Genomic DNA, 56,380 nt, shown 5'->3' on the forward strand with positions numbered 1-56,380 from the left:
CGCGGGCCTTCAGCTGGGGGGTGACGGCTGTGACGGTCGCCAAAACGGGGCTCGCCTGCCTTTCGTCGGGGACAAGGACGTGGCCCCCGACGACGGCGCGGGAACGCCTGACGTACGGAGGGCCGAAAATCGACCATAGGCGCGGATTGCGCCGTTACGTGATGCGCACGGATGTATGCATAGGGCAGCTAAAGGGCGCGTCAACAGGTAACTCTGCCCGCTCGCGCCCGGCCGATCCGTGCCCCCGCTGTGATGCTTCTCGCGCCCCCGCACCGCAACCGCAACCCCCGCGCACTATCGTCATCCGGGCAAAAGGGGAGCGGGCGCCAGGTGAACCGGGGGTTGCCTGCGTCCCCTTCCGGGGGGTCTGCGAGCCTCGTAGGGTTGCGCAGAGGTGACCCGGCGTGCACGACGCACGGCCGGGACGAAAAACGGGGCGGGAGGCCGACGCGGCGTGGCGAACGTGGAACACGGTGGGGGACCGGGGGAGGGCTTCGGGACGCCGGACGCCGAAGGACGGCTGCGCGCGGCGCGGCTCGCGCTGTGGGCGGTGGCCGCGATCCTCGCGGTCCGGCAGCTGACCGCCGTCCTCACCACCCCGAGCGGCAAACGCCTCACCGACCTGGAGACCTGGGTCGGCCCGAACGGCGTGCTGCACGTCAAGGGCTCCCTGTACGACTCCACGCAGTTCACCGGCACCCCCTTCGCCGGGCTCGTGCTCAAGCCGCTCACCCGGGCCGCGGAGGCCGCCCTCGGCTGGAGCTGGACCTTCGCCACCCTGCTGCTGGTGGTCGCGCTCGGCATGATCGCCGCCCGCGCGCTGCCCCAGCCGGTGAGCCGGCGCACCTCCCTGCTGGCCGCGCCGGTCGCGATCAGTCTGCTGATGCTCTCGCTGCCGGTGCGCAACGCGCTCTGGCTCGGGCAGACCAGCATCATCCCGGTGCTGCTGGTCCTGCTCGGCTGCTTCGCCGTACGCGGGGAGCGGGCCAGTGGGCTGTGCCTGGGCCTGGCCGCGGCGCTCCAGCCCACCGTGCTCCTGTTCGCACCGCTGCTGTGGTTCACCGGCCGCCGCCGGGCCGCCCTCAGCGGCGCCGGGACCTTCGCCGCGCTGACCGCGCTCGCCTGGGCCGCGCTGCCGCACGACTCGGTCACCTACTGGCTCCAGCACACGGCCGGTGTGGGCCTCGGCGGCAAGGCCGACGCGCTGGGCAACCAGTCCCTGCACGGCGCCCTGCTCCGCCTCGGCCTCACCGGGCCGCTGGAGATCACGCTGTTCCTGCTGCTCGGCGCGGCCGTCTCCGTCCTCGCCCTGCGCCGCGCGGTCCGCTACGCGCAGGACGGGCAGCTGCTGCTCGCCGTGGCGATCACCGGCTGCGCCGCGGTCGCCGTCTCGCCCACCACCTGGCAGCACCAGCTGCTGTGGCTGCTGCTCGCGGTGGTCGGCCGGGTCGGCCGCCGGGCCTCGGACCGCAGTGTGTGGCCGGTCGCGGTGGTGCTGGTGATGACCCTGCCGGCGAAGATGATGCTGCCGAACACCCCGGCGCTGTACGCCCTGCGCGACGATCTGGTGCTGGTCGCGGCGCTGGCCGCCGCCGTCGCCGTACCGTTCCTGTCCCGCACCTCGCCGTACTACCAGGAGCCGGTACCCACCGAGTACGCCCCCGCGGTCCCCGCCCGCTTCCGGGGCATCCCGCTGCTGCCCTTCCTGCGCCGGGTCCTCACCCGCCCGAACCTCCTGCTCGAACTGCTGCTGATCCGGGTCGTGTACGCCGCGTACGCGCAGGTCCGGCTGGCCGCGGGCGCCAGCGGGGACGACCGGGGGCGGGCGACCGCGGAGCACCACGGGCGGATCGTGTTCGACACCGAGCGGTTCCTGCACATAGACATCGAGCACTGGCTCAACCACACGGTGGCGGGGATCGGCTGGCTGCGGGACTTCTTCGACTTCTACTACGAGTCCTTCCACTTCGTGCTGCCGCTCACGGTCCTCGCGGTCCTGTACTGGCGCCGCCCGGTCGACTACCGCTGGGCCCGCACCTCCCTCGGCTTCGCCACCTTCCTCGCCCTGATCGGCTTCTGGCTCTTCCCGCTGGCCCCGCCGCGGCTGATGCCGGGCCTCGGCTTCATCGACACCGTGCACGGCGCGCAGGACCTCGCCCACCCGGACTACGGCGCGATGACGGCCCTCACCAACCAGTACGCGGCGATGCCGTCCCTGCACTTCGGCTGGTCCCTGTGGTGCGGTGTCGTGATCGTGGTCCTCGCCCCCAAGTGGTGGATGAAGGCCCTCGGTCTGCTGCACCCCCTGTGCACCATCTCCGCCATCCTCGCCACCGCCAATCACTGGGTCCTCGACGCGGTCGGCGGCGCCGTGGTGGTCACCGCGGGCTTCGCCCTGTCGTACGTGGTCCAGGGGCCGCGCGCGGCACGGGCCCCGGCGCTCGACGCGGCGGGGCTGATGGAACCGGTGCCGGTGAAGTAGGGCGACGGGGGCGGCCGGGGCCGCCGGGGCGGGCCCGGCGGTCCGCTACAGGCGCTGGATGATCGTGCCGGTCGCCAGGCCGCCCCCCGCGCACATCGTGATCAGCGCGAACTCCTTGTCGGTGCGCTCCAGTTCATGCAGGGCCGTGGTGATCAGACGGGCGCCCGTCGAGCCGACCGGATGGCCGAGCGCGATCGCGCCGCCATTGACGTTGACCTTGGCCAGGTCCTGCTCGAAGACCTGCGCCCAGCTCAGCACCACCGACGCGAACGCCTCGTTGATCTCCACCAGGTCGATGTCCTTCAGCGACATCCCGGCCTTGCCCAGCACCGCCCGGGTCGCGTCGATCGGCCCGTCGAGATGGAAGTGCGGGTCGGCGCCCACCAGCGCCTGCGCGACGATCCGCGCCCGCGGCTTCAGCTTCAGCGCGCGGGCCATCCGCTTGGACGCCCACATGATCGCGGCCGAACCGTCCGAGATCTGCGAGGAGTTGCCCGCCGTGTGCACCGCGGTCGGCATCACCGGCTTGAGCCGGGCCAGCGCCTCCATGGAGGTGTCCCGGAGCCCCTCGTCCTTGTCGACCAGACGCCACATGCCCTGACCCGCGTACTGCTCCTCCTCCGTGGTGGGCACCTGCACCGCGAACGTCTCCCGCTTGAACCGCTCCTCCGCCCAGGCGAGCGCCGCCCGCTCCTGGGACCGCAGCCCGAACGCGTCCACGTCCGCGCGCGTCAGCCCCCGATGGCGCGCGATCCGCTCGGCCGCCTCGAACTGGTTGGGCAGATCCACGTTCCACTCGTCGGGGAAGGGCTTGCCCGGCCCGTGCTTGGAGCCGGAGCCCAGCGGCACCCGGGACATCGCCTCCACACCGCAGCTGATGCCGACGTCGATGACGCCCGCCGCGACCATGTTGGCCACCATGTGCGACGCCTGCTGCGAGGAGCCGCACTGGCAGTCCACGGTCGTGGCGGCGGTCTCGTACGGCAGCCCCACGGTCAGCCAGGCGGTGCGCGCGGGGTTCATGGACTGCTCGCCGGCATGGGTCACCGTGCCGCCGACGATCTGCTCGACCGCGTCGGCGGGAATGCCGGTACGGCCGAGGAGTTCACGGTAGGTCTCGCCCAGCAGATAGGCGGGGTGCAGGTTGGCGAGCGCGCCGCCGCGCTTGCCGATCGGGGTTCGGACGGCTTCGACGATCACGGGTTCCGCGGCCATGCGTGCGGGTCCTCTCCGAGAGGGGCGCTCCTCCAGAACTAGAACGCGTACTAGTTCTGTGGTGCAGTCTGGGGACGTGTCGTACGTCACCGCAAGGGGCGTGCAGCCGCCGAAGTCGTGATCTGCACGAATTCCGCACGGATTGGCCGGACCTCGCCCCTTGCCACTTCTAGAACCCGTTATTACGTTCGGGGACATCAGCTGATGGTTCGTCAGATGTATCTTCGGACGTCTCGCCGGATGTCTGCAGAATGGATGGCTGGAGCCGCCGATGCCCTGCCCCGCGCTGCCCGACGGGTTCGACTTCACCGACCCCGACCTGCTGCACCACCGTGTGCCCCTGCCGGAGTTCGCCGAGCTGCGCCGCACCGAGCCGGTCCGCTGGATGGCGCAACCGCACGGCATCGCCGGATTCGCCGACACCGGCTACTGGGCCGTGACCCGGCACGCGGACGTCAAGCATGTCTCCACCCACCCGGAGCTGTTCTCCTCCTTCCTCAACACCGCCGTCATCCGCTTCAACGAGCACATCTCGCGCGATGCCATCGATGTGCAGCGGCTGATCCTGCTCAACATGGATCCCCCGGAACATACGCGGGTACGGCAGATCGTGCAGCGCGGCTTCACGCCACGCTCGATCCGCGCCCTTCAGGACCGGCTGCGCGCCCGCGCCGAGGCGATCGTCGGCGCGGCCCGCACCCGCACGGAGCCCTTCGACTTCGTCACCGAGATCGCCTGCGAACTGCCGCTCCAGGCCATCGCCGAGCTGATCGGCGTCCCCCAGGAGGACCGGACGAAGATCTTCGACTGGTCGAACAAGATGATCGCCTACGACGACCCCGAGTACGCCATCACCGAGGAGATCGGCGCCCGGTCCGCGGCCGAGATCATCTCCTACGCGATGAACATGGCCGCCGAACGCAAGCGCTGCCCGGCCCGGGACATCGTCACCACGCTGGTCGCGGCGGAGGACGAGGGCAACCTGAGCTCCGACGAGTTCGGCTTCTTCGTGCTGATGCTGGCGGTCGCCGGCAACGAGACGACGCGCAACGCCATCACCCACGGCATGCACGCCTTCCTCACCCACCCCGAGCAGTGGGACCTCTTCAAACGGGAGCGCCCGGCGACCACGGCCGAGGAGATCGTGCGCTGGGCGACCCCGGTCAACTCCTTCCAGCGCACGGCCACCCAGGACACCGAACTCGGCGGGACGCTCATCAGGAAGGGCGACCGGGTCGGCCTCTTCTACGCCTCCGCCAACCACGACCCGGCCGTCTTCACCGACCCCGGGTCCTTCGACATCACCCGCGACCCCAACCCCCACCTCGGCTTCGGCGGCGGCGGACCCCACTACTGCCTGGGCAAGTCCCTCGCCGTCCTGGAGATCGACCTCATCTTCCACGCCATCGCCGACGCGATGCCGGGCCTCAGGCTGGTCGACGCCCCGCGCCGGCTGCGCTCGGCCTGGATCAACGGCATCAAGCACCTTCAGGTGACCACCGGCTGACGGACGTCACCCGCTGCCTCGGGCGGTCGTCACTCCTTGCCGGAGGCGGACACCGCGAGCACCGCCGAGGCGACGGCCGCGATCAGCAGCGGGATGCCCAGGCCGTGGTGCAGCACCAGCCACGCGCCGAGGAACGCGCCGCCGAGCATGGCGATCACCGAGGCGGTACGGCGCGGGGAGCGGTGCCCCGTGCCGTTGCCGAGGCGGGAGTCGGCGGCCAGCCCGGTCAGGGTCATCGTCAGCACCGTGGTCGTCAGATCGGGGACCCCGAGCTTGCGGACCGTCGCATTGCGCACCCCCATCGCGAAGGCGGTCAGGGCGATGAGGGCGTAGACCGTGCCGGTGCGATCCGGCCGGGCGAAGGCGGCCGCCGCCGACAGCCCCACCAGGACCGCCTCGGCCGCCAGTGTCAGCCGCGCCCAGCGGCGCCGGGACCCGCCGCCTCCGAAGCGGGTCGCCACCCGGCCGCCCGCCACCGCGCCGAGGAGGAAGCAGCACAGCGAGGTCGCGGTGCGCGGCACCGAGAACCCGGGCGCCCCGGCCGCCGCGAAGCCCAGCACCACCACATTGCCGGTCATGTTCGCCGTGAAGACCCGGCCCAGGCCCAGATAGCTGACGGCGTCGATCAGACCGCTCACCACGGTCAGCGTGATCAGCACGAGCACCAGCCGCAGCCCGCGCGCCTCCGGGTCCGGCGCGGGGTCCGCCGCGGGTCCGGGAGCGGGCGGCGTGGCCGGGGGTGTCGGTGGTGTCGTCACGGTTCCTCCGGTGCGCCGGGCGGACAGGGGCGGGGACCACTTCACCACGCGCCGCCCGGCAATGCCCGGACATGCGAAAAGCACCCTCGCCGAGCGGGGCGGGGGTGCTTTGCGGTGTACCGGCTACAGAGGGTCGGCCTAGTACCAGTGGTTGGCCTGCCAGAAGGACCAGGCCTTGGCGGGGCTGCCGTAGCGGGAGTTCATGTAGTCCAGGCCCCACTTGATCTGGGTGGCCGGGTTGGTCTTCCAGTCGGCGCCCGCGGACGCCATCTTCGAGCCCGGCAGCGCCTGGACCAGGCCGTAGGCGCCGGAGGAGGCGTTGGTGGCGCTCGGGTTCCAGCCGCTCTCGCGCTGGACGATCTGGCTGAACGCGTTGAACTGCGCGGCGTCCGGGATCATCTTGTGCGCGATCGCCTGCGCCGAGGAGGCCGAGGCCGGGGCGGCGGCCTGGGCGGGGGCGGCGGACAGCGCCATACCGGCGGTGGCGGCGGCCACGGCGGCGACGGTGAGGGCCTTCTTCGGGGCGGCGATGCGGCGGATGACGGACACGGAGCACCTCTTGCGTCGGGGACGGGGGATCACCGGCCCGAACCCCTGGGGGCTCGTGGTGCCTGGCGACGCCGACCAGATAAGCAGCCCGGAAATCCGTCCGCAATCACCCCTTTTACTAGTTGTGACCGGATGGGGCGGGAATGGGCGTTCTGTGGCGCAGCTCTCAAACCGCAGGTCGGCGGGGGTGTGCGGCGGAACGTATCGGACATAACCCTCTACGACCCCGCCTCGTAGGTGAGCTGCGTCATGTGGGGTTCCTCACCGGCCCGCTCACCGCGTGGGTACGACCCCTCACGCCCCGGGACCGTCGAAGGTGACCGGCGTCTCGAACGCGGCCCGCCGGGTGGCCCGGCGCAGCGCGCGCAGCACCGCGGGGCCGAGCGCGCAGGTCAGCACCACCGTGCACAGGGCCCGGCCCAGGTCCCAGCCGAGGGAGGTGGCCAGGCAGTAGGCGACGAAGCGGGCCAGGTTGGCGGCGACCGAGGCGCCCGGGTGGAAGGAGATGCCCGAGGCGCCGGCGCCCATGAAGGGCCAGCCGGCCAGGTTCATGACCGTGCCGTAGGCGAGGGAGGCGAGGAAGCCGTACCCGGCCAGGAGCAGCAGTTCGGCCCGGCCGCGCAGCCGCACCGGGCCCGGCAGCAGCCCCGCGCCCATCGCGAACCAGCCCATCGACAGCATCTGGAACGGCAGCCAGGGGCCGACGCCGCCGGTCAGCAGCGCGGACGCGAACATCGTGACCGAGCCCAGCGCGAAGCCGAAGCCGGGGCCCAGGACGCGGCCGCTGAGCACCAGCAGGAAGAACATCGGCTCGATCCCGGCGGTGCCTGCGCCGATCGGGCGCAGCGCGGCACCGGTGGCGGCGAGCACGCCCAGCATCGCCACCGCCTTCGGGCCGAGGTCCGACTCGGAGATCGTCGCCGCGACCACCGCCACGAGCAGGATCAGCAGACCGGCGAACAGCCAGGGGGCGTCCTGGGCGTGCGCGCTGAGCTGGGAGGCGGGCGGCGCGAGGAAGGGCCAGCCGAAGGCGATCACACCGACGGCGGTGGCGAGGGCGAGGGCGGCGACGGAGCGGGGGCCGAGGCGGACGGCGCGGACGCGTGAGGGCGCGGCGGTGGGTGTGGTGGTGGGTGCGGGCGGGGTCGTCATCCCAGGGCCTCCTGCACCTGGGACACGGTCAGCCACCGCTGGGGGGCGAGGATCTTGGTCACCTGCGGGGCGAAGGAGGGGGACGACACCACGATCTCCGCCGTCGGGCCGTCCGCGATCATCTCGCCCTCGGCCAGCAGCACCACCCGGTGGGCGATCTCCGCCGCCAGCTCCACGTCGTGCGTGGCCAGGACGATCGCGTGCCCCTCGGCGGCGAGTTCGCGCAGCGCGGTGACCAGGCGGGCCTTCGCGGCGTAGTCCAGGCCGCGGGTCGGCTCGTCCAGGAGCAGCAGGGGCGGGCGGGCGGTCAGTACGACGGCCAGCGCGAGGGCGAGGCACTGGCCCTCGGAGAGGTCGCGTGGGTGGGTGTCGTCGGCGATGCCCGGGAGGAGCCGGTCCAGCAGGGTACGGCAGGTGCCGGGGGCCGCCTCGGCGTCCTGGTCGGCGGCGGCGCACTCCGTTGCCACGGTGTCGGCGTAGAGGAGGTCCCGCGGTTCCTGCGGGACCAGGCCGACGTGGCGGATCAGGTCGCGGGGCGGGGTGCGGTGGGGGGTACGGCCGCCGACGGTCACCGTGCCGGTGGTGGGTTCGAGGAGGCCGACGAAGGTGTTGAGGAGGGTGGACTTACCGGCGCCGTTGCGGCCCATGAGGGCGATGGTCTCGCCGGGGGTGACGGTGAGGTCGATGTGGTGGAGGGCGGTGAGGGTCTCGCGGCGGACGGTGAGGTGGTGGGCGTCGGCGGTGTGGGGCGGTTGGTTCTCAGGGGTGGGGCGGCGCCGGAACAGGCGTCCGGGGGTGCTGCGGGCTCGGCTTTGCTCGCGCGGGGGGACCCCCACCGCCCCAGCGGCACGACTGTCCATAGCTGTAGCGGCGGGACTGCCCGCGGCTACGGCGGCAGGCATGCCCGTGGTGGCGGCGAGGCGGTTCCGCAGGTCACCGGCCTTGCGGCGGGCGTCGCGCACGGTCAGCGGCAGGGGGGACCAGTCGGCGAGGCGGCCCAGAGCGACGACCGGGGGGTGGACCGGGGAGATGGACATGATGTCCGAAGGGGTGCCGGTGACGGGGGGTGCGCCGGGGGTGGGGAGGAGGACGACGCGGTCGGCGTAGTGGATGACGCGTTCCAGGCGGTGCTCGGCCATCAGGACGGTCGTACCGAGGTCGTGCACCAGGCGCTGGAGCACCGCGAGGACCTCTTCCGCCGCGGCGGGGTCCAGCGCGGACGTCGGTTCGTCGAGGACGAGGACCTGGGGATGCGGGGTGAGTACGGAGCCGATGGCCACGCGCTGGCGCTGGCCGCCGGAGAGGGTGGCGATGGGGCGGTCCCGCAGCCCCGCGAGGCCCAGCAGATCGAGGGTCTCCTCGACCCGGCGGCGCATCACCTCGGGCGCGAGGCCCAACGACTCCATGCCGTAGGCGAGTTCGTCCTCGACGGTGTCCGTGACGAAGTGGGCGAGCGGATCCTGGCCCACCGTGCCGACGACATCGGCGAGTTCACGGGGCTTGTGGGTACGGGTGTCACGCCCCGCCACGGTCACCCGGCCGCCCAGGGTGCCGCCGGTGAAGTGCGGGACGAGCCCGCTGACCGCGCCGAGCACGGTGGACTTGCCGACCCCGGACGGGCCGACGAGCAGCACCAGTTCGCCCTCCGGCACCTCGAAGTCGACGTCGCGGACGGTGGGTTCGGGGGCACCGTCGTACGTGACGCTGACCTTCTCGAAGCGGATCACGAGTGCTCCCTCGGGACGACGAAGGCGGGCAGCAGGGCGAGCAGGATCGACGCGGCCGGCCACAGCGGCAGGGTGGGCGTGGTCAGCGGGACCACACCGGGGTGCAGGGCCTCGGGGGCGCGGGCGGAGGCGAGCGTCAGCAGCGCGGCCACGGCGACACCGGAGCCGGTGACCAGCCAGGCGCGGGGGCCCCAGGGGTCGGGCCGGTACCGGGTGCGCAGCGAACGGCGGCCGCCGAGGCGCAGTCCGGCGAGGGCGGCGGCGATCCCGGCGAGCAGCAGCGGGGCGCCGTAGCTGCCGCCCTCGGCGGTGAGCAGCCCGTACGTGCCCGCGCAGACGCCTAGCAGACCGCCGAGGGTGAGGGCGGCGGTCGTACGGCGGACCCGGGCGGGGACGTCCGCGGCGCGGCCGTAGCCGCGGGCCTCCATGGCGGCGGCGAGGGCGACGGAGCGCTCCAACGCGCCCTCCAGCACCGGGAGTCCGACCTGGAGCAGCCCCCGGACACCCCGGTCCGGGCGGCCGCGCAGCCGGCGGGCGGCACGCAGCCGCTGGACGTCGGCGATGAGATGCGGCGCGAAGGTGAGGGCGACGACGACGGCGACGCCGGTCTCGTACAGGGCGCCGGGCAGGGACTTCAGCAGGCGGGAGGGGCTCGCGAGGGCGTTCGCGGCGCCGACGCAGATCAGCAGGGTGGCCAGCTTCAGCCCGTCGTACGCCGCGAAGACGAGTGCCTCCGCGGTGACCTCGCCACCGAGCCGGATGCCCTGCGCCCAGTGCGGCAGCGGGATCTCCGGGAGGGTGAGGAGGACATGGGTGCCGGGGATCGGGGAGCCGAGGGCCACCGCGAAGACCAGGCGGATGAGCAGCACGGCGAACGCGAGCTTGGCGAACGCGGAGTAGGAACGGGCCCAGGGGGCGGGGGAGCGGTGCGTCGCCACGACGTACGCCGACACGGCGATGAGCAGGCCGAGGAGCAGCGGATTGGTGGTGCGGGTCGCCGCAGTGCCCAGCGATATCGCCCAGACCCACCAGGCCCCGGGATGCACGGTCGCACGGCTCCTTCCGTGCCCCGAAAAGGCGCGGGGAACTGCGCGACCGGCCACGGACGGCCCGCGCCCGGGTACGGCGGTCGGGGCAGGACGATCGCCGCCCCCGGCACCCTCCCGCCCACGAGGAACCGCACGCCCCACCGGCCGATCCGACGGAGTCATCCGCGTCGCCGACGCGACTGCCACACCGCCGCGCCCGCCAGCAGAACGACGACACCGGCGCCGATCGGCAGCCCCAACGACGGGCCACCGGAGGAGGACGTCCGGTTCTCCGTGCGGCCCGGAGTCGTCAACGGCGCGCTCCCCGACACCTGCTCCCCGCATCCCTTGCGCGGATACCCGGAGATCGCGCACAGCAGCGCGTTCGTGTCGTACCGCAGCGGCTTGGCCACCGCGGCCAGCGCCTCCGCGGCGGAGGCCGACGGCGCGACCCGGGCGCACGCCGTGCGGCGCCCCGGCGGGGTCTCGCCGGAGGGCGCGTCCGCCGGGACACCGAAGTCGATGACCAGCGCCACCCGCTTCGTGCCCGACTCGGCGGCCGTACCCGAACAGATCGTGGCGAAGTCCGCCGTACCGCGCGGCTTGCTCGCATCGCCCGAGTCCGCGCTCACGGAGAAGCGGAAGCCCTCCACGGCGCCGTCGTCGGGGCGGGCGAGCGAGGGGCCCTGGGTGGCGTACGTCCAGTGGTCGCCGGAGCGTTCCCAGAACGACCAGTAGCGGTACCCCGTGGCCGACGCCTGCCCGGCGCCCGTGCCGAGCAGCAGGGCGAGCGCGGCCAGCAGCACCGGCACGGCACGGCGGACGGCGGTCACGACTGCTGCTTCTTGCGGGTGCTGAGCAGGAAGCCGATGCCGATGCCCGCGACGAGGCAGATGCCGACGCTCCACCAGACCCCGGCGTGCGAGCTGCCGTCGGACGCCTTGGCCTGCTTCTCGGCGGCCTGCATCCGCGGCTCGGGGCCGAGGGCGTTGAGGGAGGTGACGAGGCTGGTGCCGCCGAAGTCGCCGGGCTGGGCGCCGACGGCGTGCGCGGCGAGGATCAGCTGGGCGTACGCCGCGGGGCCGGTCTGGGCGGCCCAGGGTCCCGCGCTCTTCTCCAGGAAGGCGTACGCCTTCTTCGCCGCCGCGGTGCGTCCGTCGGCGGCGAGGGCGACGACGGCGTCGGCGGTGTTGCCGTAGTCGGGCTGGTCCGTGGCGCCGGGCATCACGGACATCAGATGGCCGCTCTTGGCGACCGCGGCCGCCAGGTACGCGCCGCCGTTGTCGGCGATCTGCGCCGGGGTGGGCCGGTCGGCCTTGGCGCAGGCGTCCGCCGCGGGGGCCTTGCCGGTCTGTGCCACGAAGCCCTTGCCGAGCGCGGCGGTCACACCGGCGGCGGTGGCATCGGCGTTGGCGGCCAGCTTGCCCTTCTTGTCCGGCTGGTAGGCCAGCGCGCCGCCGCCGTCCTGGTCGCAGGGGATGGACCAGGTGGCCAGCGCGTCGTACGGGGACTTGCCGTCCTTGCGGACGCCCGCCGGGTCGGCGCCGGTCGCGGCGAGCGCGCCGACGACGACGGAGGTGGAGTTGGTGTCGCTGGGGCTGCCGGGGTTGTAGCCCCAGCCGCCGTCCTTGTTCTGCACGGACTTCAGCCAGTCCACGGCCTTGGTGACGGCGGCGTCATGGCCGCCGGTCGCGTGCAGGGCCTGGATCGCGGCGGCCGTGCTGTTGGTGTCCACCATGGTCTTGGCGTCGCAGGACGCGGCGGGGTCGGCGCGGAAGGCGGCGAAGGAGCCGTTCGCGCACTGCTGGCCGGTGAGCCAGTCGACGGCGGCGGTGGCCGGCTGGTAGCCGAGGCTGCGCTGGGCGACGAGGGTGAGCGACTGGCGCCACACACCGTCGTAGGTGGGGTCCGATGTGCCGTAGAGACCGGCCGGGACCGATGCCTTGGGGGAAGGGGACGGGCCGGCGGCCACGGCGGGTGCGGCGGCTGCCAGCACGCCTATGGCGGCGAGAGCCGCGGCATTGCGGCGGACGTTCATGGTCGGCGACTGCCTCTCCCTGCGGGGAGCCGGGCAGCGCACGGGAGGGGACCCGGGCGGCTCGGCTCCGTATACCTCGACGGTGCCGTGCGCGGCGAGTGGCCGACGCACGCGAGCCGGTCACGTCCGCCCCGGGGCGTTCCGGCTCGCCGGTTCCGGTTTCGGAACGGCTCACGGCTGCGGGTCAGCGCCGGAATTGCACCGGCTTCCCCCCGTACGGGTGTGATGACGACCCCGCCACTTTACCGGCAGCCCCACGGGACCCGGCGAGTGCCCGTGAGCACACCGTGACGGTGATTAGGGTCACGGCCATGACAACACCGGGAAAGCTCCTCGGCTCGGGCCGTACGGCCGACGTCTACGAGATCGACACCGCGTGGGTGCTGCGCCGCGACCGCGAGGGCTGGGGGGACGCGGCGGCCGAGGCGGCCGTGATGACGTACGTACGACGGCACGGCTACCCGGCGCCCCGGGTCCGCCCCACCGGCTCGCGCACCGAACTGGTCCTGGAGCGGCTGTCCGGCCCGACCCTGCTCGCCGCCCTCGTCGAGGGCCGGGTGGACCCGGTGGAGGCGGGCACGCTGCTCGCCGGGCTGCTGCGCCGACTGCACGCCCTGCCCGGGCGGGACCCGGCCGATCCCGGGGCGCGGGTGCTGCACCTGGATCTGCACCCCGACAACGTGATGCTCACCCCGGACGGGCCCCGTGTCATCGACTGGTCCAACGCGGAGAACGGGAGCCCGGCCCTGGACTGGAGCATGTCGGCGGTGATTCTCGCCCAGGTCGCCGTGGGGCCCGGCGGTCTCGCCGCCCCGGCCCGTGCGCTGCTCGGAGCGCTGCTCGCCGACCCCGCCCGGCTCACCGAGGAGGGGGTCGGGGAGGCGCTGCGGCGCAGGGCGGGCAATCCGACGATGAGCGCGCAGGAGACGGAATCGCTGGGAGAGGCGGGGGAGTTGGTGCGGCAGCTGGCGCGACTGGCCTGAGCGCACTTTCGTGTTGGCTGAAAGTAAGAGTGCCGCACCGGAGTGCGGAGTGGTTGTTTCGGCCAGCGGACGAGGCGGGCACTGTCCCGTTGGTGTGGTAAGTCGTGTTTGTGCCGACCGGGTGTTCCGGGTGAAGGTGGCCCGAGCGGCGCGGAGTTGGCATATTGCGGTCAGACGTGACCGCTCGCAGCCTCCGGGGGAATGGTGCGGACAACCAGGAAGATGCGCCGGTTCGCCAACGAGCTGATCGACCCCCTGCGCGTGTCGATCCCCGCCGACCCCGACGATCTGCTGGCCGCCCTGGTCGAGTCCGCGATCCGCTGGCGCGGTCGCCCCATCGTCGTCCATCAGGCGAACTTTCCGCCGGAGACCTCCGCGACCGGACTGTGGATCGAGCGCGTCGGCCGCGACGACATCGTCATCGAGGCCGACGCCCCGCCCTGGATGAAGCTCGTGATCCTGGGCCACGAGCTGTGGCACATGGCCGACGACGACCCCGCCCACCGTGCCGCGCACACCGAGACCGCCCCCGCGCCCGCCGGCGCCGACGGCACCGTGGCGACCGCCGCCCGCACCCGTTTCCTGGAGGCCGCGGAGCAGCGCGCCGACCTCTTCGGCATGCTGATCGGCGACCGGCTGCGGCCCTGGCTGAAAGCCTCCCCCGACTCCGTGTACGCGGCGCACACCTCCGGCCACGACGACCTCGCCGGGCGCATCGGCGCGGCCCTCAATTACCGCGGGGCCAGATGAGCGACGTGATCAACTACGCCAGCTGCGGGCTGCTCTGGCTCGGGCTGCTGACCAAGGCGCCCGATCTGGCGCGCCGTTGGCGGGACCCCTTCCTGCTCACCCTCAGCGCCGTGCTGGCCCTGTCCTCGCTGTGCTTCCTGCTCGGCGCCCCCGGCACCGTCGGCTTCGTCAACGACGCCAGCGGCGTGCCTAACCTCGCCGCCCCGCTGACGTACGGGACCGTCGCCGCGTACGGCGCCGCCTCCCTCGCGCTCGTCATGCGCTGGCGCGGCGGCCCCGGCACCGCACGCGCGATCCGCCGCTGGACCCTCGGCTACACCGCCGTACTCGCGGGCATCGCCGCCCTGTTCCTGCTCGGCGACGCGGCCGTGGAGCGCCGTACGGACTTCGACACGTACTACGCCACCACGCCGTACATCGCCGAGATGATCGTCCTGTACCTCGGCGCGCATCTGACCGCCGTCGTCGTCACCGCGTGCCGATCCCTGTCCTGGGCCCGGCAGTTGCGCGGCTCGCTGCGCACGGGCCTGCTGATGATGGGTGCCGGAAACCTCGTCGGCTGCGGCTACAGCGTGGCCAAACTCCTCGCCGTGACCGCCCGTTGGTGCGGCCGGGACTGGTCCGTGCTCGCCACGACCTTCCCGGCGGCCTGCGCCGGACTCGGGGCCGCGATCACCGTCATCGGCATCGTGATCCCGTTGTTCGCCCCTTTCCTGGCCGTCCGGGCGCGCTGCTGGCGGGCGTACGCCCGGCTCGGCCCGCTGGAGCGGACGCTGACCGGGCTGCTCACCCGCGAGAGCCTGCGCGCGCCGCGCCCGCTGTGGCCCTCCGCCACCCGCTGGCTGACCTGGCGGCAGAGCTCCATCTACAACGGACTGCACTATCTGGGGCGCCACTTGGACGAGAGCCTGTTCCGGCAGACGTACGCCGAGCGGGCCCGGTCCGGCGCCGACCCGCAGCAGGCGGAGGCCGCCGCGTGGGCCGCCGTCATCGCCGCCGCCGTCCGTGCGCCGTACGAGGAGCGGGCGGACCCGGTCGTACCGCTCGCCGACCACCCCGACCTCCCGGTGCTGCTGCGTGTCTCCGACGCCCTCGCCGAGGACAGCGGCGACCGCGCCCTGGCCGTGTGCTGAAGGGGCCCGCCGCACCATGAGCCTGATCGTGTACACGGTGGCGAGCCTGTTCACCGTGACCGCCCTGCTGATCTTCCGCCGGCCGCGCCTCGCCCTGCGGGACCCGCTGACCGCCTCCACCTGTGTGTCGATCTTCCTCGGCGGGCTCTGCTTCTTCTGCTCGGCCCCCGTCACCCTGGGCGCGGTCAACGACCTCACCCATGTCCCCAACTTCGGCGCCCCGATGACCTACAGCGTCATCTCCGCCTACAGCGCCTCCCTGCTGATCCTGCTGATCAACTGGCGCGGGGGGCCCGCCGACCGGGTGCGGAGCCAGGTGGTGCGGGTCGCCACCGTGTACAGCCTGCTGATCATCGCCGTCATCACCCTGTTCGCGCTCGCCCACGCGCCCGTCGAACGGCTGCGGGACCTCGACACCTACTACGCGAACACGCCGTACATGCGCGAGATGATCGTGCTGTATCTCCTCGGGCACGGCGCCTGCGCGCTGATCACCATCTATGTGTGCCTGCGCTGGTCCCGGGAGGTGACCGGGATCCTGCGGACCGGGCTGCGGCTCATCATGGCGGGCCTGGCCGTGGACGTGCTCGGCTTCGAGGGCGCCAAGTCGACGGCGGTCGTGGCCCGTTGGGCGGGGTACGACCTGGACCGGCTGTCCACCGGCCTGGCCCCGCGGGCCGCCGCGCTGGGCGCCCTGCTGTGCGCGGCGGGCTTCGTGCTGCCCCGGCTGCTGCCCGCGACCCTCGCCCAGTGGCGCAGCATCTGGGCCTACCGGGCGCTGGGCCCCCTGTGGGCGGAGCTGCGGCAGGTGCCGACCGCGTCCAAACCCGCCCCGCCGCGCTGGCAGTTGCCGCGCGGCCGGCTGTACTACCGCGAGCTGCGCATCCTCGACGCGCTGCTCGCCCTCCAGTCCCGCTGCGACGGCCGGGTGCGCGAGACGGCGTACCGGCAGGCCCGCGGCCAGGGCAGCCCGCCGGGCGAGGCGCACTTCATCGCGGCGGCCGCGATGGTCGTGGACGCGGCCCACCAGGCGGGGCGGCCGCGGCCCCCGGAGAGCCCCGAACCGGAGGGCGGCTCCCGGCTGCACACCGCGCTCTTCTCCGACACCGGTGAACTGGTGCGGCTGGCCAGGGCGTTGGCCGGATCACCGGTCGTCAGCGCGGCCCGCGAGGGCGCGGCACGGGCCGCCCGCGGCTGAGCGGGCCCGGCCGAGGCACCCGTCCGCCCGGTGCGGGGGGCCGGGGCGATATCTATGCGCACGTGTCACCGGGCGTCCCACCGGGACGCCTCACCAGAAGAATGGGGAACCGTGAACGCACGAAGAGCCGTTGTCATCGGGGCCGGCCCGGCCGGTCTGCTCGCCGCCGCCGCGCTCGCGCCCGCCGTGGCCGAGGTCGTCGTACTCGACCATGACGAGCTGCCCGAGGCGGCCGAGCACCGCAGGGGAGTGCCCCAGTCCCGGCACGCCCATCTGCTGATGCCCGGCGGCATGGCGGTGATGGAGGAGTTGCTCCCCGGGGCCGACCTGCGGGGGCGGCTGGTGGCGGCCGGCGCCAGGGAGACCGCGCTGAGCTCGGACCTGCTGGCACTCGCCCCGACGGGCTGGTTCCGGCGCTGGCGGCACCGCACCTTCATCACCATGACCGCGAGCAGGCCGCTCCTCGAATGGGGCGTGCGCCGGGCGGTGCTGGACACGCACCCCCGGGTCACGGTGCGCCGCGCCCGGGTGAGCGGGCTGCGCGGCAGCGCCCGCCGGGTGACCGGCGTACGGCTGGCAGACGCCGACGGCGGCCCGCCCGAGGACCTGGACGCCGACTGGGTGGTGGACGCGAGCGGCCGGGGCACCCGGCTGCTGCCCTGGCTCGACGTCCTCGGCGTGGGCGCCATCCGCGAACGCCATGTCGACAGCGGCCTGGCCAACGCCACCCGCGTCTACCGCGTCCCGCCCGGCGCCCCGGACTGGCCGATGACCCTGGTGCAGGCCGACCCCTGGAGCGGGCGGCCCGGCCGCAGCGGCATGATCGTGCCGATCGAGGACGGCAGATGGATGGTCAGCCTCGGCGGGATGCGCGGCAGCGAGCCGCCGAAGGACCCGGACGCCTTCGTCGCCTACGCGCTGAACCTGCCGAGCCCCCTGGTGGGCCGGCTGATCGAGGCCGCCGAGCCGCTCGGCCCGGTGCATGTCAGCCGCAGCACCAGCAACTCCCGCCGGTATCTGGAGGACGCGCGCCGGTGGCCGGAGCGCCTGGTGGCGATCGGGGACGCGGCGGCCACCTTCAACCCGATCTACGGGCAGGGCATGTCCGCCGCCGCGCTCGGCGCCCGCGCGCTGGCACAGGCGGTGCGCGCGTACGGCATCGAGGCGCCGGGCCTGGCCCGGCGGGTGCAGCGGGCGGTGGCCCGTGCGACCCGGGGCGCGTGGACGGCGGCCGTCAGTACCGATGTCCTCTACCCGGGGGTGGAGGGCGGCCGTCCGACGCTCGGGGACCGGCTGGCCGCCGCCTACTCCCGGCGCCTGAACCACGCGGCCACCGGCTCCTACGGCGCGGCCTGTGCCCTCTGGGACGTCACCACCCTGCGCACCGCGCCCGCCCGCCTCTTCCGCCCGGACGCCTTGCTGCACGCCCTCACCGGATCCCCGCTGCCCGCCCTGTCGGGCCCCCCGCTGACGGCCGCCGAACGGGACTTCCTGTCCGGCCTCACACCCTGGGCGTAGGGCCGCCGAAGGGCAGGTGGAGCACCCGGGAGGCGAGCAGCCAGCGCCCGCCGGTGTGGCGGAACCGGTCCTCGTAGTGCCCGATCTGCACCGGCGGCCCGGCGGGCACCAGGCCGCCGGTGCAGCCGTCGACACGGTGGGTGGAGAAGTACGACACCGCCGTCGCCACATGCGGGGAGACGACCGTGACCAGGACGTTGGACATCAGCCGCAGGGAGAGCCGGTCGGCGGGGCGCCCGCCGAAGTACTCCCGCAGCGCCGCCCGCCCCCGCACCGCGCGCCCGTCCCCGGGCGGCGGCCACTCCCAGCCTGTGTACCAGCCCAAGAGTCCTGGTCGCGAAGGGAATTCACACCGCCGCGTACGTCACCGGATCGCTCCCCGGCACCGGCTCCACCCGGCCCTGCTTGTGGAGGTGGCGCAGATGGGACTCGGCCTCCGAGACGGCGATGGTGCGGGAGGAGGGCGGGATGTCGGCCCAGGGCCGGTTCCAGCGCATCCGCTCGGCCAGCTGCCAGGGGGTGAGCGGGACGGCGAGCAGGGCGAGGAGGCCCCGCAGCCGCTCCTCGTGGTGGTCGAGCAACTCCCGTACCCGGGCGGGCGCGTCGGTGAAGGCGTGCCGGTGCGCGGGCAGCACCTCGGCGGGGGCGAGGCGGCCGACCCGCTCCAGGGAGTCGAGGTAGTCGCCGAGCGGATCGGTCACCGTCGCGTCGTCCGGATCCTCGTACAGGCCGATGTGCGGGGTGATCCCGGGCAGCATGTGATCGCCGCTGAACAGGCGGCCCCGGCCCGGGAGTTCGCCCGGATGCTCCTCCTCCAGATGCAGGCAGACATGGCCCGGGGTGTGCCCCGGGGTCCAGATCGCGCGCAGCCGGCGGCCCGGCAGATCGAGGAGTTCACCGGGGACGATCTCCCGGTCCGGCAGCGCGGGGGAGAACCGGGGCAGCTCACGGCCGCCCGCCGCGGCCGCCCGCAGCGGCGCCACCTGCTCCCGCGGCGCCCCCGCCGCCGTCAGCTTGGCGGCCATGTACGCGTACCACCGCTCGGGCCGCGCCTCGCGGGTCCTGCGCACGATCGCCGCGTCCGCCGCGTGCATCGCCACCCACGCCCCGGACGCCTCGCGCACCCGCCCGCACAGCCCGTGGTGGTCCGGGTGGTGATGGGTGACGACCACCCCGGTCACCTCCGGCACCGCGGTGCCGCAGGCGTCGAGGCCCGCCACCAGGGCGTCCCAGGACCCGGGGTCGTCCCAGCCGGTGTCGACGAGCACCGGCCCCCGGTCGGTGTCCACCACGTACACCAGCGTGTAGCCGAGCGGGTTGTCCGGGATGGGCACCCGGATCGACCGCACGCCCCCGCCGTGATCGAACGTCTGCGCCATGGCCCGCCCCTCTGCCCGCCGGTCTCCGACCCGACCATTGCCCACTATTACTGGAACTGATATCAGTTCTGATGCATCGTCAGAAAGTAGTGTGCGGCAGGCGGCGCGCTGGGAGGCAGCCATGACCGGGCTCGTGGAACACGGACAGCTGTACATCGGCGGGGAGTTGGCCGAGCCGCTGGGCGAGGACGTCATCGAGGTGATCTCCCCGCACACCGAGGAGGTCATCGGCCGGGTCCCGCACGCCTCGCGCGCGGACGTGGACCGGGCGGTGGCCGCGGCCCGCCGGGCCTTCGACGAGGGACCCTGGCCGCGCATGACCCCCGAGGAGCGGATCGGCGTCGTCACCCGGATCAAGGACGGCATCGCCGCCCGGCACGAGGAGATCGCCCGGGTGATCTCCGCCGAGAACGGCTCCCCGTACTCCTGGAGCGTCCTCGCCCAGGCGCTCGGCGCGATGATGGTGTGGGACTCCGCGATCCGCGTGGCCCGGGAGTACGTGTACGAGGAGCGGCGCGACGGCGCCCTCGGGCCGCTGCTGGTGCGCCGGGAGCCGGTCGGCGTGGTGGCGGCCGTGGTGCCGTGGAACGTGCCCCAGTTCGTCGCCGCCGCCAAGCTCGCGCCCGCGCTGCTGACCGGCTGCACCGTCGTACTCAAACCGTCCCCGGAATCCCCGCTGGACGCCTATCTGCTCGGCGAGATCGCCCGCGAGGCCGGGCTGCCCGAGGGGGTCCTGTCCATCCTGCCCGCCGACCGGGAGGTCAGCGAGTACCTGGTCGGGCATCCCGGCCTGGACAAGGTGTCCTTCACCGGGTCCCTCGCCGCCGGCAAGCGGGTGATGGCGGTCGCGGCCCGGCAACTCACCAGGGTCACACTGGAGTTGGGCGGCAAGTCGGCGGCGGTCGTACTGCCGGACGCGGACCTCGCGACGGCGGTCGCGGGGATCGTACCGGCGGCCTGGATGAACAACGGGCAGGCCTGCGTGGCCCAGACCCGCATCCTCGTGCCGCGCGCCCGCTACGACGAGTTCGCCGACGCCTTCGCCCGCGCCGCGGCCGACCTCGTGGTCGGCGACCCGCTGGACCCCGCCACCCAGGTCGGCCCGCTGGTCGCCCGCCGCCAGCAGGCGCGCAGCCTCGACTACATCCGCGTCGGCCAGGAGGAGGGTGCCAAAGTCCTCGCCGGCGGCGGCCGTCCGGCAGGCCTTGAGCGCGGCTGGTACGTCGAGCCGACCCTGTTCGGGGGCGTCGACAACGCCATGCGGATCGCCCGCGAGGAGATCTTCGGACCGGTCGTCTGCCTGCTGCCGTACGGCGACGAGCGGGAGGCCGTACGGATCGCCGACGACTCCGAGTACGGCCTCTCCGGCAGCGTATGGACCTCCGACGTCGAGCGCGGCATCGAGGTCGCCCGCCGGGTGCGCACCGGCACCTACAGCGTCAACACCTTCAGCCTGGACATGCTGGGCCCCTTCGGCGGCTACAAGAACTCCGGGATCGGGCGGGAGTTCGGGCCCGAGGGGTACGGCGCCTACCTGGAGCACAAGATGATCCACCTCCCGGCGGGGGCGTGAGCCGTGGCCGACCGCTGGCACATCGAGGTCGACCGCTCCCTGTGCATCGGCTCGGGGCAGTGCCTGCACCACGCGCCGGAGCACTTCCGCCTCGACTCCGCCCGCCAGTCCCGTCCGACGGAGCAGGACACCGACGCCGCCGAACCCGTCCTCACGGCGGCCGAGACCTGTCCCGCGGAGGCCATCTCGATCACCCTGCGGGGCAGCGGGGAGCCGGTGTTCCCGCCCGAGGAGTGAGCGGGGAGGGCCGTGCTACTCCTCCGGGGTGGTCAGGTCGATCAGCCGGCAGACCGTCTCGATGTCGATCTTCACCTGGGCGATGGAGGCACGGCCGGAGAGCCAGGTGATGAGGGCCGAGTGCCAGGTGTGCTCGATGACCCGGACGGCGGAGAGCTGTTCGGGGCCCGGGTCGTCCAGGCCCATCGCGTCCAGGATGATCGCCGTGGTCTGCCGGGACACCTGGTCCACCTCGGGGCTGACACTGCGGTCCGCGAAGGTCAGCGCGCGGACCATCGCGTCGGCCAGATGCGGCTCGCGCTGCAGGGCCCGGAAGGCCCGCATCAGGGTCTCGGCGACCCGCTCGGCCGCGGTGTCACCGGCGGGCGGCTTGCGGCGCAGGGTACCGTGCATCCGCTCCAGCTGGTCCTGCATGGTGGCCACCAGCAGATGCACCTTGGACGGGAAGTACCGGTACAGCGTGCCCAGGGCCACCTGGGAGGACTCGGCCACCTCGCGCATCTGCACCGCGTCGAACCCACCCCGGCCCGCCAGTCGCGCGCTCGCGTGCAGGATCCGGCGACGGCGGGCTTCCTGACGCTCCGTGAGGGGCGGCGAGGGGGTGCGCGACGTACTGGCTTCCGGGGGCATGGGTCCCGTTCCGTGACAATCGGTGAGGGTGTCGGTAGGGCACGTGATCAGACAGCATGGCAGGGCCGCGCGCCGTGGCGCGAATCACCTGATCCACTGCTCACAGCACCCCTACCTGCCGGTAGATTCAGAGGCTCTTGAACGATCAAGTCTGAAACTTGTTCTAGATTAGCGTCCCGTCGTAGTCTCGCGGGACAGTGCAGGCAGAAGGGGGCACAGAGTGACCGCCGAGGCCCGGGAAGCGGGTGCCCGTGAGGACTTCGCCGCCGACGGGGAGCGACCGCTCGACATCGCGCTCCTCACCTATAAAGGGAACCCGTTCTGCGGCGGGCAGGGCGTCTACGTACGGCACCTCTCGCGCGAGCTGGCCCGCCTCGGACACCGCGTCGAGGTCATCGGCTCCCAGCCCTACCCCGTGCTCGACGAGGGCTACCCCGCGCTCACCCTGACCGAGCTGCCGAGCCTCGACCTCTACCGCCAGCCCGACCCCTTCCGCACCCCCGGCCGCGGCGAGTACCGGGACTGGATCGACGCCCTCGAAGTGGGCACGATGTGGACCGGCGGCTTCCCCGAGCCGCTCACCTTCTCGCTGCGCGCCCGCCGGATGCTGCGGGCCCGGCGCGGCGACTTCGACGTCGTCCACGACAACCAGACCCTCGGCTACGGCCTCCTCGGCGACGTCGGCGCGCCGCTGGTCACCACCATCCACCACCCCATCACCGTGGACCGGCAGCTGGAACTGGACGCGGCCGAGGGCCGGCAGCGCCGGTACAGCGTGCGCCGCTGGTACGCCTTCACCCGGATGCAGAAGCGGGTCGCGCGCCGGCTGCCCTCGGTGCTCACCGTCTCCGGCAGCTCCCGGCAGGAGATCGTCGACCACCTCGGGGTGCGGCAGGACCGCATCCATGTGGTGCACATCGGCGCCGACACCGATCTGTTCGCGCCGAATCCGGCGGTGCCCGAGGTACCGGGGCGGATCGTCACCACCTCCAGCGCCGATGTGCCGCTCAAGGGGCTGGTGTTCCTCGTGGAGGCGCTGGCCAAGGTGCGCACCGAGCACCCGGCCGCGCATCTCGTCGTCGTCGGCAAGCGCCCCGAGGAGGGGCCGGTCGCCCAGGCGGTCGAACGGTACGGCCTCCAGAGCGCCGTCGAGTTCGTCAAGGGCATCTCGGACGCCGAACTGGTCGACCTGATCCGCTCCGCCGAGGTCGCCTGCGTGCCCTCGCTGTACGAGGGGTTCTCGCTGCCCGCCGCGGAGGCCATGGCCACCGGGACCCCGCTGCTCGCCACCACCGGCGGCGCGATCCCCGAGGTCGCGGGCCGCGACGGCGAGACCTGCCTCGCGGTGCCGCCCGGCGACGCGGGAGCGCTGGCGGCGGGCCTCGGCCGGCTGCTGGGCGACGCCGAGCTGCGCGCCCGGCTCGGCGCGGCGGGCCGCGAGCGGGTCCTCGCCAACTTCACCTGGGCCCGCGCGGCCCAGGGCACGGTGGCGCGGTACCGCGAGGCCATCGCCCGCTCCGCGCCCGCGTCCCGCGCCGCGGGCCCCCACCGCTCCGCGCCCCTGAACCCCGGCCGCCCCGCGGCCCCCGCCGAGGCCGCCGACGCGGCCCCGGCCGGCGTCGCCGTCGCCGCGACCCCTCCGAGTGACACCAGCGTCTATCCCGAAAGCAGGGCCACGTGCTGACCGTCGACTTCTCCCGGTTCCCCATCGCCCCGGGAGACCGCGTCCTGGACCTCGGCTGCGGAGCCGGCCGGCACGCGTTCGAGTGTTACCGGCGCGGCGCCCAGGTCGTGGCCCTCGACCAGAACGCCGAGGAAATCCGCGAGGTCACCAAGTGGTTCGCGGCGATGAAGGAGGCCGGCGAGGCCCCCGAGGGCGCCACCGCGACCGCGATGGAGGGCGACGCGCTGGCGCTGCCGTTCCCGGACGACTCGTTCGACGTGGTGATCATCTCCGAGGTGATGGAGCACATCCCCGACGACAAGGGCGTGCTCGCCGAGATGGTGCGCGTGCTGCGCCCCGGCGGCCGGATCGCGATCACCGTGCCCCGCTACGGCCCGGAGAAGGTCTGCTGGGCGCTGTCCGACGCCTACCACGAGGTCGAGGGCGGCCACATCCGCATCTACAAGGCGGACGAGCTGGTGGCGAAGGTCCGCGAAACCGGTCTGAAGCCGTACGGCAGCCACCACGCGCACGCCCTGCACGCCCCCTACTGGTGGCTGAAGTGCGCCTTCGGCGTCGACAACGACAAGGCGCTGCCGGTGCGCGCGTACCACAAGCTCCTGGTCTGGGACATCATGAAGAAGCCGCTGGCCACCCGGCTCGCCGAGCGCACCCTCAACCCGGTGATGGGCAAGAGCTTCGTGGTCTACGCGACCAAGCCGCACCTGCCCCGGCTCGCCGAGGAGGCGGCCGCCCAGTGACCACCCCCCGGACAGAACATCTCGTCCTGCCCGGAGTCCTCACCGCCGAGCAGGCCGCCGCGACCGTACGCGGCATCCTCGGCGCCCAGCGGGAGGACGGCGCGATCCCCTGGTTCCGGGGCCACCACCTGGACCCGTGGGACCACACCGAGGCCGCGATGGCCCTGGACGCGGCCGGTGAGCACGAGGCCGCCGAGCGCGCCTACCGATGGCTCGCCCGGCACCAGAACGAGGACGGCTCCTGGTACGCGGCCTACGCGGACGGCGCCCATGACGAGGTCACCGACCGCGCCCGCGAGTCCAACTTCGTGGCGTACATAGCCGTCGGCGTCTGGCACCACTACCTCTCCACGGGCGACGACACGTTCCTGGACCGCATGTGGCCCTGCGTCTACGCGGCCGTGGAATGGGTGCTCGGCCTTCAGCAGCCCGGCGGGCAGATCGGCTGGCGGCGCGACGCGGACGGGACACCGACCACGGACGCCCTGCTCACCGGCAGCTCCTCCATCCACCAGGCGCTGCGCTGTGCGCTCGCCATCGCCGAGCAGCGTGAAGAGGCGCAGCCCGACTGGGAGTTGGCGGCCGGCGCGCTGCGGCACGCGATCCGCAGGCACCCGGAGCGGTTCCTGGACAAGGACCGCTACTCGATGGACTGGTACTACCCGGTCCTCGGCGGCGCCCTGACCGGCGCGGAGGCCGAGGCACGGATAGCCGAGTCCTGGGACCGGTTCGTCGTACCCGGCCTCGGAGTGCGCTGTGTCGTACCCAATCCCTGGGTGACCGGCGGCGAGTCCTGCGAACTGGCGCTCGCGCTGTGGGCGGTGGGGGAGTCGGACCGGGCCCTGGAGATCCTGAAGTCCGTGCAGCATCTGCGGGACGCCGACTCCGGTCTGTACTGGACGGGTTACGTCTTCGACGACGAGGCGATCTGGCCGCGCGAACTGACCACCTGGACGGCGGGTTCCCTGCTGCTCGCGGTCGCCGCGCTCGGCGGTCACGAGGCGACCTGCGCGGTCTTCGGCGGCATGTACCTCCCGGCGGGCCTGGACCCGGACTGCTGCTGACCTGTCCGTCGTAGGCCCCGTCCTCCCGGCGTTTCCCCCGAGTGGCGTAACCGCGTGTGCGGAGTAACGGTGGAGAAGGAAGCTCCCCACTCGGAAAGACACGTCGGGAGGACCTCGTGCCTGTACCGATACGGCGTCTCTGCCTGGCGCTGGCCGTGTGCTGCGCCCTGGTGGCCGGTGGCACGGCCTGCGGAAACAGCAACGCCGGTTCCCACACCAACACCAAGACGGCAGTCACCGCCGCGGCGCTGAACCAGCCCGCGGCCGAGCCCAGCCCCACCACCTCCGCCGAGAAGCAGCGGTTCGCCAAGACCAGGTTCGTGGCGAACGCGGGCCTCGCGGCCGGTGCCACCTACGAGTGGATCTACAAGCCGTGGAAGGCGGGCAAGTTCAAGAAGGGTGCCCATGGCCGCAGGCTGGCCCTGGTGAAGGCCGGTGTCGCCGGTCTGTTCACCTACAACCGGCTGAAGGCCGCCGAGCGCAACGCCAAGGGCGACCCGCTGCTCTCCAAGGCCCTCGCGCCGCTGAGCAAGAGCATCGAGAACCTGAAGGACCTGCCGGCCAAGCTGCGGCACGGTGACACCGGCGCGGCGAGCGACTTCAACAACGTCATCAACAATGTGAAGGACGCGGGCAAGGGCGCGGGCGCCCCGGTCCAGAACAAGGTGCCGACGGCGGGCCAGCTCCGCAGCGGCGGCCAGTAAGTCCCCCGAAGCGCCTAGGAGTTCAGCTCCGCCAGTACGCGGAGGGTGCAGGGGTCCGGTGACAGGGCCAGCAGGTCGGTCACCGGGCCCTTTCGCCATGACTCCAGCCGCTCCGCGATCCGTTCGCGCGGACCGACCAGCGAGATCTCGTCGGCGAAGGCGTCCGGCACGGCGAGCACCGCCTCCTCCCGCCGCCCCGCCAGGAACAACTCCTGTACCCGGCGGGCCGCTTCGGGATATCCCATCCGGGCCATCAGATCGGCGTGGAAGTTCCGGGAGGCGTGTCCCATGCCGCCGATGTAGAAGCCGAGCATCGCCTTCACCGGCAGCAGCCCCTCGGCCACGTCGTCGCAGACCCGCACCCGGACCATGGGCGCCACCCGGAACCCCGCGGGCAGGTCCCGCACCGCGTCGCCGTACACCTCGGGCCGGTCCGGCGCCCAGTACAGCGGCAGCCAGCCGTCGGCGATCCGCACTGTCTGCGCCACGTTCCGGGGGCCCTCCGCGCCGAGCAGCACGGGAAGCCGGGCCCGCAGCGGATGGGTGATCGGCTTGAGCGGCTTGCCGAGCCCGGTGCCGTCCGGCCCCCGGTACGGCAGCGGATGGAACCGCCCGTCCAGTGACACCGGCGCGGTGCGGCGCAGCACCTGCCGTACGACGTCCACGTACTCCCGGGTCGCGGTCAGCGGCGACGCCGGGAACGGGCGGCCGTACCAGCCCTCCACGACCTGCGGCCCGGACAGCCCGAGCCCCAGCATCATCCGCCCGCCGGAGAGATGGTCCAGGGTGAGCGCGTGCATGGCGGTGGTGACCGGGGAGCGCGCCGCCATCTGGGCAACGGCCGTACCCAGCTTGATCGTCGAGGTCCGCGCGGCGATCCAGGTGAGCGGGGTGAAGGCGTCCGAGCCCCAGGACTCGGCGGTCCACACGGAGTCGTAACCGAGCCGTTCCGCCTCCTGGGCGAGCGGCACATGGGCGGCGTCCGGGCCGCGTCCCCAGTACCCGAGCGCGAGACCGAGCCGCATGCCCCCTCCTTCTGACGCACCGTCAGTTGAATGGCAGGGAGGCGACTGTACGACAACGGCCCCCCGCCCGGAAGGGCGAGGGGCCGTGGCCTTCGGTGTGGCTGCTCAGCCGCGCTGGATGCCCGAGGTGTCCTGGAGCACGCCGCGACGGCCGTCCTGGGTCTGGGCGATCAGCGTGGCGCCACGCTGCTCGACCGCCAAGTACCAGGTACCCGGCGCCAGTTCGGCGATCGGGGCGGGCGAACCGTCCTCCGCGAACAGCGGACGGGTCACCGGCACCGCGAACCAGAACGGCGAGAAGTCCGCCGGAGCGGCCTGCTGCGGCGCGGCACCCCCCGCGGGCGCCGGCTGCGGCGATCCGTACGGCTGACCCTGCTGCGGCTGGGCGCCGTACGGCTGCTGCGGGGCACCCTGGGTACCCTGGGCGCCCGGGTAGCCGTAACCGGCGGGCGGCTGCGCGCCGTACGGGCTCGGCGCGACCGGCTTGGGCGCCGGGACCAGCGCGCCCTGGAGCGCCGGAACCAGCGGGGCGGCGACGGCGGCACCGGCGAGGACCAGCGCGGCGATGAACCCGAGCACGAGCCCGGCGCCCGCGCTGAGCCCGGACGGCACGTCCACCAGCGTCCAGAACAGGGTCCAGGCGGAGAGGACCGTGAATGCCGTGCCCACCACGCCGAGATCCAGGCCGAGCACCTTGCGCGGCTGCGGCAGGCAGCGGTTGAGCACGATCAGTACGGCACCGATGACGGCCCCCATGTACGTGCCGAGGCCCGTCCCGAGGTTGTCCCACACGCCCTGGCTGCCCGAGTATCCGGCGGCCGAGTAGGAGTAGAGATCGAGGAACGACGCGATGAACAGCAACACCGCTGCTCCGATCACCACGCCGTCGCCTCTAGTGAGGGAGCGGATGTTCACTTCAGGTCCTTCGTGAGTCGTCTCGTCGTCGCTAGACCCTACCGTCCGCAAGATCCGGCTGTCCGGCCGGTCGAGGCCCCGGTCAGGACTCGCGCAGGAAACTCACGATTCCCTCAGACATCCCCTGCGCGGCCTTCTGCCGCCAGGAGCCGCTGGTCAGCAGGGCGGCGTCCGTGCCGTCGCGCATGTTGCCGCACTCGATGAACACCTTGGGAACCGTTGACAGATTGAGACCGCCGAGGTCCGTGCGGGTATCGAGCGCGGTGCCGTGGCCGATGTAGTTGGACGGCGGCTCCCCGGTCACCCGCCGGAAGTCCGAGGCGATGCGCTCACCCAGATCGCGCGAGGGCCCGACGATCGGCCGGGTGTCGGCACCGCCCGCGTGCACGGGGCCCGGCAGGATCACATGGAAGCCCCGGTCGCCCACCGGCGCCCCGTCGGCGTGGATCGAGATCGCCGCGTCCGCGTGCGCCTTGTTGCCGATCTCCGCCCGCTCGTCCACGCAGGGCCCCCAGTCCGGGCCCTTCTCGTCATGGGTCAGCCGCACGGTGGCACCCTGCCGCTCCAGCAGCGCGCTCAGCCGGTGCGCCACATCGAGCGTGAACCGCGCCTCCGCGTAACCGTCGTTCGTGGACGTACCGGTGGTGTCGCACTCCTTGCGGCCGTTGCCGACATCCACCTGGCGGTTGATCTCGGCCGTGTGCCGGAAGTTGTCCACGTTGTGCCCGGGGTCGATGACCACGACCTTGCCCTTGAGCGGCGCGACCGCTTTGCCGTCGGCACTCGCCGCAACGGACGGCGAACTCCGCACAACCGGCTTCGCCACACCCTTGCCCTCGCCCGACCCCCCGCCGCCCGCCGCATACGCCCCCCACCCGACCAGCCCCCCGACCACCAGGGCCCCACCGGCCACAACCATCGGCACCCGCCGGGAACGACGCTGCCGCGGGAGTTCGGATTCCGGATCTGTGTATGACACGTCAGCGACTCTAACCGGGACCTCAGATCCTCGCCCCCGTTCGTCGCAGGACCCGCAGGGAACCGGTGGTGGTGATTTCGGTGAAGGCGCCGGAGGCGAGGGCGCGGAGGTAGATGCGGTAGGGGGCCTGGCCGGTGAACTCGTCCTTCGGGTCGGGGAAGACGTCGTGGATGGCGAGCAGTCCGCCGTCGGCGAGGTGCGGGGCCCAGCCCTCGTAGTCGGCGGTGGCGTGTTCGTCGGTGTGGCCGCCGTCGATGAAGACGAAGCCCAGCGGGCCGCCCCACACCGCCGCGACCTGCGGCGACCGGCCGACCAGGGCGATCACATGCTCTTCGAGGCCCGCCTTGAACAGCGTCCGCCGGAAGGTGGGCAGCGTGTCCATCAGCCCGACCTCGGGGTCCACGGTCTCGGGGTCGTGGTAGTCCCAGCCCGGCTGCTGCTCCTCGCTGCCCCGGTGATGGTCCACGGTCAGCGCGGTCACCCCCGCCGCCCGTGCCGCGTCGGCCACCAGCACGGTCGACCGCCCGCAGTACGTCCCCACCTCCAGCAGGGGCAGCCCCAGCGCCCCCGCCTCCACCGCCGCCGCGTACAGGGCCAGCCCCTCGTCCACGGGCATGAACCCCTTGGCCGCCTCGAACGCGGCGAGAATCTCGGGCTGGGGGGCGATGACCGGCATGGGCGCCCTTTCAGTCGTACGGCAGCGTGCGCACCCCATGCTGCCGCACGTCTTTCAACAGGGGTTACGTGGGGCGCCCTGAAGGGGCGTGGGGAACCGTGCGATCGGCCACGACGCGGCGCGCGCCGCGACACAGCCGATCGCGTCACGGAGATCCGCTACAGACTCACCGTCTCGCCCGGCAGCGCGAGGTCCACATCGATCGCCCGCTCCTCACCGGAGTGCGTCGCCGCGGAAGCGAGCGGCCCATGGCCGTGCGCCCGCGCCGCGAGGACGTACGCACCCTGCGCCGGCACCGCGAGCGCATAGCGGCCCGCCTCGTCGGAGACCGCCGCCCCGGCCTGCCGGCCGCGGTGGTCGATCAGCGTCACCTTGGCGCGGGCGACGGGCACACCGGTCGCGTCCAGCACCCGCCCCCGGAACCCCCGCAGCACCTCCTCCGCCAGTTCCAGCACGGCCTCGTCCTCCTCGCTGCTGGCCCGCAGCCGCACCTGCCGCACCGGGCGGCCCGCCTTCGGCAGGAACAGGGCGAGCACCAGACCCGCCGCCACCGCCCCCGTCGCGATGAGGAACGACACCCGGAACCCGTGCATCGTCGGGATCGCCGTACCCCCCACGGTGTGCGCCGTGTTGGCGAGCACCATGCCGATGACGGCGCTCGACACGGACGTACCGATCGACCGCATCAGCGTGTTGAGCCCGTTCGCCGCGCCCGTCTCCGACGCCGGGACCGCGCCGACGATCAGCGCGGGCAGCGAGGAGTACGCCAGCCCGATGCCCGCGCCGAGGATCACGGACGTGACGATCGTCTCCCAGGCCGCCTGCATCAGGCCGAGCCCGCCGCCGTAGCCGATCGCGATGATCAGGAGGCCGATGATCAGGGTGGTCTTCGGGCCGTAGCGGGCGGAGAGACGGGCGTACACCGGCGCGGTGAACATCATCGTCAGGCCCAGCGGCGCCACACACAGACCGGCGACGACCATCGACTGGCCGAGCCCGTACCCCGTGGCCTTCGGCAGCTGGAGCAGCTGGGGCAGGACGAGCGAGACGACGTAGAACGCGACGCCGACCATGATCGAGGCCAGGTTGGTGAAGAGCACCGCGGGGCGCGCGGTGGTGCGCAGGTCGACCAGCGGCGCCTTGGCGCGCAGCTCGTACAGGCCCCACAGGAGGAGGACGACCACGGCCGCGACGAACAGGCCGAGCGTCGTCGCCGAGGACCAGCCCCAGTCGCTGCCCTTGGTGATGGGCAGCAGGAGCAGCACCAGACCGGCGGAGAGCCCGAGCGCGCCGGGCAGGTCGAAGGTGCCCGCCGCGCGCATCGGGGACTCGGGGACGGTGAGCAGGGTGAGGGCGATGGCGAGCACACCGAGGCCGGCGGCGCCGTAGAACAGCGCGTGCCAGTTCATGTGCTGGGCGACCAGCGCGGCGGCGGGCAGGGCGAGGCCGCCGCCCACGCCTATGGAGGAGCTCATCAGGGCCATCGCCGAGCCGAGCCGTTCGCGCGGCAGCATGTCCCGCATCAGGCCGATGCCGAGGGGGATCGCACCCATGGCGAAGCCCTGGAGGGTACGGCCCACGATCATGACGAGCAGCTGGCTGGTGAGCGCGCTGACCAGCGCGCCGATCACCATCACGGCGAGGCTGGCGATCAGCATGCGCCGCTTGCCGTACAGATCGCCGAGCCGGCCCATGATCGGGGTGGCGACGGCGCCGGACAGCAGGGTCGAGGTGAGCACCCAGGTGGCGTTGCTGGGCGCGGTGTGCAGCAGCAGCGGCAGGTCTTTGATGACCGGCACGAGCAGGGTCTGCATCACCGCGACCACGATGCCCGCGAAGGCGAGCACCGGGACGACGGCCCCGCTCGCCTCGCGCCGCGGTGCGTCGGTCGTCGTGTGGGTCATTGAGTGCGGCCTCCCGTAGACATAAGTGCGGGGTAAACCTCGTATGCACGGGCAACTATTCCGTTGCTTCGGGCCTCTAAAGATTATTTGACCATCCTATGGGTTTCTGAGTTGGCGTCAGGGATGGCCATGTTATGGAACGCGTTCTAGTCTGCGCGCCATGAAGGCCTATGTAGCCGGGGTCGGGATGACCAGGTTCGAGAAGCCCGAGACCCGTGACTGGCAGTACTGGGACATGGTGCGGGAGGCCGGTGGGGCCGCGCTCGCGGACGCCCGGATCGGATACGGCGAGGTGGAACAGGTTCCCGTCGGGTACTGCTTCCAGCCCTCGACCGCGGGCCAGCGCGCCGTCTACGAACTGGGGCTCACCGGCATCCCCGTCTACAACGTCAGCAACAACTGCGCCACCGGCGCCACCGCGCTGATGCTCGCCCGCCAACTGGTCGAGGGCGGCGCCGCCGACTGCGTCCTCGCCCTGGGCTTCGAGAAGATGAGCAGGGGCTCGCTCGGCGGCGGGGCCGGCTCCGGCGACCTCGCCGCCTCCCCGGTCGCCCGCCACTACGGCGTCATGGCCGCCCGGCACGGCTTCGCCCGCACCCCGCCCACCGCACAGCTCTTCGCCGCCGCGGCCCGCGAGCACCAGGAGCGCTACGGCACCACCGAGGCGCAGCTCGCCGCCGTCGCCGCCAAGAACCACCGGCACTCCGCGCACAACCCCAACGCCCAGTTCCGGGACGTGTACGACATTGCCGGGATCCTCGCCGCGCCGATGGTGCACCCGCCGCTGACCCGGCTCCAGTGCTCGCCCACCTCCGACGGCGCCGCGGCGGCCGTGGTCGTCTCCGAACGGTTCGCCGAGCGGCGGGCGCTGACCGGTCTCGTCGAGATCGCCGGTCAGGCGATGGCCACCGACACCGAGGAGACCTTCGCGTCCGGCTCCTGCATCGACGTCGTCGGACAGCCGCTGTCCCGCGCGGCCGCCCGGCAGGCGTACGACCGCGCCGGGCTCGGCATCGAGGACGTCGACGTGATCGAGCTGCACGACTGCTTCTCGGTCAACGAGCTGCTCACCTATGAGGCGTTGGGCCTGTGCGAGCCGGGGGAGTCGGGGAAGCTGGCCGAGTCCGGCGCGACGACGTACGGCGGCCGCTGGGTGGTGAACCCGTCGGGCGGACTGATCTCCAAGGGGCATCCGCTGGGCGCGACCGGACTCGCCCAGACCGCCGAACTGGTCTGGCAGCTGCGGGGCGAGGCGGGTCCGCGGCAGGTCGAGGGGGCGCGGGTGGGGCTCGCGCACAACATCGGTCTTGGCGGGGCGGCGGTGGTGACCGTACTGAAGGCGGTGTGATCAGGGCGGGCGGGGTGACGTAGTCCGCACGGAGTAGGACCCCCTGGTCCGAAATGCCGATGCAAGGACCGTAACGGGCCTGAGACCATGACATCCATGCTGGAGACCGCCGACACCCCGCCCCTCATATCCCGACGTACGACACCCCCGACCTGGCTGGTGGTGGCGCTGGCCTGCGCCGGACAGTTCCTGGTGGTGCTGGACGTCTCCGTGGTGAACGTCGCGCTGCCGTCCATGCGCACGGACCTCGGCCTCAGCGTCTCCGGCCTGCAATGGGTGGTGAACGCGTACGCGATCGCCTTCGCCGGGTTCATGCTCCTCGGCGGCCGGGCCGGCGACCTGTACGGCCGCAAGCGGATGTTCCTCGTCGGCCTCGGCCTGTTCACCCTGGCCTCGCTGGGTGGCGGCCTCGCCCAGGAGGGCTGGCAACTGCTGCTCGCCCGCGCGGTGCAGGGACTCGGCGCGGCGGTCCTCGCGCCCTCCACGCTCACCCTGCTGACCGCCGCGGTGCCCGAGGGCGCCGCCCGCGCGCGGGCCATCGCCACCTGGGCCGCGGTCGGCGCGGGCGGCGGCGCCGCGGGCGGACTCGTCGGCGGGGTCCTGGTGGACGTGCTGTCCTGGCGCTGGGTGCTGCTGATCAATGTGCCGGTCGGCGCGGTCGTACTGGCCGGCTCGCTGCGCTGGCTGGTGGAGAGCCGCGCCGGGGACCGCCGCCGCCTCGACCTGCCCGGCGCGCTGCTGGTCACCGCCGGTCTTGGCACGCTGGCGTACGGCATCTCGCGCACCCAGGAAATGGGCTGGACCGACCCGGCGAGCCTGCTGCCGCTGGCCGCCGGGGTGCTGCTGATCGCCCTGTTCCTGCTGGTCGAGGCGCGGACCCCGGGCCCGCTGATGCCGCTCGGACTGCTGCGGCGGCGCCCGGTGGCCTCGGCGAACGCGGCGATGCTGGTGTCCGGTTCGGCGATGTTCTGCATGTGGTACTTCATGACGCTGTACGCGCAGAACGTGCTCGGCTACTCCCCGCTGGCGGCCGGTGCCGCGCTCGTGCCCAGCTCGCTCGCCGTGATCATCGGCTCCAAGGTGGCGCCGCGGCTGATGCGGACGGCGGGGCCGCGCTTCGTGGCGGTGCTCGGCACGCTGATCGGCGCGAGCGGATTCGCCTGGCAGTCCACGATGAGCGCGCACGAGGCGTATGTCACCGCGATCATGTGTCCGGGCATCCTGATGATGCTGGGCGGCGGTCTGGCGATGACCCCGCTGGCCGCGCTGGCGACCTCGGGGGCGGCGGTCGGCGAGGCCGGGGTGGTCTCGGGCCTGGTCAACACCTCGCGCACGATGGGCGGTTCGCTCGGTCTCGCGGTGATGTCGACCATCGCCGCGTCCGGCACGGGCACCGGCACCGGGCCCCAGGCCCTGACCGACGGCTATGCGCTGGCCTTCCGGGCCTCCACGGCGGTGCTGCTGGGCGGGGCGGTGCTGATGGCGCTGTGGCTGCCGCGCCATCTGCCGCAGAAGTGAGCGTCCGCCGGGGGCGGCTCCGTCCGCACCGGTCTCACAGCCACCCCTGCTGACGGGCCTCCCGCACCGCCTCCGCGCGGTTGCGGGTGCCGGTCTTGCCGATGGCCGAGGACAGGTAGTTGCGCACGGTGGACTCGGACAGATGCAGCCGGCCCGCGACATCGGCGACGGTCGCCCCGTCCACGGACGCCGTCAGCACCTCGCGTTCGCGCGGGGTGAGCGGATTCGGCCCGGCGCTGAGCGCGGCCGTCGCCAGCGCCGGATCGACCACGGTCTCCCCGGCCAGCACCCGCCGCACCGCCGCCGCCAGCTCCTCCACCGGCCCGTCCTTGACCAGGAACCCGGCCGCCCCGGCCTCCAGGGCCCGGCGCAGATACCCCGGCCGCCCGAAGGTCGTCAGGATCAGCACCCGGCAGCCCGGCGCCCGCGTCCGCAGCTCCTCCGCCGCGTCGAGCCCGCTCATCCCGGGCAGCTCGATGTCCAGCAGCGCGACATCCGGCTGGTGCCGGAGCACGGCGGCCACGACGGCGTCCCCCGCGGCCACCTGCGCCACGACCTCGATGTCCGCCTCCATCCCGAGCAGCAGGGCGAGCGCGCCGCGCATCATGCCCTGGTCCTCGGCGAGCAGAACCCGGATCGCCCCCCGGGGTGTCTCGTTCATGGGGTCAGCGTACGGCCGACCGCCTCACGAAGGATCCGGCGCCGCCGCCAGCTCCTGCGCCACCAGCGGGAGTTCCGCCGTCACCGTGAACCCGCCGCGTGCCGCGGGGCCCGCCGTGAGGGAGCCGCCCGCGGCGGCCAGGCGTTCGGTGAGGCCCGTGAGGCCGGTGCCGCCGATGCCCGGGGCGGGGCGGCTGACCGGGGTGCCGGAGCCGTCGTCGGTGACCGTCAGCCGGACACGTTCCGCGGCGCCCGCCACGGCGATCTCGCAGCGGCCCGCGTCGCTGTGCCGGATCACATTGGTGACCGCCTCCCGGACCACCCAGCCCAGCAGGGCCTCCGTCTGCGGCGCGAGGGGAGTGCCGGACCTGCGGAAGACCGGCTCGACGCCCGCCGCCGTCAACGCCGAACGGGCGCGGTCCAGTTCGGTCGAGAGGCTGCCCTCGCGATAGCCGGTGACCGCCTCCCGGATCTCGGTCAGCGCCTGCCGGCCCACCGACTCGATGTCCGTGATCTGGCCCAGCGCCGCGTCCATGTCGCGCGGGGCCAGCCGACGGGCCGCCTCCGACTTCACCACGATCACCGACAGGGTGTGGCCCAGCAGATCGTGCAGATCGCGGGAGAAGCGCGCCCGCTCCTGCTCCACCGCGCGCCGGGCCAGTTCCTCACGGGCGGCACGCAACTCCCGTACCGCCTCGGACAGTCCGAGGATCGCGGCGGTCACCATGGTGGAAAGGAACGTGGCGTAACCGATGTTCGTCGCGTCCGACCAGTCGCCGCGCACCCCGGACAGCGCGGCCGCGTAGACCGCCAGCAGAATCCCCGAGCGGCCCAGCCACGGCCCGCGCAGGGCGGCGCCCGTGGCCAGGCCGAGCAGCGGGAAGAACATCAGCCAGTTGCCGCCGTAGCCGACCGCCAGACCCGTGGTCAGCAGGCCCATCAGCAGCAGCGCCACCCGGGTGCGCGGCTCCTCGCGCCTGGCCCGGTCGAAGGAGCGGAAGGTGACGTAGATGTACAGGGTGTTGAAGGCGAACAGACCCAGTCCGCCGATCAGCGGGTCCGGGGTCCGGCCCTGGAGCAGATTGGCGAAGGCCCCCATCCCCATCAGCAGCCAGGGCAGCAGCGCGAAGCCGGTGGGCGGCGGCCCGGGATCGCTGAGGGCCGGAGTCTCGCCCCGCTTCCGTGCGTCCCGCGAGGCGGCCTTGAACCGCTCGTTCTCCGCCTTCCAGCGCTCCAGCTCCGCCTTCCACTCCAGCCGCGCCGCCTGCCAGGCCCGCGCCTGGCACCGCACCCTCCGCCATCCCGACATATTTACGTTCCCCCAGGTCAGACGGTTCCCGCCCGGCGGCGGTACGACAGCACAGCGTACGATCCGAACACCAGCAGCCAGCCCGTCAGTATGGTGATCGCACCGGCACCGGGGGCGTGCCCCTCCGCGACCGCGCCGCCCAGCTCGGCGAACCGGTCGGTCGGCGTGTACACCGAGACCGCCCGCAGCCACCCGGGGAACAGCGTGGTCGGGAACCACAGCCCGCCCAGCACGGCCAGACCCAGATTGCACACCATGTTGGCCACACCCGTGGCGGGACCGGTCAGCCGGTAGCCGTTGCCGAGGCCCAGCAGCGTGAACGGCACCGAGCCCAGCCACAGCAGCAGCGCGACCGCCGCCCACTGCCACACCGCGAGCCGCACCCCGTTGACCAGGCCGCCCGCCGCCAGCACGGCGACGATCGAGGGCAGCACCGTCACCACACCGGTCAGGGTCCGCCCGGCCACCACCTCGCGCGGGGTCATCGGCGTCACCCGCAGCTGCCGCAGCCAGCCCACCGCGCGGTCCTCGGCGACCGCGCCGCCGGTGTTCAGGGCGGAGCCGACGGCGCCGTACGCCGCCATGCCGACCATCGCCGCCGTACGCCAAGAACCGTCGTTCTCACCGATGTTGGTGAACAGCAGGTACATCATGACGGGCATCAGGATCCCGCCGATCACAAATCCCAGGTCGCGCAGGGTGCGACGGATCTCCAGGCGGACGTAGGCGAGCATCACAGGGCCTTCGCGGTGTCGAGGGGAACGGATATCCGGTGCTCCGGGCCGGTGCCGCGCTCCGCCGGCGACGTGAGCGCCAGGAACGCGTCGTCCAGCGACGCCGGAGCCACCTCCAGCCGCCGGATCGCGCCCAGTTCGGCCAGGGCGATCACCGTCGCGTCGGAGTCGTCCGTGCGCAGCCGGACCCGGTCGCCGGCCACCTCCAGGGAGCGCACACCGGGCAGCAGGGCGAGGGCGTCCGGGGTGCGGCCGGCGAGGTCGACGCAGACCAGGCTGCCGCCCGCGGCCCGCCGCAGCTCCTCGCTCGTGCCGTCCGCGACGATCCGGCCCCGGTCCATCACCACGATCCGGTCGGCGAAGGAGTCCGCCTCCTCCAGATAGTGGGTGGAGAAGAGCACGGTGTGCCCGCGCCGGGCGTACCCGCGCATCGACTCCCAGAACACATGCCGCGCCTCCACGTCCAGCGCCGCCGTCGGCTCGTCGAGGACCAGCAGCGAGGGATCGCCCGCAAGCGCCACCGCGAACCGCACTCTCTGCACCTGCCCGCCGGACAGCCGGTCCACCCGGCGCCCGGCCAGCGCGGAGATCCCGGCCAGCTCCAGGGCCCGGGGGACCGGCATCGGCGCCGGATAGCGCGAGGCCACGAAGCCGACCAGCTCACCCACGGTGACCCGGGGCACCGGCCGGGCGTCCTGGAGCATCGCGCCCACCCGGCCGGCCCGCACCGCGCGCTCCGGCTCGGCCCCGAACAGCTCCACCCGGCCGGCGTCCGGCGGGTACAGCCCCAGCAGCATCCCGATGGTGGTCGACTTGCCGGCGCCGTTGCGGCCCAGCAGGGCCACGGTCTCACCGCGCCCGATCCTCAGGTCCACCCCGTCCACGGCGCGCACGGATCCAAATGCCCGGACGGCCCCCGTGAAGGACACGGCGGTGGGGCCCTCGCCCCTGTCCTCGTCCCTGTCCTCGTCCCTCTGTGTCATGCCTACGACGGTAGAAGCCGGACCCGGCGCCCCGGCAGAGGCGGTTGTACGGACTCCGGCAGTACAAATGTCACGGGCCCCACCGCGAGCTGACGTACCGTCAGGAGCCTTCACAACTGCGGAGGGCTGGGCTATACAGGGGGCGCCGGACTGGAACGCGTTCTAGGCCCGTCGACCGTGCGGCGCACCCCCGTCGGCCGTACGGCGTTCCGCGTCCGCCCGTGGCGACCTCGGCGCGGCCGACGGTGCGGACGACCGCGCCGAGGTCTCGATACCTCTTTGGAGCCCCATGCCCATCGACGCAGCCAAGGCCCTCGCCGCCGAACCCCGCTCGGGTGAGATCACCTGGACCGCGAAGGACGTCCAGCTCTACCACCTGGGCATCGGCGCGGGCCGCCCCGCCACCGACCCGGACGAGCTGCGCTACACACTGGAGTCCCGGCTGCATGTGCTGCCGAGCTTCGCCACCGTCGCGGGCGCCGGCAAGCCCGGGGTGACCGGCGGGCTGTCCATGCCGGGCGTCGACGTCGATCTGGCCAGGGTGCTGCACGGCGGACAGACCCTGCGGGTGCACCGGCCGATCCCGGCCCGGGGCAGCGCCACGGCCATGTCCCGGATCGCGGCGGTGTACGACAAGGGCAAGGCGGCCGTCCTGGTGCTGCGCACCGAAGTCGGCGACGCCGAGGGCCCGTTGTGGACCAATGACGCGCAGATCTTCGTCCGGGGCGAGGGCGGCTGGGGCGGCGACCGGGGCCCCTCGGCCCGCCTGCCGGAGCCGGGCGGCGAGCCGGACCGTACCGTCGAGCGCCCGATCCGCCCCGACCAGGCCCTGCTCTACCGGCTCTCCGGCGACCTCAACCCGCTGCACGCCGACCCCGAGTTCGCCAAGCTCGCCGGGTTCGACCGGCCCATCCTGCACGGGCTGTGCACCTACGGCATGACGCTCAAGGCCGTGGCCGACACCCTCCTCGACGGCGATGTGGGCCGGGTGCGGTCGTACACCACCCGGTTCGCGGGCGTCGTCTTCCCGGGCGAGACCCTGCGCATCCGCATGTGGCGCGAGGCGGCGGACCGGGTGCGGGTCGCCGTCAGCGCCGCCGAACGGGACGACGCGCCGGTGCTCGCGGACACCGTCGTCGAACACTCCTGAACCCGGTACCGCCAGCACCGCCTTTATCACCCAGTACTGCCCAGTACCGCCTGTATCGAGGGGAGTCACGGCATGCGCGCAGCCGTACTGCACGAGATCGGCCAGGACAAGCTCGACGTCCTCGACGACATCGAGACGGCCGGATTTGGCCCGGGCAAGGTCCGTATCAGGGTGCGGGCCACCGGGCTGTGCCACTCGGACCTGTCCGCGATGAACGGCGTACTGCCCCAGCCCGCACCCTTCGTACCGGGCCATGAGGGCGCCGGTGAGGTGCTCGAAGTAGGCGAAGGCGTACGGCACTTGAAGCCGGGCGACCGGGTGGTCGTCTGCTGGCTGCCCGCCTGTGGCGGCTGCCCGGCGTGCCGGCGCGGCCAGACCGAGCTGTGCCTGGCCGGGTTCATGAACGCGGGCACCCCCAACTTCCGCCGCCCCGGCGGCGATGTCTTCGGCTTCGCGGGCACCGGCACCTTCGCCGAGGAGGTCGTCCTGGACGCCGGCTGCGCCGTCCCGCTCCCGGACGACGTGCCGTACGACATCGCCGCCCTGATCGGCTGCGGTGTCACCACCGGACTCGGCGCCGCCCTCAACACCGCCGATCTGGCGGCCGGTTCATCGGTGGCCGTCATCGGCTGCGGAGGCGTCGGCATCTCCGCGATCCAGGGGGCGCGGCTGAAGGGCGCCGCCGAGATCGTCGCCGTCGACCCGGTGCCCGCCCGCCGCGAGGCCGCCCTCCGCTTCGGCGCCACCAGGGCCGTTTCCCCCGACGGGCTGGCCGAGGCCAGGCAGCAGGTCACCGGCGGCGAGGGCTTCGATTACGTCTTCGAGGTCGTCGGCAGGTCCGCGACGGCCCGCACCGCCTACGAGAACACCCGGCGCGGCGGCACCCTCGTGGTGGTGGGCGCCGGGGCCATGGACGACTTCCTCCAACTCAACATGTTCGAGCTGTTCTTCGACGAGAAGCGCATCCTGCCGTCCCTCTACGGCGGCGGGGACGTGGTCCGTTCCTACGAGCGCGCCATCGCCCTGTGGCGGGCCGGCCGGATCGATCTGGCCGGGCTGATCACCCACCGGGTACCGCTCGCCGCGGTCAACGAGGCACTGGACCAGATGCGTACCGGGACCGCCCTGCGTACGTGCATCGAGATCTGAGGAACGCCGCCCATGACACTGCCACTTCAGGGGCTGTCCGCCGTCGTCACCGGGGCCGGGCGCGGGCTCGGCCGGGTCGAGGCCCTCGAACTCGCCCGCCTCGGCGCGGCCGTCGTCGTCAACGACCACGGCCGCCCGGGCCGGGACGGGACCGGGGACGCCTCCGCCGGACCCGCCGAACAGGTCGTCGCCGAGATCCGCGACACCCTCGGCGGCACCGCCCTCGCGCACACCGGGGACGTCGCCGACTCCGAACAGGCCGGCGAACTCATAGAGTTGGCGATCCGCTCGTTCGGCAAGCTGGACATCCTCGTCAACAACGCGGGCATCCTGCGCGACCGCATGGTCTTCTCCATGACCGAGGACGAGTGGGACTCGGTGCTCCGCGTCCATCTCAAGGGGCACTTCAACACCACCCGCTTCGCCGCCGCGCACTGGCGCCGGCGCTCCAAGGCCGCCGGGGAACCGGTCTACGGGCGGATCATCAACACCTCCTCGGAAGCCTTCCTCGCCGGATCCGCCGGACAGCCCAACTACGCGGCCGCCAAGGGCGGGATCGTCGGCCTCACCACCTCCACGGCCCTCGCCCTCGCCAAGTACGGCGTCACCGCCAACGCCATCTGCCCGCGCGCCCGCACCCGGATGACCGAGGACGTCTTCGCGGGTCTGAAGGCGCCGGACGAGGGCCTCGATCCGCTCGCCCCCGAGCATGTCGCCCCGCTCGTCGGCTACTTGGCCGCACCGGCCGCCGCCCGCGTCAACGGGCAGCTGCTCGTGGTGCACGGCGGCATGGTGGCGATCGTCGAACGACCCAGGGTCCGCGAGCAGTTCGACAGCAAGCAGGAGACGTTCACCTACGACGAACTCGACGCGCTGCTCACCCCGCACTACGCGGGGCGGCCGCCGGGGGAGACGTTCGCGGCGGCGGAGGTGCTGGCCCTGAAGCGCGGGCGGTAGAGCCGGGCGGCATGAGAAGAGGGGGCACCCTGGCGGGCGCCCCCTCTTCCGCTCACTGCCTTCAGGCAGCCGCCTCGGTGGTCTCCTCAGCGGCCTTGCGGTGCCGGCCGTGCGGAGACGTGTCGGTCTCCGTGGCCGAGACCGGGCCCCGGTGCCGGCCGTGGCCGGCGTCTTCCAGAGAGTCGGCAGACAGCTGCTTTGTCGTGCTGGTGTCGCTCATTGGACGTATTCACCCCGTCAACATCATCTTTCGTACAGCCGGAGGAGTGTAACCGGCACACCACGGGCCGAATCCAGGCGCACACGCCAACCGGCACTAGTTCGTTACAAGACGTCCCAGAGGCGCCTGCGCCAAGGGCACAGGACGCGGCGCCGCCGGTTCCGCGGCGCCCGGACCGGCCGCCCCGGCGAGCTCCTCGGCGGGCGCCCCGGCGGCCCCGGCGGCAGCCGGTTCCGCGCCGCCCGGCCGGGTGCGCGGCTCAGCCGGGTCCGTACCGCCCGCCCGGTTCCGCGGCTCACCCGCGGGCGCCCGCAGCTCGGCCACCCCGCACGGCGTCTCCCGGGTGGCGTACGGCAGCCGCAGCACCCCCTGCGGGGTCCACAGCCCCGACCCGGTCAACCAGCCCTTGGGCGCGGCGAGATGCCGTACCCGCCGCTCGGCCGGCCGCCAGATGCCCACCCAGGTGCCCACCGGCCCCTCGATGCGCAGCGCCACCGCGCAGCTCTCCGGCTCCAGCACCTGCCCCGGCTGGATCGCGAACGGCACCGCCGTGCACTCCGGCAGCCGCAGCGAGGTGGGGAAGCGCACCGGCAGGGTGGAGCCGAGTACGCCCCAGCCCAATCGTTCCTGCCCCGGCGAGGGCGCGTCGGAGGAGATCAGCAGCAGCCCGCTGTCCGGGTCGGCCATGAGTAGCCGGTCGTCGCTGCCCGGCGTGATCTGGAGCAGCGGGGTCACCTGGCCCAGCTCCAGGTCCACCACGACCGTCTTGACGCACCCCTCCAGCTCCCGGTCCAGCGCCAGCAGCCGCCCGGCACGATCCAGCCAGACCCCGCCCGAGCAGCGCCCCGGCACCTCCACCAGCCGCTCGGGCCCGCCCGAACCGCCCACCACCTGCCACACCGAGCTGCTCCGGGAGCCGACCGTGACGGCGTACGCCCGCGCGCCGCCCGGCGCCGGGGGCAGCAGATCGAGCCGGACCCCCGGCCCGGCGCACTCCATGGCGCCCAGCGGCAGCTCCCCGGTGCCGGGCCCGGTCGGGTACAGCAGCGCGAAGAGGTTCCGTACCCCCGCCCGCCGGTGGATCAGGACCCGTCCGTCGCCCAGCGGCTGCAGCTCGGTGCCGGGCTCCTCCGGCTGGTTGCCGGGCAGCGGCACCACGTACGGCTCCGGGCCGTCCAGCGTCCAGCGCTCCGGGAACCAGGAGTCACCGTCCCGCGTGAGCCGCGCGGCGTACGCGCCGTCCGCCGTGAGCACGCAACCGCGCTCCGAGGAGCGGTCGTCCGTACCGACGGACGGGGATTCGATTGCACAGGCCGTCATCGTTCGGTCACCTCCGGCGACGAAGCTAGGTCCGGACGCACGGCCGTGCGGGGGGCCGACCACCGCTTCACACATACGGGTGGCGCAGAAGCGATTCCTCTGAGGAAGCGGGCATGACTGTGCTGCGGGCGGCCGGGAGGGGCGGACGCGGTACGGCCCCGCCGAACAGCCAGGTAGCCTTTTCCCGTGCCCCGTCTGTCTGAAGTCATCGCCGCGCTGGAGAACCTGTGGCCCGCCGAGCGGGCCGAGTCCTGGGACGCGGTCGGCACGGTCGTGGGCGACCCCGACCAGGAGGTCACCCGGGTCCTGTTCGCCGTCGACCCCGTCCAGGAGATCGTCGACGAGGCCGTGCGGCTCGGCGCCGACCTGCTGGTCACCCACCATCCGCTCTATCTGCGGGGCACGACCACGGTCGCGGCCTCGCACTTCAAGGGCCGGGTCGTGCACACGCTGATCAAGAACGACATCGCGCTGCACGTCGCCCACACCAACGCCGACACCGCCGACCCGGGTGTCTCCGACGCCCTCGCGGGCGCGCTCGACGTCCGTGTCGTACGCCCCCTCGTGCCGGACCCCACCGACCCGAACGGGCGGCGGGGCCTCGGCCGGGTGTGCGAGCTCGATCATCCGCTCACCCTGCGGGAACTGGCCGCACGCGCCGCCGAGCGGCTGCCCGCGACCGCGCAGGGCATCCGGGTGGCCGGCGACCCCGACACCGTCGTCCGCACCCTCGCGGTCAGCGGCGGCTCCGGCGACAGCCTCTTCGACCAGGTGCGCGCGGCCGGGGTGGACGCCTTCCTCACCGCCGATCTGCGCCACCACCCGGCCTCCGAGGCCGTCGCGCGGTCCCCGCTCGCGCTGCTCGACGCGGCGCACTGGGCCACCGAGTGGCCCTGGTGCGAGCAGGCCGCCGGCCAGCTCGACGAGATCTCCGACCGCCACGGCTGGGACCTGCGGGTCCATGTCTCCACGACGGTCACCGACCCCTGGACCGCCCACGCGGCGTCCTCCGCCACCACTGAATAATGGGAGCCCCCAACTGAACGCCGCGCCCGCCGACCAGATCCGACTCCTCGACGTCCAGGCCCTCGACGTCCGCCTCCAGCAGCTCGCGCACAAGCGGAGGTCGCTGCCCGAGCACGCCGAGATCGAGACGCTGAACAAGGACCTCACCCAGCTGCGCGACCTGCTCGTGGCCGCGCAGACCGAGGAGAGCGACTGCGCCCGCGAGCAGACCAAGGCCGAGCAGGACGTGGACCAGGTGCGCCAGCGCGCCACCCGCGACCAGCAGCGCCTGGACTCCGGCGCGGTCACCTCGCCGAAGGACCTGGCCAACCTCCAGCACGAGATCGTCTCGCTCGCCAAGCGGCAGGGTGACCTGGAGGACGTCGTCCTGGAGGTCATGGAGCGCCGCGAGTCCGCGCAGGAGCGGGTCAACGAGCTGACCGAGCGCGTCGCCTCCGTCCAGTCGAAGATCGACGACGCGACCGGCCGCCGGGACGCCGCGTTCGAGGAGATCGACCGTGAGGCCGCGTCCGTCACCAAGGAGCGCGAGGTCGTCGCGGGCTCCGTCCCGGCGGACCTGCTCAAGCTGTACGACAAGCTGCGCGAGCAGCAGGGCGGCATCGGTGCGGCCAAGCTGTACGCCCGCACCTGCCAGGGCTGCCGCCAGGAGCTGGCCATCACCGAGCTGAACGAGGTCCGCTCGGCCGCCCCCGACACCGTGGTGCGCTGCGAGAACTGCCGCCGGATCCTGGTGCGTACGGCCGAGTCCGGGCTGTAGGGGGCTTACGGCGTGCGGGAGTTCATCGTCGAGGCGGACGGCGGTTCCCGGGGCAACCCGGGGCCCGCGGGCTACGGCGCGGTGGTCTGCGACGCGGCGACGGGGCAGACGCTGCTGGAGGCCGCCGAGTACATCGGCGTCGCCACGAACAATGTCGCCGAGTACCGGGGGCTGCTGGCCGGCCTGCGCGCCGCCCACACCCTGGACCCCGCCGCCACCGTCCATGTCCGGATGGACTCCAAGCTGGTCATCGAGCAGATGTCCGGCCGCTGGAAGATCAAACACCCCTCGATGAAGCCTCTGGCGACGCAGGCCCGTACCGTCTTCCCGCCGGACCGGGTGACGTACGAGTGGATCCCCCGCGCCGAGAACAAACACGCCGACCGCCTGGCGAACGAGGCGATGGACGCGGGGGCGCGGGGGGAGCAGTGGAGCCCGGGGGATTCGGTGGCGGACATGGACGTAGCCGCGGGCAGCAGTGCCGCCGCCGCGGGCACGCCTGCCGTCGTTGCCGCGGGCCATCGGGACGCACCCGGCACCACCGCGCGGGGCTGGACCTCGGCCCCCGACCTGGGCGCGCCCGCCACCCTCGTTCTCCTCCGCCACGGCGAGACCCCCCTGACCCCCCAGAAACGCTTCTCCGGCAGCGGCGGCACCAACCCGCCCCTCTCCGCCGCCGGCCGCGACCAGGCCCACCGCGTCGCCGACGCCCTGGCGAGACGCGGCACCGTCCAGGCCGTCCTCGCCTCCCCCCTCGCCCGCACCCGCGAGACCGCCGAGATCGTCGCCGCCCGCCTGAACCTGGACGTCGTCGTCGAGGACGGCCTGCGCGAAACGGACTTCGGCGCCTGGGAGGGCCTGACCTTCGGCGAGGTCCGCGACCGCTACCCGGACGACCTGAACGCCTGGCTCGCCGACCCCGCCGCCCGCCCCACCGGCGGCGGCGAGAGCTTCGCCGAGGTCGCCGCCCGTATCGCCGTCACGCAGGACGAGCTGGTCACCGCCCACGCGGGCCGCACCGTCCTGCTCGTCACCCATGTGACCCCGATCAAGACGCTCGTCCGCCTCGCCCTCGGGGCCCCGCCGGAGTCCCTGTTCCGCATGGAACTCTCGGCCGCCTCGCTCTCCGCGGTGGCGTACTACGCCGACGGCAACGCGAGCGTCCGCCTCTTCAACGACACCTCACACCTGCGCTGACGCCGGCCCGCGCAGCCCCGCCGCCGCCCGCGCGAGCGCCTCGATCCGCGCCCAGTCCCCGGCCGCCACGGCGTCCGCCGGCACCATCCAACTCCCGCCCACACAGCCGACGTTGGGCAGGGCCAGATACTCCGCCGCGTTCCCGGGCCCGATCCCGCCGGTCGGACAGAACCGCGCCTGCGGCAACGGCCCGGCCAGCGACCGCAGATAGGCCGTACCCCCCGCCGCCTGCGCCGGGAAGAACTTCATCTCCCGCACCCCGCGCTCCAGCAGCGCCACGACCTCCGAAGCGGTCGACACCCCCGGCAGGAACGGCACCCCGCACCCCCGCATCGCCGCCAGCAGCCCCTCCGTCCACCCGGGACTGACGAGAAACCGGGCCCCGGCCGCGACGGCGGCCGCCGCCTGCTCCGGCGTGATCACCGTCCCCGCCCCGACCACCGCCTCGGGCACCTCCTCGGCGATCGCCCGGATCGCCTCCAGCGCGGCAGGCGTACGAAGCGTCACCTCGACCCCCCGCAACCCCCCGCCCACGAGCGCCCGCGCGAGCGGCACGGCGTCGGACACCTCCGCGACCACGACCACCGGCACAACGGCCGCGAGATCGAGCACGGAGTCCACCTGCGACGACAACGGCAACGACATGCCCTCATCGTCCCGACCCGTCACACTCCCCGCAATCACCATTGCACACAGTGCAACGCCCCCTTAGTGGACCTCCTCCACCAGCACATCCAGCCCCCATGCCTTCCCCGCCCGCTCCGGGGCCTGCGCCTCCACCGCGTACCCCAACTCCCGCAGCGCGTCGACCAGTTCGGCGGGGTCGCGAGGCGTGCGGCCGGTCGAGAGGAGGGAGCGGACGATGCGGCCCTTCGTGGCCTTGTTGAAGTGGCTGACGACCTTGCGGGTCGGCGCGTGCAGGACCCGTACCGTCGCCGTCCGGCCCGCGACCTCGCCCTTCGGCTTCCATGCCGCCGCGTACGCCGCCGAGCGCAGATCCAGCACCAGACCGTCCCCGGCCGCCTCCGGCAGCACCTCGGCCATCGGGGCCCGCCAGTGTCCGGCCGGCGCGCCGAGTCCGGGCAGCTTGATCCCCATCGAGCAGCGGTAGGAGGGGATGCGGTCGGTCACCCGCACCGCGCCCCACAGACCGGAGAAGACCAGCAGCGAGCGCGCCGCCCGCCGCTTCGCCGCCGCGTCCAGGGAGGCGAGGTCCAGGGCGTCGTACAGGACACCGGTGTAGATCTCCCCGGCGGGGCGCGCGCCGGCCGTGCGCAGGGCCGCGTTCTTGGCGATCTCGCCGCGCAGCCCCTCGCTGAGCCCCAGCACCTCGCGTGCCTTCTCCTCGTCGCCCGCGCACAGCTCGACCAGTTCCCCGAGTACGGCCTCGCGCGCGCCGGTCAGCCCCGGCAGGGACAGCGACTCCAGCCGCAGCGGGGCGCCCTTGCCCGAGTCGGCCTTACCTTCCGAGGGCGGCAGCAGGACCAGCAACACGTACTCCTTCTCTTGCGCTCAAGGCGCCAGCGTACGGGGTGCTGCCCGGGCCCCCGCGCCCTACGCTCGACTCATGCTCAGCCGCAGGATCCGCGTGACCGGCGCCCCCGAGGCACCCCTGAGGGCCGCGCTCGCCGCCCTGCGCGCCCGCCTGGGCGTCCCGGAGGGGTTCCCGCCGGGGGTGGGGGAGGAGGCCGAGCGCGCGGCGAAGAGCCCGCCGCCCCCGTCGTACGACGCGACGGACCTCCCCTTCTTCACCCTCGACCCGCCCGGCTCCCGGGATCTCGACCAGGCGGCGCATCTGTCCCGGCGGGGGACCGGCTACCGGGTGCGGTACGCCATCGCCGACGTCGCCGCCTTCGTCGCCCCCGGCGGGGCGCTGGACGCGGAGGCGCAGCGGCGGGTGAACACCCTGTACTTCCCCGACGAGCGGGTCCCGCTGCACCCCGCGGTGCTCAGCGAGGACGCGGCCAGTCTGCTGCCCGGGCGGACCCGGCCCGCCGTGCTGTGGACGATCGACCTGGACGCGGAGGGGCGGGCGCTCGCCGTCGAGGTGCGCCGGGCCCTGGTGCGCAGCCGCGCGCGGCTCGACTACGCGGGCGTCCAGCGGGCCATCGACGCGGGGACGGCGGAGGAGCCGGTCGCGCTGCTCAGGGAGATCGGCCGGGCGCGGGAGCGGCAGGAGGCCGCGCGCGGGGGCATCTCGCTGACGGTGCCCGAGCAGGAGATCACCGAACGGGACCACACCTACGCGCTGTCGTACCGCGCCCCGCTGTCCGCCGAGACCTGGAACGCCCAGCTGTCCCTGCTCACCGGCATGGCCGCCGCGGAGCTGATGCTCGGGCGAGGGACCGGCATCCTGCGCACGCTGCCGCCCGCCCCGGACGGCGCGGTGGCCCGGCTGCGCCGTACCGCGCGGGCCCTCGGCATCGACTGGCCGCACCATGTGCCGTACTCGGCGGTGATCAGCGCCCTCGACCCGCGGGTGCCGCACCACGCGGCGTTCCTCCAGGAGTGCACCACGCTGCTGCGCGGCGCGGGCTACACGGTCTTCCGCGACGGCGCGCTCCCGGCGATCACCACCCATGCCGCGATGGCCGCCCCCTACACCCACTGCACCGCCCCCCTACGGCGCCTCGCGGACCGCTACGCCCTGGAACTCTCCCTGTCCGCCGCCTCGAACGACCCCCCGCCCGACTGGGTTCTCGCCGCCCTCGACGCCCTGCCGCACCGGATGGCCGACGGCGCGCAGCGCGCGAGCACGGTCGAGCACGAGTCCATCGACATCGTCGCCGCGGCCCTGCTCAAGGACCGCGTCGGGGAGATCTTCGACGCCTGCGTGGTCGACCTGGACGACCACCACCCGGACGTCGGCACCGTCCAGCTGGCCTCCCCGGCCGTCCTCGGCCGCGTCGAGGGCCCCGACCTCCCCCTGGGCGATCCCCTGCGGGTCCGCCTCGTCAAGGCGTCCCCTGGCTCCTCCGGCTCCTCCGGCTCCCCCGGCACGGCCAAACCCCTGTTCATCCCCGTGTGAGCGCCCTCGCACCGGCCCCGGGCATTCCGACCCAGCGATCCAGGGCCTCGGCGAGTTCTTCCTGGTCCTGCTTCTCCTCCCCGTCCGTGTCGGCCGCCCAGGCCGCGAAGCCGTCCGGGCGGACCAGGAGGGCCTTGAGGGTGGGCCTGGTCGGGCAGGCGGTGGTGAGAACGGTCAGGGTTTCGCCGTAGGGGGCGGCCAGGGCGCGCAGGGCAGGGGAGCCGGTGAGGTCGAGGAGGAGGGGGCGGCCGGTGTGCAGGTGCTCGCCCAGGCGGGTGCCGTCGGAGAGCGGCAGGTCGGGGGCGCTCGCGCCGGTCAGCGGGTGGCTGCCGGGCAGCTCGTAGCGCTGCCAGACACCGGAGATGCGGTTGACCAGGTAGGTCGTACCGGCGCCGCTGCCCGCGAGGTCCTCGACCACCCGGCGCAGGGCGCGGGCGTGCCGGTCCGGGCGCATCAGCGCGATCTGGGCGCGGGTCCAGTCGAGCACCCAGGCGCCGATCGGATGCCGCTCGGCGGTGTAGGTGTCGAGCAGCGACTCGGGCGCCCGGCCGCCGATGACCGCGGCGAGCTTCCAGCCGAGGTTCAGCGCGTCCCCGAGGCCGAGATTGAGCCCCTGCCCGCCGAACGGCGAGTGCACATGCGCCGCGTCGCCCGCGAGCAGCACCCGGCCCCTGCGGTACTCGGTGGCCTGGCGGGCGTTGTCCGTGAACCGGGTCGCCGTGCGCACCCCGGTGACGCGCACCTCCGGCACGCCCGAGACCCGGCGCAGGCTCGCCTGCAACTCCTCGGCGGTGACGGGCGCGTACCGGTCGGCCGGCGGGCTGTCGAACTCGACGGTGAGGACACGCCCGGGGAACGGCCCGTGCACGTACGTCCCCACGTCCGTCGTGTTCCAGCCCGCCTTCAGCCGCTCGGCGCCGCTGAGTTCGGCCAGCGCCTGGTAGCCGGTGATCTCCGGTGCCGTGCCCGGGAATGCGAACCCGGCGAGCCTGCGCACCGTGCTCCGGCCGCCGTCGCAGCCGACCAGCCGGCCCGCGCGCACGGTTTGTCCGTCGAGCTGTACGGCGACCCCGTCGGCCTCCTCCGTGAAGCCGGTCAGCTCCACGCCCCGCCGCACCTCCACCCCGAGCCGCTCGGCCCAGCGGCCCAGCGCCCGCTCCAACTCGGCCTGCGGCAGCACGAGTCCGGGCCCGGCGGCGGGATCGGCGTCCGCCCATTCGGGGCCGGAGTCGTCGAACAGCTCGGGGTCCAGCATGATCCCGGCGAAGTGCCCGGCGATCCTGGGGCGTTCACTCGTACCGTCCCCGTCCCCGCCCCCGTCGCCGTCCTTGAGGTCCCGGAACGCCCTGAGCCGTTCCTGCACCGCCTTCCGCGCCGCCGCCAGCTCGGGCAGCAGCCCCCTTCGGCTGAGGGCGACCACGCTCGGGTTGTTGATCCAGCCCGCCTTGATGGTCTCGTCCACCTCGGTCAGCCGCTCCACCACCAGCACCCGTAAGACCCCGCCGAGCCGCAGCTCACCGGCGAGGAAGAGCCCCACGGGGCCGGCTCCGGCCACCACCACGTCGTACTCCGTGCCCTGTGTCGTCGTCATGAGCCAAACTATAGTCACTAAAAGTTTTTATCCGCTATAGTTTTTTCATGAGTGATGAGTTGAGCACCGATGCGGCGGGCGACCTGGGCGGCGAGAACCCGCTTCCGCTGCGGGAGCGCAAGAAGCGCGCGACGCGTCGGCGGATCTCCGACATCGCGACGGAACTGTTCGGCGAGCGCGGCTTCGACGCGGTGACGGTCGCGGAGGTGGCCCGCGCGGCGGACGTCTCCGCCATGACGGTCTTCAACTACTTCCCGCGCAAAGAGGACTTGTTCCTCGACCGCATCCCCGAGGCCGCCGACCTCCTCGCCGCGGCCGTACGCGGACGCGCCCCGGACGAACCCCCGTTGACCGCCCTGCGCCGTCTGGCCCTCCGACTCGCCGACGAGCGGCACCCGTTGAGCGCCGTGGGGGAGGACTACGCCCCCTTCTGGCGCATCGTCATCGGCTCCCCGGCCCTGCGCGCCCGCGCCCGGGAAGGCGTCGAGGAGGTGGAGACCGCGCTCGCGGCGGCCCTCGCCGACACCGGCGCACCCGACCCGGACCTCCTCGCGGCCCTCGTCGTCGCCGCGTACCGCACGGTCTTCGTCGGCACCGGCCGCCGGTTCCTCGCCGGTGATCCGGTGGACCGGGTGGCCGAGGACCACCGGGCCCGCCTGGAGACGGCGTTCACCGCGCTGGAGCGGACCGGACTCGGCCGACGGTCCACCGGCTGACCTGCACCGGCTGACCTGCGCGGAAGGAAGCGGGGCCCGGTGGGCGTTCCCACGGCGGGCGAGGTGATCGCCGTACGACGAGGGGGCGTCCATGGCCGAAGCAGTGATCGCATCCGGGCCCGAACAGGCCCAGTGGCGACGGGCCAGACTCGGCCACGAGGGGCCGCCCCTCGACCTGCTCACCGCGAGCTTCCAGCGGCACACCTACGCCCCGCACGCCCACGACGAGTACACGATCGGCGTCTGCGTCGGCGGATACGAGGTGATCGACTACCGGGGCGGCCACATACGCACCGGGGCCGGGACGATCGTCGTACTGGACCCCGGTGAGATGCACACCGGTGGACCCGGCAACGCCACCGACGGATACGCCTACCGCGCGCTGTACGCCGAGCCGTCCCTGCTGGGGGAGGGCACCGCCGGGGGCGCCCCGCACTTTCCCGAACCCCTGCTGGACGACCCCGAGCTGGCCCTGGCGCTGGCCCGCGCGCACGCCGAACTCAGCGCCTGCCCCGACCCGTTGGAGGCCGAGTCCCGGCTGCCCTGGCTGCTCACCGCGCTCGCCCGGCGGCACTCCTCCGCGCGGCCGGTGCACGACCGGGTCCCCGGCGCCGCCGGTATCGCGCGGATCGTCCGCGACCGGCTCGCCGACGAGCTGACCGCCCCGTCGGCGCTCGCCTCGCTCGCCGCCGACCTGGGCCTCTCCCGGTACCAGCTGCTGCGGGCCTTCCGTACGGCGACGGGCATACCGCCGTACGCCTGGCTCGCCCAGTACCGGGTGGGCAGGGCGCGGGTGCTGCTGGAGGCGGGGTTGCGGCCGGCGGAGGTGGCGGGGCTGGTCGGTTTCGCGGACCAGGCGCATCTGACCCGCTGGTTCCGCAGGGTGCTCGGGGTGACCCCGGCGGTGTACCGCAACAGCGTTCAAGACACCCGCTGAGGAGTGGCCGAGACTCGCCGCATGACTGCACGTGGCTGGTTCCTGTTCTCCCTGATGGGAGTGGTCTGGGGCATCCCCTATCTGCTGATCAAGGTCGCGGTGGCCGAGGTGTCGCCGCCCGTCCTGGTGTTCACCCGCTGTGCGCTGGGCGCGGCCCTGCTGCTGCCGTTCGCGCTGCGCCAGGGCGGCCTGCCCCGCACCGTCCGCACCCACTGGCGCCCCATGCTGGCCTTCGCGGTCCTGGAGATCGTCGTCCCCTGGTTCACCCTGACCGACGCCGAACGGCATCTGTCCAGCTCCACATCGGGCCTGCTGATCGCCGGGGTGCCGATCGTGGGCCTGATCGCGGCCCGCTTCCTCGGTACGACCGAGCACTTCGGCCCCCGGCGGCTGACCGGCCTCACCCTGGGCCTCGCCGGGGTCACGGCCCTGGCGCTGCCCCACCTCACCGGCGGCGACGCCCGCTCCCTCGCCGAGGTCCTGCTCACCGTCGTCGGCTATGCCACGGCGCCCCTGATAGCCGCCCGGCACCTGGGGGACGTCCCCTCCCTGCACCTGACGGCCCCCTGCCTGACCCTGGCCGCCCTGGTCTACGCCCCCGCCGCCGTCCTCACCCACCCGACGGCGCTCCCCTCCCCCCAGGCCCTGGCCGCCCTCGCCGCGCTGGGCGTGATCTGCACGGCCCTCGCCTTCGTGGCCTTCCTGGAACTGATCAAGGAGGCGGGCCCCACCCGCGCCACGGTCATCACCTACGTGAACCCGGCCGTGGCGGTCGCCGCGGGCGCGGCCTTCCTGCACGAGCCGCTGACCCTCACCGTGCTGCTGGCCTTCGCGTTCATCCTGGCGGGCTCGGTGCTGGCGACGGCGGCCGGTCCGCGGCGGCGCACACGACCGGTACCATGGTCGGCACGGCAGACGAGCCGGGCGGACGGTCGCGTGGAGTCCCCTTAGGGGGCTTCCCGAGGAACGTCCGGGCTCCACAGGGCAGGGTGATGGCTAACGGCCACCCGGGGTGACCCGCGGGACAGTGCCACAGAAAACAGACCGCCGGGGACCTCGGTCCTCGGTAAGGGTGAAACGGTGGTGTAAGAGACCACCAGTGCCCAGGGTGACCTGGGCAGCTAGGTAAACCCCACCCGGAGCAAGGTCAAAAGGAGTGCCGTCAAAAGCGCTCTGCGCGGACGTTCGAGGGCTGCCCGCCCGAGTCCGCGGGTAGACCGCATGAGGCCAACGGCAACGTTGGCCCTAGATGGATGGCCGTCGCTCCGGGGCCCGCGAGGACCCCGGAGAAACAGAACCCGGCGTACGGCCCGGCTCGTCTGCCGTTTCCCTTCGTGGGCGATGTGTCCTACGTGTGTCCTACGGTGTCCTGGCGCCCGGTCACCCGTCGCGCCATGTCCCGGATGGCGCCGGCCAGGGTGTCGGGAGCGGCGAGGTGGGCGATGTGTCCCTGGCCGGTGAGCGTGACGATCCGTGCGTTCGGCAGGGCCGCCGCCAGGTCGGCCAGACGTGCGCGCAGGTGAGAGGGGCTGAGCTCGCCCTCGACCAGGGTCGTCGGTGTGTGGAGCGTTGTGAAGCGGTCGACACCGACACCGAGCGCGTCGATCGCTTCGTCGTCCGCGATCTGTGCCGCCGCGTACGCGGACAGCACCGCTCGCGTGCGCCGGTCGGCGAACATGGCGTCGACCAGGGCCGCCGGCATGCGGACCACGTCCCGCATATGGATCCGCATCGCCCCGACCGGGTCGCCCCCGTCCAACGCGGCACGGGCATGTGCTCCCGCCGCACCGGCGATCAACTCCTTGGTGGGCATCGGCGGTTCGTAGAGGAACAGTCCGGCGAACGCCGACGGGTCCAGCAGTGCGGCTTCCAGCGCGGCGACGGCGCCCGAGGAATGCCCCACAAGAAGCACGGGGGGCTCCAGGAGCTCCGCGACGGCGACAATGTCGGCCGCCTCGACGGCCATCGAGTGCGGCAGGGCGATGTCCGCTCCGGGAACGTAGATCCGTCGTCGGATCCTGACGACGCGGAAGTCGTCGGCGAGATGGCGGGTGACGCCGTCCCAGGCCGTCGCGTCCGTGCCGCCCGGGTGGACCACCAGCAGGTTCGGCCCGGATCCGGCGTCGAGAGCGGTGACGGGGCGGCCGTCGTCAGATGTCGCGAGAAGCTCGGTCATGCTCACCACCTTGTACCGGTCGGCCGACAACGCACCGACAGACCGCCGACAACCCGAGCGGAGCCCGCCTCGCCCGCAGGCCGGGAGCCTTCCGGCGGGGTCGCCGTAGAATGAGCCCGTCGGCGGGCCGCTGGTACCGCCGGTGACCGGGGGAGACACGATATGAGCACGCGAGGGACGGGGCAGGGGCACCAACAAGGCGCCGACCTGCACGTGTCGTCCGAGGACCTGACCAAACTGGCTGACGATCTCGACCACATGCAGAGCCATCTCGACCAACAGGTCCGCCGCATGGACGAGTTGGTCGACCGCGTCGAGGCCGGCTGGCGGGGGCCCGCGGCGACGGCGTACCGGGACTTCCATCGCGCGGCGGCCGAGGACGCCGTACGGATCCGGGAAGTGATGAAGGGCCTGGAGCAGGCGGTGCGGCTCAGCCGTGACGGCTTCAGCAGCGACGACCTGCACGTGCTGGAGCAGATGCGACGCATCCACGTGGACATCGACAGCGAGGTCGACAAGCTGTCCACGCCGAACACCGCGGCACACGAGGCCCCGACGCGCCCGCACAGCAGCCTGGACGGCTTCTGACGCTCGCGGCGCGACGCGCCCGCCGCACCACCGCGTGACCGACAACAGGGGGAAGCATGTCGACCGGTGCCGACGACGACCACATCACCGTCTCCTTCACCACGCTCCATGAACTCGCCGTGGATCTGGAGGACATCCTCAAGAAGCTCAACGGCGAACTGGGCGATCTGTACGACCGCGTCGAACCGGTCGTGCTGTCCTGGAAGGGCGAGGCCCGCGAGATCTTCGTCGAGAAGCTCGACGAATGGGACCGCTCCGCCCAGGACTTGCAGGCGGCCCAGAGGTGGCTGCACGCGTACGTCACCACCGGACACGCCAACTACGCGGCCGCGCACCGGGCGGTGCTGCGCGGCTGGGGAGCGGCCTGATGGGCACCCCGGCACAGCCCGGCCAGGGCACGATCGATGTGACGCCCTCGGTCCTCCACCAGGTGTCCACCAACGTGGCGGGCCAGCAGAGCCCTCTCGACCAGGGCGTCAAGGCGTTCCTCACCGAGCTGGCGCGGTATCCGGACGGCGGTGGCAAGGGGACGGCGATGAAGGGCTTCACCACGTCCTACGTGAAGATCGCCAACCGGTTCCTCGACGTCTGGGCCAAGTCCGTGGTGAGCGTGGGCGGCGCGGCGGTGGGCTTCAACAGCACCGCCAACAACTACGCCGCGGCCGACCACGCCACGCACCCCGCACCGACCGGCCCGCCGGCGCAACGCCCCGCCCCGCAGGTGATCGACACACCGCCCAAGTACGGCCCGGTCACCGACTTCAAGTGGGGTGACATCGACGCCGGCCAGAGTCTCACGCAGGAGATCCTGGAGGGACTTGAGGGCGTGGTCCTCACCGTCATGCGGCCCCTGCTGGAGCACGAGTGCCGGTGGGGCAAGGCGGCGGAGATCCTCCCGCTCCCCAACCACCAGCGCCTGTACTCGATCTCCGAGGCATGGCGCATGCCGCAGGGCACGCTCGGCATGGTGGACGGGATGCTGACCGGCTACCTCAGCGGCATCACCGACCAGTCCAACCAGGAGTGGTACGACGCGATGCGGACGTTTTGCAGCACGCTGTGGGGCACGTCCGCCTGGGGCAAGACGCGGGACGGCTACGACTGGGCGAACGACGGCGCGAACAAGCAGGGCACCAGTCACCCCGTCTTCGCCGTCCTGTTCGACACCTGCGACACCATGGTCGACGCGGTGTACAACGTGGCCCTGGCGGCGGAGGACGTGCGCGGCGACCTGCACCGGATCTACACCCAGGCCGTGAAGGACAGCATCCGGCAGCTGGACCCGGAGAAGATGGAGATCAGCCACCCCACCAGCGTGCTCAAGGGGTTGTGGCACATGGGCAAGGGCGTGGTGACGGACATCTCGGTCGGCATCGTCCTGGACATCGACGAGGGCGCGATGAACGACGCCGTCACCGCCTACGACAACCGGGTCAACCGCCAGGCCCGGCGCATCGAGGACCTGATG

The 56,380-nt window shown here is 73.1% G+C and carries 52 protein-coding genes, 1 other RNA gene, 2 pseudogenes and 1 riboswitch (2 of these 56 running past the window's edge); of the genes and pseudogenes, 29 read left to right on the forward strand and 26 right to left on the reverse strand.

Translation table 11 applies throughout. The features are described 5' to 3' along the window. Positions 1-43 carry the beginning of a glycine betaine/L-proline transporter ProP gene (gene proP, locus AB0N90_RS07515; RefSeq protein ID WP_161219273.1) on the reverse strand. The gene continues 1,337 nt to the left of window position 1, outside the view, so only the first 43 of its 1,380 coding nucleotides appear in the window; the start codon lies at positions 41-43; the stop codon falls past the left edge of the window. Between the two features lie 411 nt (positions 44-454). Between proP and AB0N90_RS07520 the strand changes: the two genes are divergently transcribed. Then, positions 455-2,482: a bifunctional glycosyltransferase 87/phosphatase PAP2 family protein gene (locus AB0N90_RS07520; protein WP_365193711.1), complete on the forward strand. Its 2,028-nt coding sequence runs from the start codon at positions 455-457 to the stop codon at positions 2,480-2,482. A gap of 45 nt (positions 2,483-2,527) precedes the next feature. Here AB0N90_RS07520 and AB0N90_RS07525 read toward each other — a convergent pair whose 3' ends face one another. After that, positions 2,528-3,697 (reverse strand): steroid 3-ketoacyl-CoA thiolase, encoded by a 1,170-nt coding sequence (locus AB0N90_RS07525; RefSeq protein ID WP_361667603.1) that lies wholly within the window; start codon positions 3,695-3,697, stop codon positions 2,528-2,530. Positions 3,698-3,968: 271 nt separating this feature from the next. Here AB0N90_RS07525 and AB0N90_RS07530 point away from each other — a divergent pair, with 271 nt between their 5' ends. After that, positions 3,969-5,204 carry a cytochrome P450 gene (locus tag AB0N90_RS07530; RefSeq protein WP_365193714.1) on the forward strand — a complete coding sequence of 412 codons (1,236 nt, stop codon included), beginning with the start codon at positions 3,969-3,971 and terminating at the stop codon, positions 5,202-5,204. Between the two features lie 29 nt (positions 5,205-5,233). On the opposite strand, the gene AB0N90_RS07535 is transcribed toward AB0N90_RS07530, so the two are convergent. From AB0N90_RS07535 to AB0N90_RS07565, 7 genes are all read right to left on the reverse strand, one after another. Next, entirely contained in the window at positions 5,234-5,878 is a 645-nt protein-coding gene (locus AB0N90_RS07535) for a YoaK family protein (RefSeq protein ID WP_365194718.1), read from the reverse strand. 222 nt (positions 5,879-6,100) lie between these two features. Continuing rightward, a complete protein-coding gene (locus AB0N90_RS07540) occupies positions 6,101-6,511 on the reverse strand; it encodes a transglycosylase SLT domain-containing protein (protein WP_365193717.1) in 411 nt (136 codons plus the stop codon). A gap of 294 nt (positions 6,512-6,805) precedes the next feature. Continuing rightward, positions 6,806-7,663: an ECF transporter S component gene (locus AB0N90_RS07545; protein WP_365193720.1), complete on the reverse strand. Its 858-nt coding sequence runs from the start codon at positions 7,661-7,663 to the stop codon at positions 6,806-6,808. Next, entirely contained in the window at positions 7,660-9,390 is a 1,731-nt protein-coding gene (locus AB0N90_RS07550) for an ATP-binding cassette domain-containing protein (protein WP_365193722.1), read from the reverse strand. Before AB0N90_RS07550 ends, AB0N90_RS07545 begins: the two co-directional genes overlap by 4 nt. Then, on the reverse strand, positions 9,387-10,493 hold the full coding sequence (locus AB0N90_RS07555; protein ID WP_365193723.1) for an energy-coupling factor transporter transmembrane component T: 1,107 nt from the start codon (positions 10,491-10,493) through the stop codon (positions 9,387-9,389). The genes AB0N90_RS07550 and AB0N90_RS07555 overlap by 4 nt, the downstream gene beginning before the upstream one ends. A 104-nt stretch (positions 10,494-10,597) precedes the next feature. Next, complete coding sequence (locus tag AB0N90_RS07560) at positions 10,598-11,251, reverse strand: SCO2322 family protein (RefSeq protein WP_365193724.1); 654 nt, start codon at positions 11,249-11,251, stop codon at positions 10,598-10,600. Continuing rightward, positions 11,248-12,456, reverse strand: a complete 1,209-nt coding sequence (locus tag AB0N90_RS07565) for a prenyltransferase/squalene oxidase repeat-containing protein (protein WP_365193725.1) — start codon at positions 12,454-12,456, stop codon at positions 11,248-11,250. The genes AB0N90_RS07560 and AB0N90_RS07565 overlap by 4 nt, the downstream gene beginning before the upstream one ends. A gap of 134 nt (positions 12,457-12,590) precedes the next feature. Continuing rightward, positions 12,591-12,668, reverse strand: a riboswitch (cobalamin riboswitch). 99 nt (positions 12,669-12,767) lie between these two features. On the opposite strand from AB0N90_RS07565, the gene AB0N90_RS07570 reads away from it, so the two are divergent. The 5 genes from AB0N90_RS07570 (at position 12,768) to AB0N90_RS07590 (ending at position 18,038) form a co-directional block, all read left to right on the forward strand. Beyond that, on the forward strand, positions 12,768-13,439 hold the full coding sequence (locus AB0N90_RS07570; RefSeq protein ID WP_365193727.1) for an aminoglycoside phosphotransferase family protein: 672 nt from the start codon (positions 12,768-12,770) through the stop codon (positions 13,437-13,439). A 204-nt stretch (positions 13,440-13,643) separates the two neighbouring features. Continuing rightward, positions 13,644-14,189, forward strand: a complete 546-nt coding sequence (locus AB0N90_RS07575) for a toxin (protein ID WP_365194720.1) — start codon at positions 13,644-13,646, stop codon at positions 14,187-14,189. Further along, positions 14,186-15,322, forward strand: coding sequence for an MAB_1171c family putative transporter (locus tag AB0N90_RS07580; RefSeq protein WP_365193730.1), 1,137 nt, complete (start codon positions 14,186-14,188; stop codon positions 15,320-15,322). Before AB0N90_RS07575 ends, AB0N90_RS07580 begins: the two co-directional genes overlap by 4 nt. A 16-nt stretch (positions 15,323-15,338) precedes the next feature. Continuing rightward, positions 15,339-16,520 (forward strand): MAB_1171c family putative transporter, encoded by a 1,182-nt coding sequence (locus tag AB0N90_RS07585; protein ID WP_365193733.1) that lies wholly within the window; start codon positions 15,339-15,341, stop codon positions 16,518-16,520. 111 nt (positions 16,521-16,631) lie between these two features. Continuing rightward, positions 16,632-18,038, forward strand: a complete 1,407-nt coding sequence (locus AB0N90_RS07590; protein WP_365193736.1) for an FAD-dependent monooxygenase — start codon at positions 16,632-16,634, stop codon at positions 18,036-18,038. Here the strand turns inward: AB0N90_RS07590 and AB0N90_RS07595 are convergent. Then, positions 18,022-18,345 (reverse strand): annotated as a pseudogene (locus AB0N90_RS07595) (nuclear transport factor 2 family protein); the annotation flags it as partial. The gene AB0N90_RS07590 and the pseudogene AB0N90_RS07595 sit on opposite strands and share 17 nt — an antisense overlap. Positions 18,346-18,385: 40 nt before the next feature. Beyond that, positions 18,386-19,417, reverse strand: coding sequence for an MBL fold metallo-hydrolase (locus tag AB0N90_RS07600; protein ID WP_365193739.1), 1,032 nt, complete (start codon positions 19,415-19,417; stop codon positions 18,386-18,388). 121 nt (positions 19,418-19,538) lie between these two features. Between AB0N90_RS07600 and AB0N90_RS07605 the strand changes: the two genes are divergently transcribed. Together AB0N90_RS07605 and AB0N90_RS07610 are read left to right on the forward strand one after the other, a co-directional pair. After that, entirely contained in the window at positions 19,539-20,990 is a 1,452-nt protein-coding gene (locus AB0N90_RS07605) for an aldehyde dehydrogenase (protein WP_365193741.1), read from the forward strand. A gap of 3 nt (positions 20,991-20,993) precedes the next feature. Then, positions 20,994-21,227, forward strand: a complete 234-nt coding sequence (locus AB0N90_RS07610; protein ID WP_361667569.1) for a ferredoxin — start codon at positions 20,994-20,996, stop codon at positions 21,225-21,227. A 15-nt stretch (positions 21,228-21,242) separates the two neighbouring features. Here AB0N90_RS07610 and AB0N90_RS07615 read toward each other — a convergent pair whose 3' ends face one another. Further along, positions 21,243-21,857: a TetR family transcriptional regulator gene (locus AB0N90_RS07615; protein ID WP_365193742.1), complete on the reverse strand. Its 615-nt coding sequence runs from the start codon at positions 21,855-21,857 to the stop codon at positions 21,243-21,245. A 220-nt stretch (positions 21,858-22,077) separates the two neighbouring features. Between AB0N90_RS07615 and AB0N90_RS07620 the strand changes: the two genes are divergently transcribed. From AB0N90_RS07620 to AB0N90_RS07635, 4 genes are all read left to right on the forward strand, one after another. Further along, positions 22,078-23,541, forward strand: coding sequence for a glycosyltransferase family 4 protein (locus AB0N90_RS07620; protein WP_365193743.1), 1,464 nt, complete (start codon positions 22,078-22,080; stop codon positions 23,539-23,541). Next, entirely contained in the window at positions 23,535-24,281 is a 747-nt protein-coding gene (locus AB0N90_RS07625) for a class I SAM-dependent methyltransferase (RefSeq protein ID WP_361667562.1), read from the forward strand. Before AB0N90_RS07620 ends, AB0N90_RS07625 begins: the two co-directional genes overlap by 7 nt. After that, the gene (locus tag AB0N90_RS07630) at positions 24,278-25,345 is read left to right on the forward strand and encodes a prenyltransferase (RefSeq protein WP_365193745.1); all 1,068 of its coding nucleotides are present in this window, start codon (positions 24,278-24,280) and stop codon (positions 25,343-25,345) included. The genes AB0N90_RS07625 and AB0N90_RS07630 overlap by 4 nt, the downstream gene beginning before the upstream one ends. Before the next feature lie 116 nt (positions 25,346-25,461). Next, positions 25,462-26,049, forward strand: coding sequence for a hypothetical protein (locus AB0N90_RS07635; protein ID WP_086806495.1), 588 nt, complete (start codon positions 25,462-25,464; stop codon positions 26,047-26,049). 14 nt (positions 26,050-26,063) lie between these two features. Here AB0N90_RS07635 and AB0N90_RS07640 read toward each other — a convergent pair whose 3' ends face one another. From AB0N90_RS07640 to AB0N90_RS07660, 5 genes are all read right to left on the reverse strand, one after another. Further along, entirely contained in the window at positions 26,064-27,074 is a 1,011-nt protein-coding gene (locus tag AB0N90_RS07640) for an LLM class F420-dependent oxidoreductase (protein WP_365193748.1), read from the reverse strand. Between the two features lie 105 nt (positions 27,075-27,179). Continuing rightward, entirely contained in the window at positions 27,180-27,956 is a 777-nt protein-coding gene (locus AB0N90_RS07645) for a hypothetical protein (protein ID WP_365193750.1), read from the reverse strand. Positions 27,957-28,071: 115 nt separating this feature from the next. After that, a complete protein-coding gene (locus tag AB0N90_RS07650) occupies positions 28,072-28,968 on the reverse strand; it encodes an N-acetylmuramoyl-L-alanine amidase (protein WP_365193752.1) in 897 nt (298 codons plus the stop codon). 22 nt (positions 28,969-28,990) lie between these two features. Next, positions 28,991-29,644 (reverse strand): class I SAM-dependent methyltransferase, encoded by a 654-nt coding sequence (locus AB0N90_RS07655; RefSeq protein WP_365193754.1) that lies wholly within the window; start codon positions 29,642-29,644, stop codon positions 28,991-28,993. Positions 29,645-29,802: 158 nt separating this feature from the next. Next, positions 29,803-31,548 carry an MFS transporter gene (locus AB0N90_RS07660; RefSeq protein WP_365193756.1) on the reverse strand — a complete coding sequence of 582 codons (1,746 nt, stop codon included), beginning with the start codon at positions 31,546-31,548 and terminating at the stop codon, positions 29,803-29,805. 160 nt (positions 31,549-31,708) lie between these two features. Here AB0N90_RS07660 and AB0N90_RS07665 point away from each other — a divergent pair, with 160 nt between their 5' ends. Together AB0N90_RS07665 and AB0N90_RS07670 are read left to right on the forward strand one after the other, a co-directional pair. Beyond that, on the forward strand, positions 31,709-32,896 hold the full coding sequence (locus AB0N90_RS07665; RefSeq protein ID WP_365193758.1) for a beta-ketoacyl synthase N-terminal-like domain-containing protein: 1,188 nt from the start codon (positions 31,709-31,711) through the stop codon (positions 32,894-32,896). Between the two features lie 87 nt (positions 32,897-32,983). Then, positions 32,984-34,414 (forward strand): MFS transporter, encoded by a 1,431-nt coding sequence (locus AB0N90_RS07670; RefSeq protein ID WP_365193759.1) that lies wholly within the window; start codon positions 32,984-32,986, stop codon positions 34,412-34,414. A 34-nt stretch (positions 34,415-34,448) separates the two neighbouring features. Here AB0N90_RS07670 and AB0N90_RS07675 read toward each other — a convergent pair whose 3' ends face one another. The 4 genes from AB0N90_RS07675 to AB0N90_RS07690 are packed head-to-tail and all read right to left on the reverse strand — an operon-like array spanning position 34,449 to position 38,100. Further along, a complete protein-coding gene (locus AB0N90_RS07675; protein ID WP_365193761.1) occupies positions 34,449-35,075 on the reverse strand; it encodes a response regulator transcription factor in 627 nt (208 codons plus the stop codon). Positions 35,076-35,099: 24 nt separating this feature from the next. Continuing rightward, positions 35,100-36,383 (reverse strand): histidine kinase, encoded by a 1,284-nt coding sequence (locus AB0N90_RS07680; RefSeq protein WP_361667533.1) that lies wholly within the window; start codon positions 36,381-36,383, stop codon positions 35,100-35,102. A 17-nt stretch (positions 36,384-36,400) separates the two neighbouring features. Next, entirely contained in the window at positions 36,401-37,117 is a 717-nt protein-coding gene (locus AB0N90_RS07685; protein WP_365193765.1) for an ABC transporter permease, read from the reverse strand. Next, positions 37,117-38,100: an ABC transporter ATP-binding protein gene (locus AB0N90_RS07690; RefSeq protein WP_365193768.1), complete on the reverse strand. Its 984-nt coding sequence runs from the start codon at positions 38,098-38,100 to the stop codon at positions 37,117-37,119. The genes AB0N90_RS07685 and AB0N90_RS07690 overlap by 1 nt, the downstream gene beginning before the upstream one ends. A gap of 289 nt (positions 38,101-38,389) precedes the next feature. On the opposite strand from AB0N90_RS07690, the gene AB0N90_RS07695 reads away from it, so the two are divergent. The 3 genes from AB0N90_RS07695 (at position 38,390) to AB0N90_RS07705 (ending at position 41,356) form a co-directional block, all read left to right on the forward strand. Beyond that, positions 38,390-39,250 (forward strand): MaoC/PaaZ C-terminal domain-containing protein, encoded by an 861-nt coding sequence (locus AB0N90_RS07695; protein WP_365193771.1) that lies wholly within the window; start codon positions 38,390-38,392, stop codon positions 39,248-39,250. 72 nt (positions 39,251-39,322) lie between these two features. Then, entirely contained in the window at positions 39,323-40,399 is a 1,077-nt protein-coding gene (locus AB0N90_RS07700) for a Zn-dependent alcohol dehydrogenase (protein ID WP_365193774.1), read from the forward strand. 12 nt (positions 40,400-40,411) lie between these two features. Further along, complete coding sequence (locus AB0N90_RS07705) at positions 40,412-41,356, forward strand: 3-oxoacyl-ACP reductase (protein ID WP_365193776.1); 945 nt, start codon at positions 40,412-40,414, stop codon at positions 41,354-41,356. A 316-nt stretch (positions 41,357-41,672) separates the two neighbouring features. On the opposite strand, the gene AB0N90_RS07710 is transcribed toward AB0N90_RS07705, so the two are convergent. Beyond that, a complete protein-coding gene (locus AB0N90_RS07710) occupies positions 41,673-42,896 on the reverse strand; it encodes a hypothetical protein (protein ID WP_365193779.1) in 1,224 nt (407 codons plus the stop codon). A gap of 186 nt (positions 42,897-43,082) precedes the next feature. Between AB0N90_RS07710 and AB0N90_RS07715 the strand changes: the two genes are divergently transcribed. From AB0N90_RS07715 to AB0N90_RS07725, 3 genes are read left to right on the forward strand one after another with little or no spacing between them, the layout of a single operon-like run. Beyond that, positions 43,083-43,922, forward strand: a complete 840-nt coding sequence (locus AB0N90_RS07715; protein ID WP_365193782.1) for a Nif3-like dinuclear metal center hexameric protein — start codon at positions 43,083-43,085, stop codon at positions 43,920-43,922. Between the two features lie 13 nt (positions 43,923-43,935). Continuing rightward, on the forward strand, positions 43,936-44,679 hold the full coding sequence (locus AB0N90_RS07720; RefSeq protein ID WP_365194723.1) for a C4-type zinc ribbon domain-containing protein: 744 nt from the start codon (positions 43,936-43,938) through the stop codon (positions 44,677-44,679). Positions 44,680-44,691: 12 nt separating this feature from the next. Further along, complete coding sequence (locus AB0N90_RS07725; protein ID WP_365193784.1) at positions 44,692-45,876, forward strand: bifunctional RNase H/acid phosphatase; 1,185 nt, start codon at positions 44,692-44,694, stop codon at positions 45,874-45,876. Here the strand turns inward: AB0N90_RS07725 and eda are convergent. Together eda and yaaA are read right to left on the reverse strand one after the other, a co-directional pair. Then, positions 45,862-46,521 (reverse strand): bifunctional 4-hydroxy-2-oxoglutarate aldolase/2-dehydro-3-deoxy-phosphogluconate aldolase, encoded by a 660-nt coding sequence (eda, locus tag AB0N90_RS07730; RefSeq protein WP_361667512.1) that lies wholly within the window; start codon positions 46,519-46,521, stop codon positions 45,862-45,864. The two genes, AB0N90_RS07725 and eda, sit on opposite strands and share 15 nt — an antisense overlap. Positions 46,522-46,584: 63 nt before the next feature. Then, a complete protein-coding gene (gene yaaA, locus AB0N90_RS07735) occupies positions 46,585-47,367 on the reverse strand; it encodes a peroxide stress protein YaaA (RefSeq protein ID WP_365194726.1) in 783 nt (260 codons plus the stop codon). A 76-nt stretch (positions 47,368-47,443) separates the two neighbouring features. On the opposite strand from yaaA, the gene AB0N90_RS07740 reads away from it, so the two are divergent. Beyond that, positions 47,444-48,904 carry an RNB domain-containing ribonuclease gene (locus tag AB0N90_RS07740; protein WP_365193788.1) on the forward strand — a complete coding sequence of 487 codons (1,461 nt, stop codon included), beginning with the start codon at positions 47,444-47,446 and terminating at the stop codon, positions 48,902-48,904. Here the strand turns inward: AB0N90_RS07740 and AB0N90_RS07745 are convergent. Next, the gene (locus AB0N90_RS07745; RefSeq protein ID WP_365193791.1) at positions 48,891-50,495 is read right to left on the reverse strand and encodes an FAD-dependent monooxygenase; all 1,605 of its coding nucleotides are present in this window, start codon (positions 50,493-50,495) and stop codon (positions 48,891-48,893) included. The genes AB0N90_RS07740 and AB0N90_RS07745 overlap by 14 nt on opposite strands. Positions 50,496-50,542: 47 nt before the next feature. On the opposite strand from AB0N90_RS07745, the gene AB0N90_RS07750 reads away from it, so the two are divergent. The 4 genes and pseudogenes from AB0N90_RS07750 (at position 50,543) to rnpB (ending at position 53,470) form a co-directional block, all read left to right on the forward strand. After that, the gene (locus AB0N90_RS07750; protein ID WP_365193794.1) at positions 50,543-51,211 is read left to right on the forward strand and encodes a TetR/AcrR family transcriptional regulator; all 669 of its coding nucleotides are present in this window, start codon (positions 50,543-50,545) and stop codon (positions 51,209-51,211) included. A 91-nt stretch (positions 51,212-51,302) separates the two neighbouring features. Then, positions 51,303-52,148, forward strand: a complete 846-nt coding sequence (locus AB0N90_RS07755; protein WP_365193796.1) for an AraC family transcriptional regulator — start codon at positions 51,303-51,305, stop codon at positions 52,146-52,148. A 54-nt stretch (positions 52,149-52,202) separates the two neighbouring features. Beyond that, positions 52,203-52,949, forward strand: a pseudogene (locus AB0N90_RS07760) (DMT family transporter); the annotation flags it as partial. 115 nt (positions 52,950-53,064) lie between these two features. Then, an RNA gene (gene rnpB, locus AB0N90_RS07765) (RNase P RNA component class A) lies at positions 53,065-53,470 on the forward strand. Between the two features lie 26 nt (positions 53,471-53,496). Here the strand turns inward: rnpB and AB0N90_RS07770 are convergent. Then, on the reverse strand, positions 53,497-54,324 hold the full coding sequence (locus tag AB0N90_RS07770; protein ID WP_365193799.1) for an alpha/beta hydrolase: 828 nt from the start codon (positions 54,322-54,324) through the stop codon (positions 53,497-53,499). Positions 54,325-54,486: 162 nt separating this feature from the next. Between AB0N90_RS07770 and AB0N90_RS07775 the strand changes: the two genes are divergently transcribed. The 3 genes in view from AB0N90_RS07775 to AB0N90_RS07785 are tightly spaced (at most 56 nt apart) and all read left to right on the forward strand, a layout consistent with a single transcriptional unit that may run on beyond the window. Then, the gene (locus AB0N90_RS07775) at positions 54,487-54,912 is read left to right on the forward strand and encodes a WXG100 family type VII secretion target (RefSeq protein WP_365193802.1); all 426 of its coding nucleotides are present in this window, start codon (positions 54,487-54,489) and stop codon (positions 54,910-54,912) included. A gap of 56 nt (positions 54,913-54,968) precedes the next feature. Then, on the forward strand, positions 54,969-55,280 hold the full coding sequence (locus AB0N90_RS07780) for a WXG100 family type VII secretion target (RefSeq protein WP_365193803.1): 312 nt from the start codon (positions 54,969-54,971) through the stop codon (positions 55,278-55,280). Further along, positions 55,280-56,380, forward strand: partial view of an RNase A-like domain-containing protein gene (locus tag AB0N90_RS07785; RefSeq protein WP_365193806.1) — the 5' portion only. 579 nt of this gene lie beyond the right edge of the window; 1,101 of the gene's 1,680 nt are visible here — the first part of the coding sequence; it begins with the start codon at positions 55,280-55,282; the stop codon falls past the right edge of the window. Before AB0N90_RS07780 ends, AB0N90_RS07785 begins: the two co-directional genes overlap by 1 nt.

It is taken from the genome of Streptomyces sp. NPDC093018, from assembly GCF_040684035.1.
GTDB lineage: Bacteria > Actinomycetota > Actinomycetes > Streptomycetales > Streptomycetaceae > Streptomyces > Streptomyces murinus.

Coding starts and splice junctions, on each gene's coding strand:
- AB0N90_RS07685 (WP_365193765.1), bottom strand. CDS start 37,117: ATGCTCGCCTACGTCCGCCTGGAGATCCGTCGCACCCTGCGCGACCTG.
- AB0N90_RS07580 (WP_365193730.1), top strand. CDS start 14,186: ATGAGCGACGTGATCAACTACGCCAGCTGCGGGCTGCTCTGGCTCGGG.
- AB0N90_RS07665 (WP_365193758.1), top strand. CDS start 31,709: ATGAAGGCCTATGTAGCCGGGGTCGGGATGACCAGGTTCGAGAAGCCC.
- AB0N90_RS07570 (WP_365193727.1), top strand. CDS start 12,768: ATGACAACACCGGGAAAGCTCCTCGGCTCGGGCCGTACGGCCGACGTC.
- AB0N90_RS07600 (WP_365193739.1), bottom strand. CDS start 19,417: ATGGCGCAGACGTTCGATCACGGCGGGGGCGTGCGGTCGATCCGGGTG.
- eda (WP_361667512.1), bottom strand. CDS start 46,521: ATGTCGTTGCCGTTGTCGTCGCAGGTGGACTCCGTGCTCGATCTCGCG.
- AB0N90_RS07675 (WP_365193761.1), bottom strand. CDS start 35,075: ATGAACGAGACACCCCGGGGGGCGATCCGGGTTCTGCTCGCCGAGGAC.
- AB0N90_RS07670 (WP_365193759.1), top strand. CDS start 32,984: ATGACATCCATGCTGGAGACCGCCGACACCCCGCCCCTCATATCCCGA.
- AB0N90_RS07745 (WP_365193791.1), bottom strand. CDS start 50,495: ATGACGACGACACAGGGCACGGAGTACGACGTGGTGGTGGCCGGAGCC.
- AB0N90_RS07775 (WP_365193802.1), top strand. CDS start 54,487: ATGAGCACGCGAGGGACGGGGCAGGGGCACCAACAAGGCGCCGACCTG.
- AB0N90_RS07770 (WP_365193799.1), bottom strand. CDS start 54,324: ATGACCGAGCTTCTCGCGACATCTGACGACGGCCGCCCCGTCACCGCT.
- AB0N90_RS07710 (WP_365193779.1), bottom strand. CDS start 42,896: ATGACGGCCTGTGCAATCGAATCCCCGTCCGTCGGTACGGACGACCGC.
- AB0N90_RS07585 (WP_365193733.1), top strand. CDS start 15,339: ATGAGCCTGATCGTGTACACGGTGGCGAGCCTGTTCACCGTGACCGCC.
- AB0N90_RS07755 (WP_365193796.1), top strand. CDS start 51,303: ATGGCCGAAGCAGTGATCGCATCCGGGCCCGAACAGGCCCAGTGGCGA.
- AB0N90_RS07605 (WP_365193741.1), top strand. CDS start 19,539: ATGACCGGGCTCGTGGAACACGGACAGCTGTACATCGGCGGGGAGTTG.
- AB0N90_RS07530 (WP_365193714.1), top strand. CDS start 3,969: ATGCCCTGCCCCGCGCTGCCCGACGGGTTCGACTTCACCGACCCCGAC.
- AB0N90_RS07740 (WP_365193788.1), top strand. CDS start 47,444: ATGCTCAGCCGCAGGATCCGCGTGACCGGCGCCCCCGAGGCACCCCTG.
- AB0N90_RS07655 (WP_365193754.1), bottom strand. CDS start 29,644: ATGCCGGTCATCGCCCCCCAGCCCGAGATTCTCGCCGCGTTCGAGGCG.
- AB0N90_RS07705 (WP_365193776.1), top strand. CDS start 40,412: ATGACACTGCCACTTCAGGGGCTGTCCGCCGTCGTCACCGGGGCCGGG.
- AB0N90_RS07780 (WP_365193803.1), top strand. CDS start 54,969: ATGTCGACCGGTGCCGACGACGACCACATCACCGTCTCCTTCACCACG.
- AB0N90_RS07615 (WP_365193742.1), bottom strand. CDS start 21,857: ATGCCCCCGGAAGCCAGTACGTCGCGCACCCCCTCGCCGCCCCTCACG.
- AB0N90_RS07680 (WP_361667533.1), bottom strand. CDS start 36,383: ATGTCGGGATGGCGGAGGGTGCGGTGCCAGGCGCGGGCCTGGCAGGCG.
- AB0N90_RS07695 (WP_365193771.1), top strand. CDS start 38,390: ATGCCCATCGACGCAGCCAAGGCCCTCGCCGCCGAACCCCGCTCGGGT.
- AB0N90_RS07545 (WP_365193720.1), bottom strand. CDS start 7,663: ATGACGACCCCGCCCGCACCCACCACCACACCCACCGCCGCGCCCTCA.
- AB0N90_RS07525 (WP_361667603.1), bottom strand. CDS start 3,697: ATGGCCGCGGAACCCGTGATCGTCGAAGCCGTCCGAACCCCGATCGGC.
- AB0N90_RS07660 (WP_365193756.1), bottom strand. CDS start 31,548: ATGACCCACACGACGACCGACGCACCGCGGCGCGAGGCGAGCGGGGCC.
- AB0N90_RS07750 (WP_365193794.1), top strand. CDS start 50,543: ATGAGTGATGAGTTGAGCACCGATGCGGCGGGCGACCTGGGCGGCGAG.
- AB0N90_RS07640 (WP_365193748.1), bottom strand. CDS start 27,074: ATGCGGCTCGGTCTCGCGCTCGGGTACTGGGGACGCGGCCCGGACGCC.
- AB0N90_RS07565 (WP_365193725.1), bottom strand. CDS start 12,456: ATGAACGTCCGCCGCAATGCCGCGGCTCTCGCCGCCATAGGCGTGCTG.
- AB0N90_RS07700 (WP_365193774.1), top strand. CDS start 39,323: ATGCGCGCAGCCGTACTGCACGAGATCGGCCAGGACAAGCTCGACGTC.
- AB0N90_RS07690 (WP_365193768.1), bottom strand. CDS start 38,100: ATGACACAGAGGGACGAGGACAGGGACGAGGACAGGGGCGAGGGCCCC.